At 63.1% G+C, this 54,433-nt stretch carries 58 protein-coding genes (2 of these 58 cut by a window edge); 35 read left to right on the top strand and 23 right to left on the bottom strand.

All coding sequences use genetic code 11. From position 1 onward, the window contains the following. On the top strand, positions 1 to 555 hold the 3' portion of the coding sequence (locus NKJ93_RS05235; RefSeq protein WP_023721902.1) for a LysE family translocator. It extends 87 nt beyond the left edge of the window; only the last 555 of its 642 coding nucleotides appear in the window; the start codon falls outside the window, past its left edge; the stop codon is at positions 553 to 555. On the opposite strand, the gene NKJ93_RS05240 is transcribed toward NKJ93_RS05235, so the two are convergent. The 3 genes from NKJ93_RS05240 to NKJ93_RS05250 all read right to left on the bottom strand — a co-directional run bounded on the left by NKJ93_RS05240 (position 527) and on the right by NKJ93_RS05250 (position 3,053). Further along, positions 527 to 1,006, bottom strand: a complete 480-nt coding sequence (locus NKJ93_RS05240) for a hypothetical protein (RefSeq protein WP_023721901.1) — start codon at positions 1,004 to 1,006, stop codon at positions 527 to 529. The two genes, NKJ93_RS05235 and NKJ93_RS05240, sit on opposite strands and share 29 nt — an antisense overlap. Further along, positions 1,003 to 2,232, bottom strand: a complete 1,230-nt coding sequence (gene rlmN, locus NKJ93_RS05245) for a dual-specificity RNA methyltransferase RlmN (RefSeq protein WP_352588001.1) — start codon at positions 2,230 to 2,232, stop codon at positions 1,003 to 1,005. The genes NKJ93_RS05240 and rlmN overlap by 4 nt, the downstream gene beginning before the upstream one ends. Positions 2,233 to 2,546: 314 nt before the next feature. Further along, a complete protein-coding gene (locus NKJ93_RS05250; protein WP_023721899.1) occupies positions 2,547 to 3,053 on the bottom strand; it encodes an invasion associated locus B family protein in 507 nt (168 codons plus the stop codon). A 362-nt stretch (positions 3,054 to 3,415) separates the two neighbouring features. Here NKJ93_RS05250 and NKJ93_RS05255 point away from each other — a divergent pair, with 362 nt between their 5' ends. Further along, positions 3,416 to 4,024 (top strand): methyltransferase family protein, encoded by a 609-nt coding sequence (locus NKJ93_RS05255; RefSeq protein WP_352494034.1) that lies wholly within the window; start codon positions 3,416 to 3,418, stop codon positions 4,022 to 4,024. 45 nt (positions 4,025 to 4,069) lie between these two features. On the opposite strand, the gene NKJ93_RS05260 is transcribed toward NKJ93_RS05255, so the two are convergent. The 4 genes from NKJ93_RS05260 to NKJ93_RS05275 all read right to left on the bottom strand — a co-directional run bounded on the left by NKJ93_RS05260 (position 4,070) and on the right by NKJ93_RS05275 (position 6,206). Further along, positions 4,070 to 4,432, bottom strand: a complete 363-nt coding sequence (locus tag NKJ93_RS05260) for a YkvA family protein (protein WP_023721897.1) — start codon at positions 4,430 to 4,432, stop codon at positions 4,070 to 4,072. A gap of 92 nt (positions 4,433 to 4,524) precedes the next feature. Further along, the gene (locus NKJ93_RS05265; RefSeq protein ID WP_023721896.1) at positions 4,525 to 4,821 is read right to left on the bottom strand and encodes a 4a-hydroxytetrahydrobiopterin dehydratase; all 297 of its coding nucleotides are present in this window, start codon (positions 4,819 to 4,821) and stop codon (positions 4,525 to 4,527) included. 6 nt (positions 4,822 to 4,827) lie between these two features. Further along, positions 4,828 to 5,424, bottom strand: a complete 597-nt coding sequence (thpR, locus tag NKJ93_RS05270) for an RNA 2',3'-cyclic phosphodiesterase (protein WP_352481070.1) — start codon at positions 5,422 to 5,424, stop codon at positions 4,828 to 4,830. Between the two features lie 137 nt (positions 5,425 to 5,561). Then, a complete protein-coding gene (locus tag NKJ93_RS05275) occupies positions 5,562 to 6,206 on the bottom strand; it encodes an arylesterase (RefSeq protein WP_023721894.1) in 645 nt (214 codons plus the stop codon). Between the two features lie 108 nt (positions 6,207 to 6,314). Here NKJ93_RS05275 and NKJ93_RS05280 point away from each other — a divergent pair, with 108 nt between their 5' ends. The 4 genes from NKJ93_RS05280 to NKJ93_RS05295 all read left to right on the top strand — a co-directional run bounded on the left by NKJ93_RS05280 (position 6,315) and on the right by NKJ93_RS05295 (position 11,307). Beyond that, positions 6,315 to 7,025, top strand: coding sequence for an ABC transporter ATP-binding protein (locus NKJ93_RS05280; RefSeq protein WP_023721893.1), 711 nt, complete (start codon positions 6,315 to 6,317; stop codon positions 7,023 to 7,025). Then, positions 7,025 to 9,574, top strand: coding sequence for an ABC transporter permease (locus tag NKJ93_RS05285; RefSeq protein ID WP_352481069.1), 2,550 nt, complete (start codon positions 7,025 to 7,027; stop codon positions 9,572 to 9,574). Before NKJ93_RS05280 ends, NKJ93_RS05285 begins: the two co-directional genes overlap by 1 nt. 219 nt (positions 9,575 to 9,793) lie before the next feature. Beyond that, positions 9,794 to 10,573 carry a Bax inhibitor-1/YccA family protein gene (locus NKJ93_RS05290; RefSeq protein ID WP_254817871.1) on the top strand — a complete coding sequence of 260 codons (780 nt, stop codon included), beginning with the start codon at positions 9,794 to 9,796 and terminating at the stop codon, positions 10,571 to 10,573. A gap of 164 nt (positions 10,574 to 10,737) precedes the next feature. Then, entirely contained in the window at positions 10,738 to 11,307 is a 570-nt protein-coding gene (locus NKJ93_RS05295) for a GNAT family N-acetyltransferase (protein ID WP_352494036.1), read from the top strand. Between the two features lie 4 nt (positions 11,308 to 11,311). On the opposite strand, the gene NKJ93_RS05300 is transcribed toward NKJ93_RS05295, so the two are convergent. Next, positions 11,312 to 11,698, bottom strand: a complete 387-nt coding sequence (locus NKJ93_RS05300; RefSeq protein ID WP_023721889.1) for a DUF2794 domain-containing protein — start codon at positions 11,696 to 11,698, stop codon at positions 11,312 to 11,314. Positions 11,699 to 12,297: 599 nt separating this feature from the next. After that, a complete protein-coding gene (locus tag NKJ93_RS05305; RefSeq protein WP_023721888.1) occupies positions 12,298 to 13,047 on the bottom strand; it encodes a DUF1223 domain-containing protein in 750 nt (249 codons plus the stop codon). Between the two features lie 175 nt (positions 13,048 to 13,222). Here NKJ93_RS05305 and NKJ93_RS05310 point away from each other — a divergent pair, with 175 nt between their 5' ends. Next, positions 13,223 to 13,885: a ceramidase domain-containing protein gene (locus NKJ93_RS05310; protein WP_023721887.1), complete on the top strand. Its 663-nt coding sequence runs from the start codon at positions 13,223 to 13,225 to the stop codon at positions 13,883 to 13,885. A 75-nt stretch (positions 13,886 to 13,960) separates the two neighbouring features. On the opposite strand, the gene acnA is transcribed toward NKJ93_RS05310, so the two are convergent. Next, positions 13,961 to 16,651, bottom strand: a complete 2,691-nt coding sequence (gene acnA, locus NKJ93_RS05315) for an aconitate hydratase AcnA (RefSeq protein ID WP_023721886.1) — start codon at positions 16,649 to 16,651, stop codon at positions 13,961 to 13,963. Positions 16,652 to 16,934: 283 nt separating this feature from the next. On the opposite strand from acnA, the gene ccmA reads away from it, so the two are divergent. The 5 genes from ccmA (at position 16,935) to NKJ93_RS05340 (ending at position 19,624) form a co-directional block, all read left to right on the top strand. Further along, on the top strand, positions 16,935 to 17,543 hold the full coding sequence (gene ccmA / locus NKJ93_RS05320; protein ID WP_023721885.1) for a heme ABC exporter ATP-binding protein CcmA: 609 nt from the start codon (positions 16,935 to 16,937) through the stop codon (positions 17,541 to 17,543). 196 nt (positions 17,544 to 17,739) lie between these two features. Beyond that, positions 17,740 to 18,405, top strand: a complete 666-nt coding sequence (gene ccmB / locus NKJ93_RS05325; protein WP_352588004.1) for a heme exporter protein CcmB — start codon at positions 17,740 to 17,742, stop codon at positions 18,403 to 18,405. Beyond that, positions 18,405 to 18,782 (top strand): Imm50 family immunity protein, encoded by a 378-nt coding sequence (locus NKJ93_RS05330; RefSeq protein WP_352481064.1) that lies wholly within the window; start codon positions 18,405 to 18,407, stop codon positions 18,780 to 18,782. Before ccmB ends, NKJ93_RS05330 begins: the two co-directional genes overlap by 1 nt. A 102-nt stretch (positions 18,783 to 18,884) precedes the next feature. Next, a complete protein-coding gene (ccmD, locus tag NKJ93_RS05335) occupies positions 18,885 to 19,052 on the top strand; it encodes a heme exporter protein CcmD (protein WP_352494038.1) in 168 nt (55 codons plus the stop codon). Beyond that, positions 19,049 to 19,624 (top strand): DsbE family thiol:disulfide interchange protein, encoded by a 576-nt coding sequence (locus NKJ93_RS05340; protein ID WP_352494039.1) that lies wholly within the window; start codon positions 19,049 to 19,051, stop codon positions 19,622 to 19,624. The genes ccmD and NKJ93_RS05340 overlap by 4 nt, the downstream gene beginning before the upstream one ends. A 32-nt stretch (positions 19,625 to 19,656) precedes the next feature. Here NKJ93_RS05340 and NKJ93_RS05345 read toward each other — a convergent pair whose 3' ends face one another. Next, positions 19,657 to 19,824 (bottom strand): hypothetical protein, encoded by a 168-nt coding sequence (locus NKJ93_RS05345; RefSeq protein WP_023721879.1) that lies wholly within the window; start codon positions 19,822 to 19,824, stop codon positions 19,657 to 19,659. A gap of 263 nt (positions 19,825 to 20,087) precedes the next feature. On the opposite strand from NKJ93_RS05345, the gene NKJ93_RS05350 reads away from it, so the two are divergent. Next, positions 20,088 to 21,005: an SMP-30/gluconolactonase/LRE family protein gene (locus NKJ93_RS05350; protein ID WP_352481062.1), complete on the top strand. Its 918-nt coding sequence runs from the start codon at positions 20,088 to 20,090 to the stop codon at positions 21,003 to 21,005. Positions 21,006 to 21,037: 32 nt separating this feature from the next. Continuing rightward, the gene (locus NKJ93_RS05355; RefSeq protein WP_352481061.1) at positions 21,038 to 21,247 is read left to right on the top strand and encodes a tautomerase family protein; all 210 of its coding nucleotides are present in this window, start codon (positions 21,038 to 21,040) and stop codon (positions 21,245 to 21,247) included. Between the two features lie 278 nt (positions 21,248 to 21,525). Here NKJ93_RS05355 and NKJ93_RS05360 read toward each other — a convergent pair whose 3' ends face one another. From NKJ93_RS05360 to NKJ93_RS05390, 7 genes are all read right to left on the bottom strand, one after another. Beyond that, positions 21,526 to 22,059 carry an NADPH-dependent FMN reductase gene (locus NKJ93_RS05360; protein WP_352481121.1) on the bottom strand — a complete coding sequence of 178 codons (534 nt, stop codon included), beginning with the start codon at positions 22,057 to 22,059 and terminating at the stop codon, positions 21,526 to 21,528. 40 nt (positions 22,060 to 22,099) lie between these two features. After that, entirely contained in the window at positions 22,100 to 22,720 is a 621-nt protein-coding gene (locus NKJ93_RS05365; RefSeq protein WP_352481060.1) for a pyridoxamine 5'-phosphate oxidase family protein, read from the bottom strand. A 91-nt stretch (positions 22,721 to 22,811) separates the two neighbouring features. Further along, positions 22,812 to 23,477, bottom strand: a complete 666-nt coding sequence (locus NKJ93_RS05370; protein ID WP_023721875.1) for a septation protein A — start codon at positions 23,475 to 23,477, stop codon at positions 22,812 to 22,814. Between the two features lie 60 nt (positions 23,478 to 23,537). Next, positions 23,538 to 25,301: a signal recognition particle-docking protein FtsY gene (gene ftsY / locus NKJ93_RS05375; RefSeq protein ID WP_352588007.1), complete on the bottom strand. Its 1,764-nt coding sequence runs from the start codon at positions 25,299 to 25,301 to the stop codon at positions 23,538 to 23,540. A gap of 11 nt (positions 25,302 to 25,312) precedes the next feature. Beyond that, the gene (gene mtaB / locus NKJ93_RS05380) at positions 25,313 to 26,614 is read right to left on the bottom strand and encodes a tRNA (N(6)-L-threonylcarbamoyladenosine(37)-C(2))-methylthiotransferase MtaB (RefSeq protein WP_352588010.1); all 1,302 of its coding nucleotides are present in this window, start codon (positions 26,612 to 26,614) and stop codon (positions 25,313 to 25,315) included. Next, entirely contained in the window at positions 26,614 to 27,498 is an 885-nt protein-coding gene (gene dapF / locus NKJ93_RS05385) for a diaminopimelate epimerase (RefSeq protein ID WP_352588012.1), read from the bottom strand. The genes mtaB and dapF overlap by 1 nt, the downstream gene beginning before the upstream one ends. Positions 27,499 to 27,572: 74 nt before the next feature. Next, positions 27,573 to 27,734 (bottom strand): DUF1328 family protein, encoded by a 162-nt coding sequence (locus NKJ93_RS05390; protein WP_031195454.1) that lies wholly within the window; start codon positions 27,732 to 27,734, stop codon positions 27,573 to 27,575. Positions 27,735 to 28,023: 289 nt separating this feature from the next. On the opposite strand from NKJ93_RS05390, the gene NKJ93_RS05395 reads away from it, so the two are divergent. Further along, positions 28,024 to 29,283 (top strand): flavin-containing monooxygenase, encoded by a 1,260-nt coding sequence (locus NKJ93_RS05395; RefSeq protein WP_352588015.1) that lies wholly within the window; start codon positions 28,024 to 28,026, stop codon positions 29,281 to 29,283. On the opposite strand, the gene NKJ93_RS05400 is transcribed toward NKJ93_RS05395, so the two are convergent. After that, entirely contained in the window at positions 29,280 to 30,290 is a 1,011-nt protein-coding gene (locus NKJ93_RS05400) for an MBL fold metallo-hydrolase (RefSeq protein WP_352588018.1), read from the bottom strand. The genes NKJ93_RS05395 and NKJ93_RS05400 overlap by 4 nt on opposite strands. Before the next feature lie 281 nt (positions 30,291 to 30,571). Between NKJ93_RS05400 and NKJ93_RS05405 the strand changes: the two genes are divergently transcribed. Together NKJ93_RS05405 and zapE are read left to right on the top strand one after the other, a co-directional pair. Further along, the gene (locus NKJ93_RS05405; protein WP_023723103.1) at positions 30,572 to 31,111 is read left to right on the top strand and encodes a protease inhibitor Inh/omp19 family protein; all 540 of its coding nucleotides are present in this window, start codon (positions 30,572 to 30,574) and stop codon (positions 31,109 to 31,111) included. Between the two features lie 143 nt (positions 31,112 to 31,254). Continuing rightward, positions 31,255 to 32,451, top strand: a complete 1,197-nt coding sequence (gene zapE, locus NKJ93_RS05410) for a cell division protein ZapE (RefSeq protein ID WP_352494048.1) — start codon at positions 31,255 to 31,257, stop codon at positions 32,449 to 32,451. Positions 32,452 to 32,538: 87 nt separating this feature from the next. Here the strand turns inward: zapE and NKJ93_RS05415 are convergent, their stop codons facing one another. Beyond that, positions 32,539 to 32,967: a GNAT family N-acetyltransferase gene (locus NKJ93_RS05415; RefSeq protein WP_352588020.1), complete on the bottom strand. Its 429-nt coding sequence runs from the start codon at positions 32,965 to 32,967 to the stop codon at positions 32,539 to 32,541. 232 nt (positions 32,968 to 33,199) lie between these two features. Between NKJ93_RS05415 and mdh the strand changes: the two genes are divergently transcribed. From mdh to lpdA, 11 genes are read left to right on the top strand one after another with little or no spacing between them, the layout of a single operon-like run. Beyond that, a complete protein-coding gene (mdh, locus tag NKJ93_RS05420; RefSeq protein ID WP_023723107.1) occupies positions 33,200 to 34,168 on the top strand; it encodes a malate dehydrogenase in 969 nt (322 codons plus the stop codon). Positions 34,169 to 34,209: 41 nt separating this feature from the next. Continuing rightward, positions 34,210 to 35,403 (top strand): ADP-forming succinate--CoA ligase subunit beta, encoded by a 1,194-nt coding sequence (gene sucC / locus NKJ93_RS05425; protein ID WP_023723108.1) that lies wholly within the window; start codon positions 34,210 to 34,212, stop codon positions 35,401 to 35,403. Between the two features lie 18 nt (positions 35,404 to 35,421). Then, the gene (locus NKJ93_RS05430) at positions 35,422 to 35,805 is read left to right on the top strand and encodes a hypothetical protein (RefSeq protein ID WP_023723109.1); all 384 of its coding nucleotides are present in this window, start codon (positions 35,422 to 35,424) and stop codon (positions 35,803 to 35,805) included. 18 nt (positions 35,806 to 35,823) lie between these two features. Further along, entirely contained in the window at positions 35,824 to 36,195 is a 372-nt protein-coding gene (locus tag NKJ93_RS05435; protein WP_023723110.1) for a cupin domain-containing protein, read from the top strand. Positions 36,196 to 36,244: 49 nt separating this feature from the next. Then, complete coding sequence (gene sucD / locus NKJ93_RS05440) at positions 36,245 to 37,147, top strand: succinate--CoA ligase subunit alpha (RefSeq protein WP_023723111.1); 903 nt, start codon at positions 36,245 to 36,247, stop codon at positions 37,145 to 37,147. Positions 37,148 to 37,188: 41 nt separating this feature from the next. Then, positions 37,189 to 37,935 carry a hypothetical protein gene (locus NKJ93_RS05445; RefSeq protein ID WP_023723112.1) on the top strand — a complete coding sequence of 249 codons (747 nt, stop codon included), beginning with the start codon at positions 37,189 to 37,191 and terminating at the stop codon, positions 37,933 to 37,935. 36 nt (positions 37,936 to 37,971) lie between these two features. Beyond that, positions 37,972 to 40,959, top strand: a complete 2,988-nt coding sequence (locus NKJ93_RS05450) for a 2-oxoglutarate dehydrogenase E1 component (RefSeq protein ID WP_352588022.1) — start codon at positions 37,972 to 37,974, stop codon at positions 40,957 to 40,959. A gap of 48 nt (positions 40,960 to 41,007) precedes the next feature. Continuing rightward, positions 41,008 to 42,309: a 2-oxoglutarate dehydrogenase complex dihydrolipoyllysine-residue succinyltransferase gene (odhB, locus tag NKJ93_RS05455; protein ID WP_352548534.1), complete on the top strand. Its 1,302-nt coding sequence runs from the start codon at positions 41,008 to 41,010 to the stop codon at positions 42,307 to 42,309. A gap of 23 nt (positions 42,310 to 42,332) precedes the next feature. Then, positions 42,333 to 42,860 (top strand): hypothetical protein, encoded by a 528-nt coding sequence (locus NKJ93_RS05460; RefSeq protein WP_352588024.1) that lies wholly within the window; start codon positions 42,333 to 42,335, stop codon positions 42,858 to 42,860. Beyond that, the gene (locus NKJ93_RS05465) at positions 42,857 to 43,606 is read left to right on the top strand and encodes an SDR family oxidoreductase (protein WP_023722722.1); all 750 of its coding nucleotides are present in this window, start codon (positions 42,857 to 42,859) and stop codon (positions 43,604 to 43,606) included. Before NKJ93_RS05460 ends, NKJ93_RS05465 begins: the two co-directional genes overlap by 4 nt. A gap of 17 nt (positions 43,607 to 43,623) precedes the next feature. Then, positions 43,624 to 45,030 carry a dihydrolipoyl dehydrogenase gene (gene lpdA / locus NKJ93_RS05470; RefSeq protein ID WP_352588027.1) on the top strand — a complete coding sequence of 469 codons (1,407 nt, stop codon included), beginning with the start codon at positions 43,624 to 43,626 and terminating at the stop codon, positions 45,028 to 45,030. A gap of 935 nt (positions 45,031 to 45,965) precedes the next feature. Here the strand turns inward: lpdA and NKJ93_RS05475 are convergent. Both NKJ93_RS05475 and NKJ93_RS05480 read right to left on the bottom strand, forming a co-directional pair. Beyond that, complete coding sequence (locus NKJ93_RS05475; protein WP_352588030.1) at positions 45,966 to 47,033, bottom strand: TraB/GumN family protein; 1,068 nt, start codon at positions 47,031 to 47,033, stop codon at positions 45,966 to 45,968. 84 nt (positions 47,034 to 47,117) lie between these two features. Next, positions 47,118 to 48,056: a tyrosine recombinase XerC gene (locus tag NKJ93_RS05480; RefSeq protein WP_036245843.1), complete on the bottom strand. Its 939-nt coding sequence runs from the start codon at positions 48,054 to 48,056 to the stop codon at positions 47,118 to 47,120. A 115-nt stretch (positions 48,057 to 48,171) separates the two neighbouring features. On the opposite strand from NKJ93_RS05480, the gene rimM reads away from it, so the two are divergent. Both rimM and trmD read left to right on the top strand, forming a co-directional pair. Then, the gene (rimM, locus tag NKJ93_RS05485) at positions 48,172 to 48,771 is read left to right on the top strand and encodes a ribosome maturation factor RimM (protein ID WP_023722717.1); all 600 of its coding nucleotides are present in this window, start codon (positions 48,172 to 48,174) and stop codon (positions 48,769 to 48,771) included. Next, the gene (gene trmD / locus NKJ93_RS05490; protein WP_031195242.1) at positions 48,768 to 49,466 is read left to right on the top strand and encodes a tRNA (guanosine(37)-N1)-methyltransferase TrmD; all 699 of its coding nucleotides are present in this window, start codon (positions 48,768 to 48,770) and stop codon (positions 49,464 to 49,466) included. The genes rimM and trmD overlap by 4 nt, the downstream gene beginning before the upstream one ends. On the opposite strand, the gene NKJ93_RS05495 is transcribed toward trmD, so the two are convergent. Then, complete coding sequence (locus tag NKJ93_RS05495) at positions 49,448 to 50,200, bottom strand: sulfite exporter TauE/SafE family protein (protein ID WP_023722715.1); 753 nt, start codon at positions 50,198 to 50,200, stop codon at positions 49,448 to 49,450. The genes trmD and NKJ93_RS05495 overlap by 19 nt on opposite strands. A gap of 367 nt (positions 50,201 to 50,567) precedes the next feature. Between NKJ93_RS05495 and rplS the strand changes: the two genes are divergently transcribed. The 5 genes from rplS to leuC all read left to right on the top strand — a co-directional run. Then, positions 50,568 to 51,107 (top strand): 50S ribosomal protein L19, encoded by a 540-nt coding sequence (gene rplS, locus NKJ93_RS05500; protein ID WP_023722714.1) that lies wholly within the window; start codon positions 50,568 to 50,570, stop codon positions 51,105 to 51,107. Positions 51,108 to 51,365: 258 nt separating this feature from the next. After that, positions 51,366 to 52,163, top strand: coding sequence for a transporter substrate-binding domain-containing protein (locus NKJ93_RS05505; protein ID WP_031195240.1), 798 nt, complete (start codon positions 51,366 to 51,368; stop codon positions 52,161 to 52,163). Positions 52,164 to 52,239: 76 nt separating this feature from the next. Further along, positions 52,240 to 53,055: an amino acid ABC transporter permease gene (locus tag NKJ93_RS05510; RefSeq protein WP_352588032.1), complete on the top strand. Its 816-nt coding sequence runs from the start codon at positions 52,240 to 52,242 to the stop codon at positions 53,053 to 53,055. A gap of 51 nt (positions 53,056 to 53,106) precedes the next feature. Continuing rightward, a complete protein-coding gene (locus NKJ93_RS05515; protein WP_023722711.1) occupies positions 53,107 to 53,742 on the top strand; it encodes a class I SAM-dependent DNA methyltransferase in 636 nt (211 codons plus the stop codon). A gap of 250 nt (positions 53,743 to 53,992) precedes the next feature. After that, positions 53,993 to 54,433 carry the start of a 3-isopropylmalate dehydratase large subunit gene (gene leuC, locus NKJ93_RS05520; RefSeq protein ID WP_023722709.1) on the top strand. 969 nt of this gene lie beyond the right edge of the window, so only the first 441 of its 1,410 coding nucleotides appear in the window; it begins with the start codon at positions 53,993 to 53,995; its stop codon lies off the right edge, out of view.

Consider the following 54,433-nt stretch of genomic DNA (forward strand, 5'->3'; position numbering starts at 1 on the left):
CTGTTCGTGTCGCGCACGCTGAGCCAGGGCCGCGCCACCGGCTTCGCCTCGATGGCCGGCGCGCTGTGCGGCACGCTGATCCACACCACGTTGGTGGTGGTCGGCGTCTCGGCGCTGATCGTCGCCTCGCCGATGGCGTTCTTCGTGCTGAAGATTTTCGGCGCCGGCTATCTGGTCTTCCTGGCCTGGCAGGCGATCACAAAAGGGTCGGCGTTTTCACCGGAGAAGAAGAGCGGGCCGCAGATATCGCTGGTTCGCAGCTGGGCGGCGGGGCTCGGCGTCAATCTGCTCAATCCGAAGATCATCCTGTTCTTCATGACCTTCCTGCCGCAATTCGTCTCCGCGCATGATCCCAATGCGCCGGGAAAGCTGTTCTTCCTCGGCGCGATGTTCGTCGTGCTGTCGGTCCCGGTGACAGCGCCGATGGTGCTGGCGGCGGAAAAATTCTCGGCGGCGATGAAAGCCAGCCCGCGCGTGACGCGCGTCGTCGACTATCTGTTTGCCGGAGTTTTTTCGGCCTTCGCGCTCAAGATCCTGACGGCCCAGGCGAAATAGGGCGTCCGATTTGACGCCAGCTCCCAGCCGAGCGGCCGGCGCTCAGCCAGTAGAAAATACCGCCGACCATGCCGCAGCCGATCACCGCCAGCATGACGCTTGTGTTGGTAACCTCGAAATTGGCGTCGTTCGTCTGGTGGACGAAGCCGAGGAAGACCGCCGCCACCGCCGCGCCCGCCAGTGCATAGAACAGCCAGTCGCGCCGGCCGAGGATTTCGGAAACCAGGATGGCGATCGCCGCCGGCATGAAAGCGAAATAGGCGACGAACAGCGCGACGAAGGGGACGGAAAAATAGAGGGAAGCCGTCGCCGCCGGCGGTGCCTGCTCCGGCGTGTAGCCCAGGGACGCCAGAAACATGATATTGAGAAATGCGCTGGCCGCCAGCGAGGCGACGCCATAACCGATCAGGATGACGGCGAAGCGGATCAGATAGGCGACGACGCGATTCACGCCTCGCCGTGCCCTGCGATCATCATCGCTTCCAGCGCCAGCCGGTCGACTTTGCGCATGCGCTCGGAGTCCGATTTGAGCTGGCCGCAGGCGGCGAGGATGTCGCGGCCGCGCGGCGTGCGGATCGGCGAGGCATAGCCGGCATTGTTGATGTAGTCGGCGAATTTCTCGATCGTCTCCCAGTGCGAGCACTGGTAGTTGGTGCCCGGCCACGGATTGAACGGGATCAGATTGATCTTGGCCGGGATGCCCTTGAGCAGCTTGATCAGCGCCTTGGCGTCCTCGATGGAATCATTGACGTCCTTTAGCATCACATATTCGAAGGTGATGCGCTTGGCGTTGGACAGGCCGGGATAGGCACGGCAGGCAGCGATCAGCTCGTTGAGCGGATACTTCTTGTTGATCGGTACCAAAAGGTCACGCAGATCGTCATTGGTAGCGTGCAGCGAGATTGCCAGCATGACGCCGATCTCTTCGCCGGTGCGGAAGATTTCGGGCACGACGCCCGAGGTCGACAGCGTGATGCGCCTCTTCGACAGGGAAAGCCCGTCGCCGTCGGATGCAATCAGCAGCGCCTTCTTCACCGCCTCGAAATTGTAGAGCGGCTCACCCATGCCCATCATGACGACGTTGGACACTTTCCGGCCCTCGGCCGGCACGATGGCGCCGTCGGGCGTGTCGCGGTCGGGGAAATCGCCGAGCCGGTCGCGAGCTGTCAAAAGCTGGGCGAGGATTTCTTCCGCCGTCAGGTTGCGCACCAGCTTTTGCGTGCCGGTGTGGCAGAAGGAGCAGGTCAGGGTGCAGCCGACCTGCGAGGAGATGCAGAGCGTGCCGCGGCCTTCTTCGGGAATGTAGACGGTCTCGATCTCGACCGGCCGGCCGGCGCCGCGCGGCGGAAAGCGGAACAGCCATTTGCGCGTGCCGTCGGAGGAAATCTGCTCCTCGACGATCTCGGGCCTGGCAACGGTGAAATGCCTGTCCAGTGCGGCGCGCAAATCCTTGGAGATGTTGAACATGCCGGCAAAATCGGAAACGCCGCGCACATAGATCCAGTGCCAGAGCTGCTGGGCGCGCATCTTCGCCTGGCGCTCCGGCACGATGCCGGCGGCGACGAGGGCGGCCCCGAGTTCGGCGCGCGTCAAGCCGATCAGCGACGGCTTTTCAGGCGTGCGGGTGCGCAACGCGTCACGCGCGCCTTCGGCGGTAAGATCGAATGAAAGGGTCATTGTTGCGCCAATATAAGCGATTTGCGGCCGATTACAGCATCGTGCCCGAAATGAAGCGCGGCGCATAGCACAGGTTGATGGCGGAGTCATGCAGGGGGTTCTTCCTTCTCCCCTTGTGGGAGAAGGTGGCCGAGCGAAGCTCGGTCGGATGAGGGGTGTTCCAGCTTGGCATCCCCTGCACTCCGTCCAGCACCCCCCAACCGTCTTGGCGCTGCGCGCCAATCCACCTTCTCCCACAGGAGAGAAGGCAAGACCGCACGAACACTGGTTCTTTACGTCGCTGTGTTAGGTCGTGAACGTCCCGGACGAGGACTTTACTTGCACTTGGCGATCGAGGCCAGCGCCGCCGAGATGCCCTTCAGCGAGAAGACGTAGGTGGTGGTATTGCCGCGGCCGGACTTGGCTGACACCTTCATGTCGGTGCCGGTCTTCATCGCGGCGATCAGCACCGGCTCCTCGGCGGCGTTCTCGACCCAGGCCGACTTGCCGCGCGTGAACATCGAAAAAGACTTCTTGTCGATGGTGACGGTGGCCTTGGAACCTTCCTGGAAGGTATAGCCGGCGATGAATTGCGGCTCGTAGGACACTTGCTGCCCCGGCCGCTGGCTGACGAAGAAGAACATGTCGCCATGATCGAGCGTCGGCGGCTGCTTGTCGGTTGGCACGGTCAGGACATAGCAGACCTTGCCGCCGCCCGACGCCTGGTAGCTGTAGGTGCCCCAGGCATTGTGCTGGCCGATCTTGGTTGCCGACTGCGCCAGCGCGGGCGCCGTCAAGGCCACCAGGGCCAGGCTGGAAACTATAGCAATCAATCCGCGCATCGCTTTTCCCGTATTCCACTGGTGCGGCGGCAGGCCGGCTCGGCGTCCTGCCCGTCGCTTCATTTTGATTTAATCTGGGTTACCAAACGGTGAATTTCCCCTGAGAAAAGGATGTTCACGCCAGGAAACCGCCGCCGTCTTCGCGCTGCCGCTTGAAAAAGCGGCTGGCGCAATGTCCCTGCCGCGACTTGGAGGCCACGAAAACGGCAAGAGTTTGACTTTTCAAGCAGCTAGGTCTTGCAGCGATTCTCGCTTTTCTGAGAGCTACGTGACGAATTTCCCGCCAGGCGGTATATGTCTGCGTTCGGCTCCACGGCACTCGGCCAGGGTGCCCTCCTTGGCGGCTTACGGGAGATTTGGCCATGGCCATTTCCGAGACAGTTCTGATCCTGGCGGGCGGCACAGTCGTCCTGGCGATCGTGTTCGGCATTCGTGTCGCCGTCCGCGCGGTGGCCAGCGGCGCGGTGCCCCGGTCGGATGGCGGAGAGGTGGCGGGCGGACCGGGCGCGCCCGACGTGGCGGGGGTCATTGCGCTGCCGCCTTTGATCTTCCTCGGCTTCCTGGCGGCGGCAACCGTGCTCGAGGTGCTCGCGCCGCTCCCGGTCATGGCCGGGCAGGCCCTCGCCCGCTATCTGGCCGGCGCCGTGCTCGCGGTGTGCGGCTTGGTGCTCATCTTTATGGCGGCGGGCCGCTTTCAGGCCGCTGGAACCAACATACCACCGACCTTGCCAACGACGGCGCTGGTCGTCGACGGTATCTATCGGTGGACCAGAAATCCGTTCTATCTGGGAGCGACCCTTATCTATCTGGGCCTCGGTGTCGCGGCCGGAAGTCTTTGGGGTATCGCGCTCGTCATTCCCTTGCTGTGGGTGATCAATACGGGCGTCATCGCGCCGGAAGAGCGTTATCTCGAGCGTAAGTTCGGAGACGCCTATCGCGCCTACAAGACGCGGGTGCGGCGGTGGCTTTGACGGCCGGAAAGTCGGTTCCCGCGCGATTTTTTGCGCCGTACCGGCTCAGCTCTTGTCGGCGATGGCCTGCCTGGCGGCGAGCCGGTGCGCCGGCGTGATGTGGGCGCTGACGGTTGTGATCGCCGCGGTCAGCACAGCGATGTCGTCGGTGAAGCCAAGCCCAAAGATGAAATCGGGGATGACGTCCGTCGGCAGCACGAAATAGCCGAGCGCAGCCAGCAATGTGCCCTTGGCGCGCAGCGGCGTCTTCTTGTCCATGGCGCAGTAATAGGCGGCGACCACCTCCTCCATGAACGGGATCTGCCGGGCAGCCTTCTTCGCCGTACGCCAGAACTTTTCGCGCACTTCGCTCTCATTGCCCAGCTTGCTGCCGAGGCCGAAGAAATCAAAACCGGATTTTTGCGCCATCAACCTCTCCTTGCCGCCGTCGTGTGACTTCACGCGTGACCGCGAGGCAAAATGTGGTGAAAGCCGAACCTCGCTGCAAGGTGCAGATAACGTCAGGTGCCGAAATAGCGGTTCATCTTCCTGGCCAGATCGAAATCTAGCGCGGTCAGGCCGCCGGCGTCGTGTGTGTTGAGGGTCACGTTTACCGTCTTGTAGACGTTCGACCAGTCGGGGTGGTGGTCCATCTTCTCCGCCGCCAACGCCACGCGGGTCATGAAGGCAAAGGCTTCCGAGAAATTCTTGAAAGTGAAGCTGCGGCTGATCGAACCACCATCCTTGGCCAGCGACCAGCCGTCGAGGCCGGCAAGTTCGGCGCTGATCGCCTCTTTTGCTAGTTTCTCCCTGGCCATGTCCGTCTACCGCATGATCCGCGAAGCGTCGGCGGCGCCGGCCAAACGGCTGGCGACGCGGTTGTCGGCACCTGAAAGCGGCCAAGCCTCCTCGACGACGTAAGGCCCGCCGCCGACCGAGTCGCGCGACGACATCAGCACGAAGCGGCCGACCCGGAACGGCAGCGTCGAAAAATTGCCGCGCGCCGACAGATACTGGGCGACGTCGAGCGGGCTCGCATTGCGCAGGCGGGCCAGCGTCACATGCGGCATGAACTTGCGCGGGTCGGCCGGGATGCCGAGCCGCTGGCAGATGCGCTCGATTTCGCTTTGCAGAGCGGAAAGATCGGGCGAAGCGGCGACCCCGGCCCACACCGCATGCGGCTTCTTCTGGCCGAAGGCGCCGACGCCGGACAGCGTCAGCGGGAAGGACGGGCGGTGAACGCGGTCGAGCGCGTTGGCGATTTCGTCGGCGACATGGCCCTCGACATCGCCAATGAAGCGCAGCGTCAGATGATAGTTTTCGACGTCGATCCAGCGGGCTCCGGGCAGGCCGCCCCTGAGCAGGGACAGCGAAAGAGCGGCATCACGCGGTATTTCGAGGGCGGTAAAAAGACGCGGCATGGCAAGCCTCCTGTCCTCGAATCGAACTCTTGCCCCTAGCGAATCATCGATATTCAAACGGGGCAAGGGGTTTGTTGGTCGCAGGCCTGCCTAAAAGCTTCCCCCGCGGAAGGTGTTGCGGCGGCGAACCCTCGCCTTCAGGAATTGCCCCGGATCGCTTCAATGGTCTTCTCCACGCTGGGCAGGATACCCTCGACGATGCGGTCGACGCCTCGGGCGTTTGGATGAAGACCGTCTTCGAGCTGCAGGACGGATTGGCCGGCGATGCCCTCGAGAAAGAAAGGATAGAGCGGCACGCCGTATTTTTCAGCCAGTCTCGGAAAGGTCGCGTCGAAGGCCCTCTGGTAATCGGCGCCGAGATTCGGCGCCGCGCGCATCCCGGCCAGCAACACGGCGATCTTGCGCTGCTTCAGCTTTGCCAGCATGGCGTCCAGGTTCTTTTCCGCTATGGCGGGCGAAACGCCGCGCAGCATGTCGTTGGCGCCGAGCTCCAGGATGACCAGCTGCGTGCCGTCCGGCACCGACCAGTCGAGCCGCGACAGGCCGCCGCTCGTCGTATCGCCGGAAACGCCGGCATTGGCGACCGTGACATCGTAGCCCTTGGCGCGAAGCGCGGCCTGCAGCTTTTCGGTGAACCCCTGACCCGGCCCAAGGCCATAACCCGCCATCAAGCTGTCGCCGAAGCCAACGATGGTGAAGGGCTCGGCGCGCGCCGACGAAATGGCGCTGCAGATCGCGAGGAAAAGGGCGAAGGCTGCGGCAAAAGTGTGTTTGAAAGCCATGCGGCAGGCCCCATATGACCAGGAACATCTGTTGGCGAAGGCAGGTTTTCGTCTTTGTCGAGCATCGGATGCTCTAGCCCTCTTTCCCCCATATAGGACGATTTGATTTTGGAAGAAGCCGTCATTTCGCTGAAAGACGTATCGCTGACGCTCGGCGAAGGCGCATCCTCGGTGCATGTGCTGAAGGGCGTCAGCCTTGATGTGGCGAGCGGCGAAGCGACAGGCATCGTTGGACCTTCGGGTTCGGGAAAGTCGACATTGCTGATGGTTTTGGCCGGGCTTGAAAGGGTCGATTCGGGTGCGGTACGAATTGCCGGCGAGCTGCTCAACGGCAAAAGCGAAGACCAGATCGCATCGTTTCGAGGGCGAAACATCGGCATCGTGTTCCAGTCGTTCCACCTCATCCCCAATATGACGGCGCTGGAAAACGTCGCCGTCCCGCTTGAGCTTGCCGGCCATGCCGATCCGTTCGGCGTGGCGGCGCGCGAACTGGCGGCGGTCGGCCTTAGCGATCGCATCACCCATTATCCCGGCGAATTGTCTGGCGGCGAGCAGCAGCGCGTGGCGATCGCCCGGGCGCTGGCGCCGTCGCCACGCATCCTGATCGCCGACGAGCCGACCGGCAATCTCGACCAGGCGACGGGACGGCACGTCGCCGACCTGCTGTTCGCCAAGGCGGCCGAACGCGGCATGACGCTGGTGCTGGTCACGCATGACCCGGTGCTCGCGGCGCGCTGCTCGCGCCAGGTGTCGATGCGGTCGGGGCTGATCGAGGACGCATCCAAGCCGGCCTCCAGGGCCGGCAAGGTGACCGCCTGATGCCGCTGTCGCAAACGCTGAGGCTGGCCTTCAAGTTCTCGCTGCGCGAAATGCGCGGCGGGCTGTCCGGTTTCCTGATCTTCCTTGCCTGCATTGCGCTCGGCGTCGCGGCAATCGGCGGCGTCAATTCGGTGGCGCAGGCGATTTCCGCCGGTGTTGCCGACCAGGGTCAGACGCTGCTCGGCGGCGATCTCCGCTTCCAGATCAACCAGCGCGATCCGACCAGAGCCGAACGCAGCTTCCTCGGCCGGCTTGGCACGGTTTCGCACAGCGCCAACATGCGCTCGATGGCGAGGCTCGAGGACGGCTCCGACCAGGCGCTGGTCGAGGCCAAGGCGGTCGACGGCGCCTATCCGCTCTATGGCGCGCTGGAGACCCAGCCGGTGCTGTCGCGAGAGGATTTGTTCGGCGAAAAATCCGGTGTCTTCGGCGCCGCCGCCCCGGACCTTCTGTTCGAGCGGCTGAACCTTGGCATCGGTGACCGGTTGAAGCTCGGCAGCGCGACATTCGAGCTGCGCGCCAAGCTGGTCAACGAGCCAGATGCGGTGTCGGATGGCTTCGGTTTTGCGCCGCGGCTGATGGTGTCGACCGACGGGCTTGCCGCTTCAGGCCTGATCCAGCCGGGCAGCCTGGTCGAGAACGCCTATAAGGTCCGCCTGCCCGGCGGCACCACTGAAGTACAGATCAAGGCGATCCAGGAGCAGGCCGCGAAAGAGTTCCCGCAGGCCGGCTGGTCGATCCGCACGCGCAGCAACGCAGCGCCGGCGCTGTCCTCGAACATCGAGCGGTTCTCGCAATTCCTGACGTTGGTCGGGCTGACGGCGCTGGTGGTCGGCGGCGTCGGCGTGGCCAATGCGGTGCGTGCCTATCTCGACGGCAAGCGCGGCGTCATCGCCACCTTCAAGAGCCTGGGGGCTTCGGGCGGGTTCGTCTTTGCCGTCTACCTGGTGCAGATCCTGATGATTGCCGCCCTCGGTATCACGCTGGGCCTTGTGCTTGGCGCGCTGATGCCGTTCGCGGCCAGCGCGGCACTCCAGTCGGTTATTCCGGTGCCGGCGGAAGGTGGGTTCTATCCCGGCGCCCTCGGCATGGCAGCGCTGTTCGGGCTGCTGGTGACGCTGGCCTTCGCCCTGCTGCCGCTCGGCCGTGCTCGCGACGTGCCAGCGACGGCGCTGTTTCGCGAAATGGGTTTTGAGGGCCGCGGTTTTCCCCGCCCGCTCTATGTCGCCGCGGCAATGGCCATCGCGCTGCTGCTCGCGGTGCTGGCGATCCTGTTTTCCGGCGACCGCCGTATTGCCTCGATCTTCGTCGGCGCCACGGTCTTTTCGTTCCTGGTGCTGCGTGTCGTCGGTACGCTGGTGCAGTGGGCGGCGAAGAGAAGTCCGCGTGTGCGCTCGACGGCGCTCAGGCTCGCCATCGGCAACATCCATCGGCCTGGCGCCTTGACGCCGTCCGTGGTGCTGTCGCTGGGTCTCGGGCTGACGCTCCTGGTGACGCTGGCGCTGATCGATGGCAATCTCAGGCGGCAGATTTCCGGCAGCCTGCCGGAACGGGCGCCGAACTTCTTCTTCGTCGATATCCAGAGCGGCGACGTCGATGCCTTCTCCGCGCTGGTCGGCAAAGAGGCGCCGCAGGGCACGCTGATCAAGGTGCCGATGCTGCGCGGCCGGGTGATGGCGCTCAACGGCGTCGATGTCGACAAGGTCAAGGTTCCGGCCGAAGGCGCCTGGGTGCTGCGCGGCGACCGTGGGCTGACCTATGACGCACAATTGCCGGAGAATGCAACGCTGACCGAGGGCAGCTGGTGGCCGGGGAATTATTCCGGCGAACCGCTGGTCTCGTTTTCCGCCGAGGAGGGCAAGGAGATCGGGCTGAAGCTCGGCGACACCATCACCGTCAACGTGCTCGGCCGCAATATCACGGCCAAGATCGCCAATTTCCGCCAGGTCGAATGGGAAACCATGGGCATCAATTTCGTCATGGTGTTCTCGCCCAACACATTCGCCGGGGCGCCGCATGGCTGGTTGGCGACGCTGACCGAGACGAATGCGTCGGCGGCCGACGACGCGCATCTTCTCAATGCCGTCACCCGGGCTTTTCCCGCGGTGACGACGGTCAGGGTCAAGGACGCGCTCGACATCGTCAACCGGCTGGTGGTGCAGCTCGGCACCGCGATCAGGGCCGCGGCGGGCGTGGCGTTGATCGCCTCGGTGCTGGTGCTGGCCGGGGCGCTCGCCGCCGGCAACCGGGCCCGCATCCACGACGCGGTGGTGCTGAAGACCCTGGGTGCGACCAGGAAAACGCTGATCGCGGCCTTTTCGCTGGAATACATGCTGATCGGCCTTGCGACCGCGATCTTCGCGCTGGCGGCGGGCGGTGTGGCGGCGTGGTACGTCGTCGCGCGCATCATGACGCTGCCATCGCACTTCATGCCCGAGGTAGCCGTGGCGACCATCGGCTTTTCACTGGTGGTCACGGTGGGTATCGGCCTGGCCGGCACGTGGCGGGTGCTGGGCCACAAGGCGGCGCCGGTGCTGCGGAATCTTTGAGCCAGAGCCGGTTTTGATTAAATCTCGTTAATGTTTCGACCGGCAAGGCCAATAAAACCGGATCTCCGGCACTTCACGGAGCATTACGTCCGGTTACGGTCTTGTCCTTTACGCCAAGAACCATCATATTTCGGCGCAGGCATGCTGGAGCCCCGCCAGCGGCGCCTGGGTTCAAAAGGACCTGACACCGGACGGGGCAGAAGCAATATGAGGATTTCCATGGCTGATCCCGTTCGCAATTATCAGACGCGCGCCGTGCCCGGCGCCGGCGTCGATGCTGCCATCGACCAGGGCCTGCGCGCCTACATGATCAAAGTCTACAACCTGATGGGGCTTGGCCTCCTCATCACCGGCCTTGCCGCGGTCGGCACAATCATGCTGGCCACCACCAGCGATCCCGCCTCGGCGGTTGCCACGTTGCCAAGCGGCGAGATGCTGACCTCGTTCGGCTACGCGATCTTCGGCTCGCCGCTGAAATGGCTGGTGATCTTTGCCCCGCTGGCAGCGGTGATGTTCCTGTCGTTCCGGGTCCAATCGATGAGCGTTTCGGCGGCGCAGACGACGTTCTGGGTTTACGCCGGCCTTGTCGGCCTGTCGCTGTCGTCGATCTTCCTGGTCTACACCACCGCCAGTATCTCGCAGACCTTCTTCGCCACCGCCGCCGCGTTTGGCGGGCTGTCGCTCTACGGCTACACGACCAAGCGCGACCTTTCCGCGTTCGGCTCGTTCCTGGTCATGGGCCTGGTCGGCCTGATCATCGCGATGGTGATCAACATCTTCCTGCAGTCGTCGGCGCTTTCCTTCGCCGTTTCGGCGATCGGCGTGCTGATCTTCGCAGGCCTCACCGCCTATGACACGCAGAACATCAAGGAGATGTATTTCGAGGGTGACGAGACTGATGTCGCCGGCCGCAAGGCGATCATGGGCGCGCTGAGGCTCTATCTCGACTTCATCAACCTGTTCATGTTCCTGCTGCAGTTCATGGGCGACCGTCGCTAGTACGGCGTTCTTTGTTGACCATGATCTGTTCCGAAAACCGGTTTCCACTTTTCGGGATCATGGTCTGACTCCAGCGAGTTTGGAAAGGGCGGCCCAATGGCCGCCCTTTTCTTTTGTGCCGGCTTTTGCTGTGATATAGGGCAGATGAACGACGTGCATAAATTATGAGCAGCATCACCTTGCGGGCCGCGACGTCGGCCGATCTCGACCGGATCACGGAAATCTATGCCGACGCGGTGACAAACGGCACGGCGAGCTATGAACTCGACCCGCCAAGTCGTATCGAGATGGGAGCGCGCTTCGACAGTTTGGTAGCGGGTGGCTTTCCCTATCTCGTGGCGGAAAAAGGCGGCATTGTGCTCGGCTATGCCTATGCCGGCGCTTTCCGGCCGCGCCCGGCATACCGCTTCGTGGTTGAGGATTCCGTCTATGTCGCGCCCGACGCCAAGGGGCAGGGCGTCGGGCTGCTCCTGATGCAAAGGCTGATCGAGGCAGCCAAGGCGGCGGGCTTTCGCCAGATCATCGCGGTGATTGGCGATGGCCGGCCCGACAGCGCCTCGGTGCGGTTGCACGAGAAGCTCGGCTTTCACCATTCCGGCCGCCTGGAAGGCTCCGGCTACAAGCACGGACGCTGGCTGGACACGGTGTTCATGCAACTGCCGATCAACGGTGGAGCGTCGGTCCCGCCCGATCCGCAATCGCTGCCCGAGCGGAAGTTCCGCAAACAAAAATAAGGGGTTACGCCTCGACCAGCTTCAGCGTTCGGTCGAACACGCCAAGCACCCGGCCGAGTTCCTGGCCACGCTTGAGGATGCGTCCGCCGGCGGCGATGACGGCGAATGCGCCTTGCCGGCGCGCCAGCTTCGGATCCTTGACGATCTGGAAAAGCGGCACTTCGCTGGTGCGACGGAAGACGGAAAAAACGGCGCGGTCGGTGAGATGGTCAATAGCATAGTCGCGCCATTCATTGGCGGCGACCATACGGCCGTAGAGCCTGAGGATCTGGTCCAGTTCGCGGCGGTCGAACCGCACCGGCTGGTCGAGGCGTTCGTGTCTTGCCTCGTGCAGCGGGATCAATATTGCGGATGCGTCCCCATCCTCCGTCCCGCTGCTGCGATCAGTCATGCCTGGATCCTCGCAATGAATCGTACGCCGACCAAAGTTGGCGCTTTCGTTGCCGAATTGCAAGGCCCGGCCGGGCAACGGCAGCACCGCGCGGTTTCTCCAACGTCCAGTCACGTTTGCGAAACGCCTGTTGGAATTGGTGATGCTTCGCCACAATCCTGCCTTTTTTTATCCGTGCTCATGCCCCAATGTCCGACGAATTTACCGGCGTTGCCTGAGACGGTTCGGTCCGGCACCGGCTCGTAAACCCCAAGCCCCCCGCCCACGGGTCTGCGTCGGATCGAACCAACCTCGGTCTTTCCTTGGAAAGATCGGGTGCGACGATCCCAAAACCTAAATGACCGGCGTCAGAAGCAAGCTGACGCCGGTTTTTTATTGGCTGGAGCCGTGGCGGCGCGATCCATCCGGATAGGCTGTCGTCGGAGGCTTGAGCGCGGCTATCCCTTCTCCCCTTGTTGTGGAAGAAGGTGGATCGGCGCGCAGCGCCGAGACAGATGAGGGGTGTTGGACGGAGTGAGGCGTTGGCGTTCCCTGGAACACCCTCATCCGTCGCCTTCGGCGACACCTTCTCCCACAAGGGAGAAGGGAGAGCGCTCCATCTAAGGCTTGCGGATAAAGGCTGCACCCAGGATCGGACCGGGCACGCCGTCCTTGCCGACCGACTGCAGCAGCACGGCGCAGCCGCCCTTCTTGGCGATCTCGCTCATCGGCAGTTCGTAGCGCTGCGCCTTGCCGTGCCACATGCCGGCGGTCTGGATGCTGGAGACGGCGTTCCAGTAGGTCATGCTGCGGCCGGTGTTTTCACCCTTGCCGATCTTGATCGTCTGCGGCGGGTTGAAATAGACGATGACGACATGCGCGTCGGCGGGGCCGGTCACGGCGTCGCCGGCATCGATCATGACGCGATCGCTGGTCCGGCTGACCTTGATGCCGACGCGCATGCCTTCGCCGACCCTCTCCATGCGGGCCAGCGCGCCGTCGACTTCCTTGCGGCTGGCGCCATTGACATGGCTGCGGCCGTTGATGACGGCTTGCGGGGTGTAGACGGAACGGCTGCCGAAGGCGCGCATATACTCATATTGCCGCTCGGTATTTTCCTTGCGGCTCAGCGTATCCTGCCAGCCGAGGTAATCCCAATAGTCGACATGATAGGCGAGCGCGACGATGTTCTCCTTGGCGGCGAGCTCGGCAAAGAATTCGTCGGCCGGCGGACAGGAATTACATCCCTGGCTGGTGAAGAGCTCGACGACGCCTAATGGCTTGTCGGCCTGCTCGGCGAAGGCGCTTCCGGCAAACGCCGAGAGAGCCAGCGCAACGGCCGCAAGCCGCAATGGTCTTCGAGATGACATGGCCGTTCCGATCCCGCCGGTGATGCCGGCTTTGTTCTGATTGTCGAAATATGTGGCAGAAGCGGCAGTCAACGGGAAGTCACGTTGCGGTGAAATTTTGCCGTTGCAACCGCTGGCAAGGGCGCAATAGGTGGACGCGCACTTCACGATGGAAGCGATTCGGGCGGCAATCAGCATGTGGCAATCTCTCCTGGCGCCGGTCGACCTCTATTGCGAACGGACGGGGCCGGAATTCTGGGCTGAACCGCTCAATGCGCTGAGCAATCTGGCTTTTTTTGCCGCCGGGCTATGGGGTGTCTGGCAGGTGCGCAAGCGCGGCACCGGCGCCTTCGCCGAAGTGCTGGCCTGGTGGGTGGTGGCGATCGGCGTCGGCTCGTCGCTGTTCCACACCTTTGCCACAAGGGGAATGATCCTGGCCGACGTGCTGCCGATTGCAGGGTTCACGCTGGCCTACACGCTGTTCAACCTGCGACGTTTTCTCGGCATGAAATGGGGCAAGGCGATCGTCATCTTCGTCGCCTTTTACGCCGTTGCCGGGCTGGTGACCTTTGCCGTGCCGGACTGGCTGCGCCAAGCGTCGAACGGCACGACCGGCTACCTGCCGCCCTTCCTGGCGCTTGCCTTCTTCGGCGCCTGGGTGGCGGCCAGCGGCAATCGTGCCGGCTGGTACAATCTGGCGGGTTCGGCGATCTTCGTCGTGTCGGTCGTCTGCCGGATGATCGATCCGCTGGTCTGCGGCGGCTTTCCGCTCGGCACGCATTTCCTGTGGCACATCCTCAACGGGCTGATGCTCGGCGTGCTGCTGGCGGCGACAGCGCGGTTTGGAAAGCCAAAGTAGGGCAGTAGGGCAGTAGGGCAGTAGGTGCTTGTCCTTGCTTCCCCTACTGCCCTACTCCCTTATTGCCCTACTCCCTTAAGCCGCAAGGTCGCGCAGCACGTATTGCAGGATGCCGCCATTCTTGAAGTAGTCGAGCTCGTCCAGCGTATCGATGCGGCAGATGATCGGAACCTCTTTGACGCTGTCGTCGCCATAGGTGATCCTGGCGATCATCTTCTGCCGCGGCTTGATGTTGCTCAGTCCGTCGATCTCGACCAGTTCGTCGCCCTTGAGGTTGAGCGAGGCCCACGAGGTGCCTTCCTCGAAGACGAAGGGGATTACGCCCATGCCGACCAGGTTGGAGCGGTGGATGCGCTCGAAGGACTGGGCGATGACCGCGCGGACACCGAGCAGATTCGTACCCTTGGCCGCCCAGTCGCGCGACGAGCCGTTGCCATATTCGACGCCGGCGAAGATGACCAGCGGCACGCCCTCCTTCTTGTAGTGCATGGCGGCGTCGTAGATCGATTCCTCTTCCTTCGACGGGTAATGGATGGTGTAGCCGCCCTCGCGGCCGTTCTCGCCCAGCATGTGGTTGCGGATGCGGATGTTGGCGAAGGTGCCGCGCATCATCACCTCGTGGTTGCCGCGGCGCGTGCCATACTGGTTGAAATCGGCGACGCCGACGCCGTGGTCGGTGAGGTACTTGCCGGCCGGGGAGGCCGCCTTGATCGAACCGGCCGGCGAAATGTGGTCGGTGGTGATCTTATCGCCGAACAGACCGAGCACACGCGCGCCCTTGATATCGCCGATCTTGCCGAAGCCTGATGTCATGCCGGCGAAATAGGGTGGGTTCTGCACATAGGTCGAATTGTCGTCCCAGGCATAGGTCTGGCCTTCCGGCGCCTTGACGTTCTGCCAGTACTCGTCGCCCTTGAAGACGTCGGCATATTTGCGGGCGAACAATTCGCGCGTGACATTCTTCTCGATGAATTCCTGGATCTCGACTGAACTCGGCCAGATGTCCTTGAGATAGACCGGATTGCCGTTGCGATCCTCGCCGAGCGGCTCGGTGGTCAGATCCTTGGTCACGGTCCCGGCCAGCGCGTGGGCGACGACCAGCGGCGGCGAGGCGAGATAGTTCGCCTGCACGTCGGGCGAGACGCGGCCTTCGAAATTGCGGTTGCCGGACAAGACTGCCGCAGCAATCAAGCCCTTATCGTTGATGGTCTTGGAGATCGGCGCCGGCAGCGGGCCGGAATTGCCGATACAGGTGGTGCAGCCGAAGCCGACCAGGTTGAAGCCGATCTGGTCGAGCTCCTTCTGCAGACCGGATTTCTCCAGATATTCGGCGACGACCTGGCTGCCCGGCGCCAGTGAGGTCTTGACCCACGGCTTCTGCTTGAGGCCGAGCCGGTTGGCGTTGCGCGCCAACAGCCCGGCGCCGATCAGCACGCTCGGGTTCGAGGTGTTGGTGCAGGAGGTAATGGCGGCGATGACGACATCGCCATGGCCAAGATCGTAGTCCGTGCCCTCGACGGCATAGCGCTTGTCGATTTCGGCGGCCTTCTTGTATTCGGTCTCCATGGCCTTGTCGAAGCCGGCCGGAATGTCTTCAAGTGCCACGCGGCCTTCCGGCCGCTTCGGGCCGGCCATCGACGGGACGACACTGCCGAGATCGAGCTCGAGCAGATCGGTGAAGACCGGATCGGCCGAGCCGACGTCGCGCCATAGGCCTTGCGCCTTCGAATAAGCCTCGACCAGGGCGATGCGGCTTTCGTCACGGCCGGACATGGTGAGGTAGCGGATGGTTTCGCTGTCGACCGGGAAGAAGCCGCAGGTGGCGCCATATTCCGGCGCCATGTTGCCGATGGTGGCACGATCGGCCAGCGTCATGTTGGACAGGCCCGGACCGAAGAATTCGACGAACTTGCCGACGACGCCCTTCTTGCGCAGCATCTGCGTGACGGTGAGCACCAGGTCGGTGGCGGTGACGCCCTCCCTCAGCCTGCCGGTGAGGCGAAAGCCGATCACTTCGGGCAACAGCATGGAGACGGGCTGGCCGAGCATCGCGGCCTCGGCCTCGATGCCACCGACGCCCCAGCCGAGAACACCAAGGCCGTTGATCATGGTGGTGTGCGAATCGGTGCCGACGCAGGTGTCGGGATAGGCGGTGGTCTCGCCATCTTCGCTGTTGGTCCACACGACCTGGCCGAGGTACTCAAGGTTGACCTGATGGCAGATGCCAGTGCCGGGCGGCACGACGCGGAAATTGCGGAACGCCTGCTGGCCCCATTTCAGGAATTTGTAGCGTTCCTCATTGCGCTCATACTCAAGCTCGACATTGCGGGCGAAAGCCAGCGGCGTGCCGAATTCGTCGACGATGACCGAATGGTCGATGACCAGATCGACCGGCACCAGCGGGTTGATCTTTTGCGGGTCGCCGCCGAGCGAGGCCATGGCGTCGCGCATGGCGGCAAGGTCGACCACAGCCGGAACGCCGGTGAAATCCTGCATCAGCACGCGGGCCGGGCGATAGGCGATCTCGACGCCGGCAGTGCCCCGGTCGGTCAGCCAGCCGGCGACCGCCTGGATGCTCTCCTTGGTGACGGAACGGCCGTCCTCGTTGCGCAGCAGGTTCTCCAGCAGCACCTTCATCGAATAGGGCAATTGAGCGATGCCGGTGAGGCCGTTCTTTTCGGCCTCGACAAGGTCATAGTAGATGTACTCGGTGCCGCCGGCGGTCAGCGTGCGGCGGCAATTGAAGCTGTCGAGTGATTTGGACACGTGCGATCCCTAACTGTCGGTTGCCGGGGAGGGAACGGACGCCAGTGGGCATGCAAATCACGCGCAAAGGTGCGGGTACGGCCATTTCCGCTATCCGTTCCCAAGCGTCCGGGCCGTTCAAGGCGGCACGCGCGCTGGTTCGGCGCAAATTCGGTTCCCGTGCCGACCGCTGGCACGGATGATGCGGATATAGAGAATTTTCTGGAATAGTTCTAGACACGGAATTGCCATTTTTGCTGCGGCGCACCGAAGCCGCGCTTGAACTTTCGGCGAAGGGGAACGGATGCGGCTGATCGCCGAAAATCTGGGCGGCGAACGCGGCGGCGAGACGGTATTTTCCGGCATCGAATTCGCGCTGGGGGATGGCCAGGCGCTGGTCGTCACCGGGGCGAACGGCGCCGGCAAATCGACGCTGCTCAGGATCATCGCCGGACTGTTGCCGGTGGCGGCAGGCCGTGTGCGGTTCGAAGGTGGTGGCGAAGACTTTCCGTCGGCCGCCTCGGCCTGTCACTATCTCGGCCACCTCGACGCAATGAAGAGCGCACTCACCGTTAAGGAGAATCTGTGCTTCTGGCGCGATTTTTCGGGCGCCGGTTCCAGGGGTGTTGAAGAGGCGCTGGAGACCGTCGGGTTGGGCGGCATCGGCCATCTGCCGTTCGGCTATCTCTCGACCGGCCAGCGCCGCCGCGCCGCGATCGCAAAACTGCTGGTCAGTCATCGGCCATTGTGGCTGCTCGATGAGCCGACGGCGGGACTGGACAAGGCTTCGGAGGAGAGATTCGGCGGGCTAATGCGGAAGCATCTCGATGGTGGGGGGATCGTGGTTGCGGCCACGCATTTGCCGCTGGGGCTGGAGGGGGCGAGGGAGCTTGTGATGGGGATGGTTGGGTGATGCCGGCGCTCTGTCGCACCCCCCTCTGTCCTGCCGGACATCTCCCCCGCAAGGGGGGAGATTGGCGGTTTCAACGACTCGCCCTCTCTTTCACGTTGAAGACTGACGAAAGCCGAGGCGACATCCAATCTCCCCCCTTGCGGGGGAGATGTCCGGCAGGACAGAGGGGGGTGCCTGGGCGAAAGCATCTCACATCATGCTAGCCCTCTTCCTGCGCGACATCCGCTTAAGTATCCGCGCCGGCGGCGGGGCGCTTACCGGCGTGATTTTCTTTCTCGCCGTTATCGCGACCATCCCCTTCGGCGTCGGTCCCGACCTGAAGCTGCTGGCCCGCATCGGCCCGGCGATCCTGTGGATCGCCGCCTTGCTGGCCTGCCTGCTCGGCCTCGACCGGCTGTTCCAGGCTGACCGCGAGGACGGCTCGCTCGATCTTCTGGTGCTTGGCAACGACCGGCACATGCTGGCCCTGACCGTGCTGACGAAATGCCTGGCGCATTGGGCGGGAAGCGTGCTGCCGCTGGTCGTCGCGGCTCCCCTGCTCGGCCTGTTCATGAACATGGAGCCGGCCGGCATCGGCGCCACGGCGCTGACGCTTCTGGTCGGCACGCCGGCGATCACCTTCATCGGTGCTGCCGGTGCCGCGGTGGCGGTAGCGTTGCCGCGCGGCGGACTGCTGATCTCGGTGCTGGTGCTGCCGCTGACCATTCCCGTACTGATCTTCGGCGTATCGGCAAGCTATGGCGCGGTGGCGGACCCCGATCCCTTCCTGCAGCCCTTCCTCATTCTTACCGCGCTGACCCTGTTTCTTGCCGTGCTCGGGCCGGTGGCAGCGGCGCTGGCGCTGCGGCACGGAACGGATTGATGTGGCCGCTGCGCATAGAGAACCCGATCTTTCTCCAGACCATCTACGGCAACTACCCCGATCTGTCCTCCGTCGAGGTTACCGGGGCCAAGATGGACCGCAACGGGCCTAGCATGCACCTTTCCTTCATCTCGACCGTCCTCCCCTACCGGCCTCCCGCCAAATGGGCGGCGTTCAATGCCGTGTCTTTCGGGCTTGAGTTCATCGCGGTCGAATCCATTAGCCTTCGCAAGTTCCAGAGCCATGGCTCCAGTGCAATCAGGATGTGGGATGACGCCGGTAGAATCCTGCTTACCTGCGAAGGAGCTGTCAGGCTGTCCCTCACGTGCCAATACATGCGTATCAAAAACATATCAGGTGTTTTGCTTTCGCAGTGACCTTCGGCTTGCGATAACCGCAAATCTGCCGCAGACCCGTTCATTGCGGCAAACAGCCGGTGAGGCTATGAATTTCGCCGTGAGAAGCCTTGGATCGGGAAAATGAGCGTGCACGCCCTTTATGTCACCGCCGCCTATGCCATTACGGCCGTGGTGCTGGCCGGGCTGGTTGGCTGGATCCTGCTCGACCAGCGCGGCCGCAAGCGAGAGCTCGCCGAGCTGGAGGCGTCCGGCGTGCGCCGGCGCTCCGACAAGGCAGCAAAATCATGAGCACGGAAACGGAAACTCCGGCGCGCCGCCGCCTGATCGTGCTGCTGCCGCTGCTGGTCTTTCTCGGGCTGGCGGGATTGTTCCTGGCGCAGCTGTTGTCCGGGCGCGACGTGTCGGAAGTGCCGTCGGCGCTGATCGGCTTGCCGGCGCCGCAGACCAACCTGCCGGCGCTCGAGGGCACCAATTTGCCGGGCCTCGATTCAAAACAGTTCGCCGGCAAAGTGACGCTGGTCAACGTCTTCGCGTCCTGGTGCGCGCCATGCCGCGACGAGCATCCGGTGCTGCTGGCGCTGTCGCAGGACAGACGCTTCGTCATGGCAGCGCTGAACTACAAGGACCAGCCGGAAAACGCCCGTCGGTTCCTTGGCGATCTCGGCAATCCGTTCCAGGCGATCGGCGTCGACCAGGCCGGGCGCACAGCGATCGACTGGGGTGTCTACGGCGTGCCGGAGACCTTCGTCATCGGCAAGGATGGCAAGATCGCCTACAAGCATGTCGGGCCGCTGACGCCGGACTCGGCGCAGACGCTGCTGCTGCCGGAGATCGAGAAGGCGCTGGCCGTGCCGGGCTGATGCCCGCCGATCGTGATAGGTCGACCGAAGACTCAGCCGTAGATCTGCTTGTGGACCTGATAGAGCATTTCTGAGCGGTCGGCGCGCATGTCGGCGAGGTCGCGGCTGCTGAAGCTGTCGATTTCGGCGACGAGGCGGTTGTAATGCCGGCGCTTGGCGATGCTGGCGCGAGCGCGGCTCATGAGGCTGTCGATGATCATAGCGAGTTTCCTTTTGCGCCGCATTTCGCGGCCAGTTGTTCCTCCCTTGATCGATACGAAGCATGACATAGTTATGGTGCGTTGCAAAAATAAGATGTTGCAATGCACCATTGCGCTGGGCGCATAGCCGGTTAACGGGATGTGACCTGCCGTCCGGCCCAGCATTCGCTCCCCTAATGCTTCTGACGCATCATCGATCTTGCCATATCGATCGCAGGCTGGCTTGATCGCGGCTCGCCAAGCGACTGATACCGGGAGGAACCATGACCAGCGAATTCTACGAAGTTCTCGATCCGCGCTTTTCGCGGCTGTTCAACGGCAACGCACAGGTCGACAGGCTGTTTACCGGCTGCCGATGGGCGGAGGGGCCGGCCTGGTTTGCGGCCGGGCGCTATGTGGTGTGGTCCGACATTCCGAACAATCGCATGCTGCGCTACGACGACACCGACGGCAGCGTCAGCGTGTTCCGTCAGCCGTCCGGCAATTCCAATGGCAACACCGTCGACCGGCAAGGCCGGATGGTCACTTGCGAGCACTCCGGCCGCCGCGTCAGCCGCACCGAGCATGACGGCTCGGTCATCACCATCGCCGACAAATGGCGCGGCAAGCGGCTGAACTCGCCCAATGACGCGGTGGTCACGTCCGACGGCTCGATCTGGTTCACCGACCCGAGCTACGGCATCGATACCGATTACGAGGGCGACAAGGCCGAAAGTGAGATCGGCGCCTGCCATGTCTACCGCGTCGATCCCGGCACCGGCGAGACCGAGGCGGTGATCACCGACATGGTCAGGCCCAACGGGCTCGCCTTCTCGCTCGACGAGAGCAAGCTCTACGTCGCCGACACCGGCCGCACGCATGGCGCCCAAAACCCGGCGCACATCCGGGTTTTCACTGTTGGCCAGGGCGGCAAGACGGTCTCCGGCGAAAAGGTCTTTGCCGACTGCACCGCCGGCCTGTTCGACGGTTTCAGGCTGGATGCGGACGGCCGCATCTGGACCAGTGCCGCCGACGGCATCCATTGCTACGATCCAGACGGGACGCTGATCGGCAAGGTCAAGGTACCGGAAGTCGTCGCCAATTGCGTGTTCGGCGGCAACAAGCTGAACTGCCTCTACATCGCCGGCACGACCTCGCTCTACATGGTCCGGCTCATGGTCAACGGCGCCAAAACCTATTGAACGGCCGCCAAGCATATCCAAGGGAGGGCACCATGCCATTCGTGAATATCCGCCTGGTCAAGGAGGTGATTGCCGATGACCCGGCCGGCAAAAAGGCCGCGATCGCCGCCCAGGTGACGGCGGCCATCACCGGCGCCACCGGCCTGACCAGCAACGATGTCTGGGTGGTGTTCGAGGAAGTCGCTGCACGCGACTGGTTCGTCGGCGAGACCGACGTCGAGACGCGGAGGGGCAAGGGCTGATTTCTCGACGAGCACAGCGGCAGTGCGGAAGTTTGCGAGAGGCCTGCGGGACAGCGCCCCCCTCTGCCCTACCGGGCATCTCCCCCACTTGGGGGGAGATCGGCAGCTTCGCCGCATGGCCCTTCTTTCAACGTTGGAGATTGGCGAAAGCAGGGATGACGGCCAATCTCCCTCCTTGTGGGGGAGATGTCCGGCAGGACAGAGGGGGGCGCGAAGGATCGCCGACGCTCGCTTCGCGTTCGCTCTGCCCTGGGATACGACAGCACGATGGCCGCCACTTAACGCGAGCGGATGAAGCCCGCGAAGGCCGAAACGGCGCTGCGCATCGCCAGCCGGTTTTCCGGTTCCGCCAGGATTTTCTCCACCTCCGGCGGCTTCTTGCCGAGCAACGCGATTTCGAGCGCTGCTTCCTCATAGAGCGCGAAAGACATTGTCCGCATGATCTCGGCAAGTGCGGCGCGGGCAAACAGCGAGCGCGGCGAGGCATGTACCAGCATGGCCGGTTTGCCGACGGCTGCATCGCGCGACACCAGCCAGTCGAGCGCGTTCTTCAGGCCGCCTGGCACACCATGGGCGTATTCCGGGCAGGAGACGATGACGCCGTCAGCGGCGGTGACCGCGTCGATCAGCGCCGCTGCTTGCGGTGGCGTTCGCTCGCCTTCGTCGTCGGGGTTGAAGATCGGCAGCCGCCCAAGCCCATCGTAGACGGCGACGTGACAGTCCGGCAGCGCGTTTTGCGCGAGTGCCGCGACCAGGGCCGAATTGGTCGAGGCGGCGCGCAGGCTGCCAGAGATGGCGAGGATGTTGAGCAAGGAAATGGAGACCGGCTCGAGCGATTCGTCGCCGGGCACACTACCACATGGTCTCTCTGTATTCCTCGTCCAGCCAGCGGTCGGTCGCCTCGGCCGAATCGGCGAGCGCCAACTGGTCGCGCAGGATCTGGCCGAGCGTCGGCAGCGTCGCGCGGTCGTACCAGCTCTCCGGCTTCCACAATTCGGAGCGCATGAAGGCCTTGGCGCAATGCATGTAGGCGGCCTTGACCGTCACCACGACGACGCTTTGCGGTGCCTTGCCGTCGACCGCCAGCCGCTCACGCAATGACGCATCGACGGTGATGCGGGCATCGCCATTGACACGCAGCGTTTCGTTCATGCCGGGAATGAGGAAGAGCAGCCCGATCGAGGGATTGAGAAGGATGTTCTCCAGCGTGTCGAGCCGGTTGTTGCCGGGCCGGTCGGGGATGGCGATGGTCTTCTCGTCAAGCACTGTTACGAAGCCCGGCCTGTCGCCCTTCGGCGTCACATCGGCATTGCCGGCGCCGTCGGACGAGCCGATCAGCACGAAGGGGCTCTTGCCGATGAAGGAACGGCAGTGGCCGTCCAATGCCTTCAGTTCCTTGCGGATCGAACCGTCGGTCGGCCGAGGCGTCTTGTAGATCGTCCTCAACTCGTCGCGCGTGGTGATGAATTCCATGCCCCTCTCCTCCTATTCTGACGCAATTCCCTAGGGAAAGCGCTACGCGCTTTTCCCCGGAAAACCGCTACACACTTTTCTTGGAATTGCTCTATTTGCCGGCTTTCTCTTCCTTGGCGGCCTTGTCCTCGAGCGAGTGGCGCAGGATCAACGGCATTTGGCTTAACGTGAAGACAAGGGTAATGGGAATCGTGCCCCAGACCTTGAAATAAAGCCAGGTTTCCTCAGAAAAATTGCGCCACACGACCTCGTTCAGCACAGCCAGAAAAAGGAAGAAAAGCCCCCATCGGAAAGTGAGCTTGCGCCAGCCTTCGGCGTCGAGATTGAAGGCGGAATCAAAGACATAGCCCAACAGCGATCTGCCAAACGCCAACCCGCCAAGCAGCGTGATGCCGAACAGGCTGTTGATGATTGTCGGCTTCATGAAAGCGAAGGTCTTGTCCTGCAGCCACAGCGCCAGCGCACCAAACACAAACACGACGATGGCCGAGACCAGCGGCATGATCGGCCAGCTGCGCGTCAAAATCCACGAAACGCTGAGCGACAGCGCCGTCGCCACCATAAAGAACGCTGTGGCAATCAGGATAGGCTCGCCGATATGGCTGAGGATCGGGAATTTCCCGACAAGCCACGCGCCGCGGATGGTGGTGAAAAAGAACACCAGACCAGGCCCGAGTTCGAGCAGGAATTTCAGGCCGGAGTTCAACGCCTTGCGTCGCGGATCGGACAGGTCGCGTTCGAGGATGGGTGGGTTCATGGGATCCTTCTTACGCACGATCCAATCCAAAAAGTCTGCAACTTTTCGGGATCATGCTCGTCAAGCCACGCCAGCGATCGCCCTGGCGAACTCGCTTGCGGAAAAGGGTTCGAGGTCGTCGACCTGTTCGCCGACGCCGATGAAGTAGACCGGCAATTTGTGCTTTGCCGCGATCGCCACCAGAATACCGCCGCGCGCCGTGCCGTCCAGCTTGGTCATCACCAGGCCGTTGACGCCGGCGACATTGCGGAAGATCTCGACCTGGTTGAGCGCATTCTGGCCGGTGGTGGCATCGACCGTCTGCAGCACGGTGTGCGGCGCTTCCGGATCGAGCTTGCCCAGCACGCGGACGATCTTTTCCAGTTCCGCCATCAGTTCGGTCTTGTTCTGCAGCCGCCCGGCGGTGTCGATGATCAGCACGTCGGAGCCGGCCTCCTTCGCCCGCTCGAAGGCGTCGTAAGCGAGGCCGGCGGCGTCGGCGCCGAGCTTCGAGGCAATGACCGGCGAGTTGGTGCGCTCGCCCCAGATCTTCAACTGCTCGATCGCGGCGGCGCGGAAAGTGTCGCCGGCGGCGAGCATCACCGAGAGGCCGCCATCGGTCAGCTTTGCGGCGAGCTTGCCGATGGTCGTGGTTTTCCCCGTGCCGTTGACGCCGACGACCAGGATGACATGCGGCTTGTGGCTGAGGTCGAGTTCCAGCGGCATGGCGACATGGGTCAGCACCTTCTCCACCTCCGCCGCCATGATGGCGCGGACTTCCGTCTCGGAGACATCCTTGCCGTAGCGGCTGGCGGAGAGCGCGTCGGTAACGCGCAAAGCCGTCTCCATGCCGAGATCGGCGCGGATCAGCACATCCTCCAGGTCCTGCAGCGTGTCCTCGTCGAGCTTGCGCTTGGTGAAGACGCCGGCGATGTTGCCGGACAACTCCCTGGAAGAGCGGGCAAGCCCGTCTCGCATGCGCTGGAACCAGGAGCGCCTCGGCGCCGGTTCGGGCGCTCTTTGCGGCTCGGCCTTCTGCTCGACCTTCTTGGTTACGGTCACCTTGCCGGGGGCAGGTTTTGGCTCCGGCGATGGTTGCGGAATGGCCTCTGGTTCGGGCGCAATCTCGGTCAAGACCGGTTTCGTTTCGACCGGGGCGGGCTGGCGGAGCGGAGGCGGGATTTCGGCCGGCGGCGCTTCGGGCGCTGCGGAGGGGCTCTCGGCGGGCGGTGCGGTATCTTGCAGAGGTTCGCGCTGCCCCTCACCCTTTCCCGTTCCGGGGCGAGCCGCTTGTCTCGCCGGTCCTTCGGACCCCCGTGAAGGACGGAGAGAGGGGGACGTCAGCGTTGCAGCTTCTTCTTCATCGCTTTCAAAAGGAGGCTCGGCCTGCCGATCAGCCCCCTTCTCCCCGTCACCATACGGGGAGAAGGTGCCGGCAGGCGGATGAGGGGCAGCGCCAGCTTCCGATGACCGAGGCTCAGTCTGGACAATCTCCGGCTGCTCCGGCTCGGGAATAACAAGCTCGGCCGGGATTTCTTCCGGCTCCTCAGCAGGCGTTTCCGACTCCGGCTGGATCTCTGGCTCGGGCGGAATGGTTGGTGCGGGTTCGAGCGGTGGCTGCGGCGCGGGCGGCGCTTCCGTCTCGACAGACGGCGGAGGCGCAGTGTCTGCCTCGGGCCGCGACTCTTCGCGTTTCAAAAACTCCGGGACGGCCTGCTCGGCCGCCGGCTTCAGCGCCTCCAGTTCGTCCCATTTGATCGGCGGCAGCGGTGCGGTCTCGTCGGGCCGCTCCTCGACAACTTCCTTCTTGCCGAACGAAAATATCTTCTTGAAAAACCCGGCCATGTCTTGCGCTCTCAGGCGGCGCGGGCGGCAAGCGGCGCGGCGATCAGTCTGATACCGTCATTGCCGGCGATATCAGCCTCGACGATGTCGCCCGGCGCCCCGGCTGACAACACGGCCAGCGTAAACCCTTCGGTGCGGCCGAGCCCATCGCGCTCGACCAGGATCGACTGGCGTGTGCCAGCGAGCGAGGAAAGGTGACGGCGGTAGGCGACCTCGCCGGCGGCGCGCAACCGTGCGGCGCGCTGCTTGACCATTTCGCGGCGAAGCTGCGGCATGCGCGCGGCGGGCGTGCCCTGGCGCGGCGAAAACGGGAAGACATGGAGATGCGTCAGGCCGCATTCCTCGACGATCTCCAGCGAGTTTTCGAACATGGCATCCGTCTCCGTCGGGAAGCCGGCGATGATGTCGGCGCCGAAAACGATGCCGGGGCGCAGTTTGCGCACATCCTCGCAAAAGCGGATCGACTGGTCGCGGCTGTGCCGGCGCTTCATCCGCTTCAGGATCATGTCGTCACCCGATTGCAGCGACAGGTGCAGATGCGGCATCAGCCTCGGCTCGGTGGCGATGGCGTCCAGCAGATCGTCGTCGGCCTCGATCGAATCGATGGAAGAAAGCCGCAGGCGTTTCACGTCTGGCACCTGCTTCAGGATGGTCTTGACCAATTTGCCGAGCTTCGGTGCGCCCGGCAGATCGGCGCCAAAACTGGTCATGTCGACGCCCGTCAGCACGATCTCGGCATAACCATTGCCGGCGAGTCGCTTGACCTGCTCAACCACGGCGCCCATCGGGACCGAGCGCGAATTTCCGCGACCGTAGGGAATGATGCAGAAGGTGCAGCGGTGGTCGCAGCCGTTCTGCACCTGGACAAAAGCGCGCGCCCGGCCCTCGATGGCGTCGACCATGTGGGTGGCCGTTTCGCGCACCGAAAAGATATCGTTGACGCGCGCCTTTTCGGTGTCGTTGACGCCGAAATCCGGCAGCGCGCGATATGAATGCGCCTTCAGCTTCTCCTCATTGCCGAGGACGAGATCGACCTCGTCCATGGCGACGAAATCCTGCGGGCCGGTCTGCGCGGCGCAGCCGGTGACGATGATGCGGGCGGCCGGGTTCTCACGGCGGGCTTTTCTGATCGACTGCTTGGCCTGGCGCACCGCCTCGCCGGTGACGGCGCAGGTGTTGAAGATGATAGCGCCGCCTTCGAGCCCGCCGAAGCCCGCACTTTCGGCTTCACGCCGCATCACCTCGGATTCATAGGTGTTCAGCCTGCAGCCGAAGGTGACGACGTCGATACCCCTGTTGCCACGAGGAGCCATCAGGCGGCGCTTTCGGTGTCGCGCGCCCACGCCCCGGTCGACGGATCGAAGCTGCCGGAAAATTCCCATTCGGCGGCACCGGTCAGGATGACGTGGTCGTCGTCGCGCCACAGGACGTGCAGCGAGCCGCCGCCGGGCGTCATCAGCGTGACGCTGCGGCCGGTGCGCCGGGTGCGGGCCGCGGCGACCACGGCGGCGCAAGCAGCCGAGCCGCAGGCCTTGGTCAGGCCGGCGCCGCGCTCCCAGGTGCGGATGGCCATGGTCTCCGGCGAAGTCACTTGCGCGATGGTGATGTTGGCGCGCTCAGGGAAGATCGGGTGGTTTTCGAGCAGCGGGCCGAAGCGCTCGAGTTCATAGGACCAGACGTCGCGGTCGACCCAGAAGATGGCGTGCGGATTGCCCATCGAGACGACCGACGGCGAATGCAGTACCGGCGCATCGATCGGGCCGATCTGCAGTTCGATCATGCGGGTGTCGCGAAACTCCTCGGCCAGCGGGATGTCCCGCCAGCCAAAGCGCGGCTTGCCCATGTCGACCGAGATCATTCCGTCGGCATGTTCCTCGGCATTGAGGATGCCGGCGACTGTTTCAAAGGCAAATGTCTTCTGGCCGGTCTCGGCGGCGAGCGCCTGGACGACACAGCGCATGCCGTTGCCGCAGGCTTGCGCACTGGTTCCGTCGGAATTCAAGATGTCGATGAAAAAGGCGGTGCCCGGCGTCCTGGGATCGTGGATCGCCATGATCTGGTCGAACCTGGTCGCGGCGTCGGCATTAAGCGCGACGGCTGCCGCAGGCGTTACGCGATCGGCACGGCCACGCATATCGGCAACGATGATTTCGTTGCCGATACCGTTCATCTTGGCGAAAGGGGCCGCGCTTGCCATGGATCGAAAGGTCTCTTGCCGATTTGGCGCCTATATGGCGGATACCGGCCGAAATTACCAGTGCGGCATGCTTTTCAGGTCACCGCGAATACGCCAAGCACGATCAGCAGGAAGATGATCAGCACGATGCCGATGAGGATGCGGGCGCCGGTTGCGGCGGCTCCAGCCAGTGCCGGCATGCCGAGCAGGCTTGCCGCGGCCGCGATAATCAAAAGAATGATGATCCACCTGATCATGAGAGACACCTCGCAGCCGGCAGGTTTGAACACCTACAAACGCTTCTGCGAGGGCTTGGGTTCCCTGCGGTGGCTGGGCGCGTCGAGGACCCGGCTGTGATATGCAGCTACGGATGCAATGTTGTCATAGTGTTGAATGAACGCTACCGTTGTGTCGATTTGACGTCCGGGAATGGATATTTCGCTGCTAAGCAATCTTGGATCCCTTTTTTCGTCTTACCCAAGATCTTCACCGCACCGAGACCGTAAGCTGACGACGTGTTTGGCGGGCCGGCGATAGAGTTTTCCAATGACTGAGCGTTGGGACACGATCATTATTGGTGGCGGCCAGGCGGGGCTCGCCATGAGTTACTATCTTCACCAACATGAACGTGAGCATGTCGTGTTGGAACGCGCGCGTATTGCCGGACGCTGGCGGACTGAGCGTTGGGATTCGCTTCGGTTTCAATTCATCAACCAGGCAATAGAGCTTCCTGGGGTTTCTTATCAGGACCCTGAACCGGAAGGATTCGCCCACCACACCGCCATCACGCGGTTCATCGAGCACTATGCGGCAAAAATTGCAGCTCCGGTTCGCGAGGGTGTGGAGGTCACGAAGCTCCGACACAGGGATACCGGCGATTATGCGTTGGAGACAAACGCCGGCAGCATGACGGCCCGCAATGTCGTTGTGGCGACGGGCCCTTTCCAGCGTTCGATGGTACCGGCGGCGGCCAAGGATTTGCCTCGATCCGTTTACCAGGTTCACGCTTCGAGGTACCGCAACCCCGACGAGCTTCCCCCCGGAGTGGTGCTGGTGGTGGGCAGTGGTGCATCCGGTAGCCAGATTGCGGATGAACTCCAGCAATCCGGGCGCGATGTCTATCTTTCGGTCAGTCCGCATCGTCGGGTGCCGCGGCGCTATCGCGGCCAGGATGTCTTGTGGTGGTTCGACAAAATGGGACGTTTCGAGATCACTATCGATAGTTTCCCGGAGCGGCGGTATCCCCCCTCGACCGTCGTAACCGGTGTCAACGGCGGTTACGATATGAACGTCCGCCGTTTTGCACGCGATGGTGGAGTGGTGCTGGGACGTGTACTCGGATGCGCCGATGGAAAACTGTTGGTGGCCGGGGATGCCTCGCAGATATTGGCTGAAGCCGATAGGTCCTATGACGATTTTGTCTCCGCGGCAGAGGCGCTGGCAGAGAAACCTGAAGTCGCGGACCACATCAGCGATGGCAATGAACGCTCAGCAACGCCAATCCTGGCGGAAGTCGGCGGCGCCCGGTCAGTGGATATCTCCGGTGAGAACGTCGGCTCGGTCATCTGGGGAACGGGATATCGCTTCGACTATAACTGGATCGATTTACCAATTTTCGATTCGCGCAACGCACCTATTCAACAGCGTGGCGTGACAGCCTTTCCCGGCCTGTACTTTCTTGGCCTTCATTGGATGCATACCTTCGGCTCCGGCCTTCTTTCATATGTGGGCCGCGACGCCGCCCATATAGCCAGGCATATGGAAGCTTTGCAGCCGCCTTCGCCGTCAGGCCAGCCGCCGCGCTAAACCTCTGGCACGTCCCAGACTTCGCCCGGCTGCAAGGCACGGAAACGATCCCGCGGCAGACCGGCGGCTCCAAGCGCTTCGCCGAGCTTTCTGGCCGGCTCGTCGATCGGCTCGTTGGTGAGCCGGAATGTGCCCCAGTGGCAGCCGGCGGCATAGCCAGCGTTGCACAAAAGCATGCCTTGCACCGCCTCCTCCGGATCCTGGTGATGCGGCGCCATGAACCAGCGCGGCTCGTAGGCGCCGATCGGCAGGATGGCGAGGCGGAAGCCGCCATGCTTTTCAGCCATCAGCCGGTAGTTGATACCGCCGTGGAAGCCGGTATCGCCGGCAAAATAGATCTTTGCACTTGGCGTTTCGACGACGAAACCCGCCCACAGCGCCATGCGCCGGTCGCGAGTACCGCGGGCCGACCAGTGGTGCACCGGCTCGACATGCACGGCGACGTCATCGCCGATATCGACCCGATCGCCCCAGTCATGCGCGGAAAGCCGCATACCGGGAACGGCAGCGCCGATGATGGCGTCGTTGCCGAGCGGCGTCAGCAGTAGCGGGTCGTGCGTTGCCTTCAGGCGCTTCAGCGTGGCGAGGTCGAGATGGTCGTAATGGTTGTGGCTGACCAGCACGAGGTCGATCGGCGGCAGATGGGAAAAGGCGATGCCCGGCGGATTGACGCGTTTCGGCCCGGCGAACGAGATTGGCGAGACACGCCGCGACCAGACCGGATCGGTAAGGATGTTCAGGCCGGCTGTCTGGACGAGCAGCGAGGAATGGCCGACCATGGTGAGGCGGAGCGCTGCACCATCGATCCGCTCGACCGGTCTTGCCGGTGGAAACGGACTCGGATTCGCCGCCGGCCATTTCGAGCGCTCGCCGCTCAATTGCCATTTCAACAGATCGGCAAAGCGACCCGGCGGCCGGCCGTCGGGATTGAAGAACAAGGTGCCGTCGAAATGATCGCTGGGCGGGCCGCTGTAATAGCGGTTGGCGGCTCTCTTTCTCGCGGCCAAGAAATCGGCTCCCTGCAGTTTGCTGATCGCCAAGAGATAATGCCGGAGCCAGCTGGCGCAAGCATTTGAGGTGAACGTCAAGGATTTGGAGCCGGCGCGCCGTATCGCACCGACCCGGAGGTATCAGCCAGGCAATGTGCATTTTGCGATAAATTTGCAACATTAGCGGCGCAAACCGTATTTTAACCATATCGGGTTGAAATTTCGCCACCTTCTCCATCTTGGTGAGAGGGACATTGCGCGGACGGCACCCCCCAGCCGGATCCGACGGAGGTTGAAGAATGAGATTTTCGAAAACCGGCCTGCTGGCCGTATCGCTGGCCGCGCTCGTTGCGAGCGGCTGTTCAACCTCGCGGTTCTCATCAATGGACGAGCAGCAGCCGGCGCCGCTGGAAGCTGCGCCCGCCGGCAAGGTGACTGCAAACCAGCTGCCGCCCCCGGCGACACCCGGCCCGGCCGATCCGTCGAAATTTCCAACCGCGCCGCAGAACACCCAGGTCGCCTCGTTGCCGCCCGACGGGACGGCGCCGGCCGGCGCGGCCGACCTGACCGCCTCCAGCGTCGCCGGCGTGTGGAAGGCAAGCGTGTCCGGCCAGAGCTGTCAGGTGGCGACGCCGCAGACCAAATTCGGCTCGGGCTATCGCGCCGGACCGCTGCATTGCCCGGCGCCGCTCGACGGCATCAAATCCTGGAACGTCGCCGGCAAACAGCTGACGCTCTTTGACGAGAACGGCGGCACGCTGGCACGGCTCTATTCCTCGGGCGGCGAGAAATTCGACGGCCAGACTTCCAACGGCCTGCCGATCTCGCTAACAAGGTAATCGAACCGCCCCTATTGTTACGCAATTCCGGACGGAAAACCGTTATACACTTTCCTGGAATTGCCCTCTTTTGTTTTTTACGCAATTCCGGACAGAAAACCGCTACACACTTTTCTTGGAATTGCTCCGGAACGACGTGACCGATGCATCTGCGTGACGGCCTCCAGACCCATGCGACCGTCAAGCAGCGCTACGACCATCTGGTCGAGACGGGCGCCATCGGGCGCGACCCGGCGCAGGAGCGGATCGCCGCTGCGCTCGACCGGCTGATCGACGAAATATCGGCAAAGCGGCTGGCGCATAAATCAAGCGCACTTGGGTGGCTGTTCGCCCGCAAGCGCGAAGTGCACGAGGCAGTCAAGGGCCTCTACATCCATGGCGGCGTCGGCCGCGGCAAAACCATGCTGATGGATATGTTCTTCGAGCTGCTGCCGGTGCGGCGCAAGCGCCGCGTGCATTTCAACGATTTCATGGCCGACGTGCAGGATCGCATCCAGAAGCACCGGCAGGCTCGCAAGAACGGCACGGCCAAGGAGGACGATCCGATCCCACCGGTGGCGCGCGCGCTGGCCGAGGAAGCCTGGGTGCTGTGCTTCGACGAGTTTTCGGTCACCGACATCGCCGATGCGATGATCCTGTCCAGGTTGTTTTCGGCGTTGTTTGCCAATGGCGTGGTGCTGGTCGCCACTTCCAATGTCGCGCCGCAGGAGCTCTACCGTGACGGCCTGAACCGTCAGTTGTTCTTGCCGTTTGTTGCTATCTTGGAGCGCCACGCGCAGGTGCTGGCGCTGGACGCCGACAAGGATTACCGCCTCGACAAGCTCAGCCGCATGCCGGTCTACGTCACCCCGGCCGATGCCGCCGCCGACCATGCGCTCGACGACGCCTGGGCGGTGATGACGCATGGCAGGCCGACGGCCGAGACGATGCTGATGGTGAAGGGCCGGCATGTCGTAGTGCCGCGTGCTGCCGGCGAGGCGGCGCGGTTTTCCTTCGCTGATCTCTGCGAGAGGCCGCTCGGCGCCCGTGACTATCTTGCCATCGCCGGCCGTTTCTCGACCATCTTCATCGACCATGTGCCGGTGCTCGGCGAAGGCAAGCGCAACGAAGCCAAGCGCTTCATCCTGCTGGTCGATACGCTCTACGATCATCATGTGCGGCTGGTGATGAGCGCCGCAGCACCGCCGCCGCAGCTCTATACGGCCAAGCGCGGCAACGAGGTCTTCGAGTTCGAGCGCACCGCATCGCGGCTGATCGAGATGCAGAGCCACGACTGGCTGGAGGATTGGGTGGAAAGGCAGAAGGCGCGGGGATCATCGACAGAGGCGCGGCAGGCTTAGGGCTAGGAGCCCGATGCCCAGCAGGCTGATCTGCAGCGCTCCTTCACACCTGTCCAGCCATCGTTAAAAGGGTCCGGCCCGCCGCGTCTATAATCGATAAACATACATCACAAAATCCTCCGCCGGCCCATGCGGCACCTTTCGCGACTCGTAAAGTGCGCGAGCAGCAACATTGTCCGGCTCGGTGCCGACCCAGGCCTCCTCACAACCATGCTCGCGACCGAGTGCGAACATGGCGTCGAGCATCCTCGTCGCAATGCCCTGGCGTTGAAAGGCCGGCGCCACGCCGACCTCGTCTATGTAGAGTTCGCTCACCTTGTCCGGGTGCCGGTGGACGATCGCGGCGCATTGGCCGATAACGACGCCGTCGGCGAGGGCCACGATCATGAAATGGCCGGGCGCCGCGAGATAGGCAGAGAGTCGATCCGGCCTGACCGGCTCATCGAAAACCTCGTCGGCAACCCACATCATAAGGGCGTCATCGCCCGGAAATAGCCTTCTGATTTCAGATGCCATTGTGTAGAATTCCTCTAGCCGGCTTCAGAACTTTTACGTTTACGTAAGTCCCATTGTTTCTAACCGATTGAAATTACTCACTCCAAAATAATCGTTTGAATTTTTGCACGGCCGGGGCTATTGCGTGCGGCGAATTTCGCGGTTCCGCAGCATTCCGGCCTCTTCCTCCGACGCCGTCATCAAATCGTCAAGGATTTGGGCGCCGTCATAGTCAAAGGGAAAACATCCTGACATGGCACGCAACAAGATAGCGCTCATCGGCTCGGGCATGATCGGCGGCACCCTCGCCCACATGGTCGGCCTCAAGGATCTCGGCGACGTCGTGCTGTTCGATATCGCCGAAGGCATCCCGCAAGGCAAGGGGCTGGACATCGCGCAGTCGTCGCCGGTCGATGGGTTCGACTCCAGGCTGACCGGCGTCAACGACTATGCCGGCATCGAGGGCGCCGACGTCTGCATCGTCACCGCCGGCGTGCCGCGCAAGCCCGGCATGAGCCGCGACGATCTTCTGGGCATCAATCTGAAGGTGATGGAGCAGGTCGGCGCCGGCCTCAAGAAATACGCGCCGAAGGCCTTCGTCATCTGCATCACCAATCCGCTCGACGCCATGGTCTGGGCGCTGCAGAAGTTTTCCGGCCTGCCGAAGAGCCATGTCGTCGGCATGGCCGGCGTGCTCGACAGTTCGCGCTTCCGTTATTTCCTGGCCGAGGAATTCAAGGTCTCGGTCGAGGATGTCACCGCCTTCGTGCTCGGTGGCCACGGCGATTCCATGGTGCCGATGATCCGCTATTCCACCGTTGCCGGCATCCCGCTGCCCGACCTCATCAAGATGGGCTGGACCTCGAAGGAGCGGCTCGACCAGATCGTGCAGCGCACCCGCGACGGCGGCGCCGAGATCGTCGGCCTGCTCAAGACCGGTTCGGCCTTCTACGCGCCCGCCGCCTCGGCCATCGCCATGGCCGAAGCCTATCTCAAGGACAAGAAGCGGGTGCTGCCCTGTGCTGCCTTTCTTTCCGGCCAATATGGCGTCAAGAACACCTATGTCGGCGTTCCCGTGGTGATCGGCGCCGGCGGCGTCGAGCGTATCATCGAGATCGAACTGGCGAAAAGCGAACAGAAGATGTTCGACAGTTCGGTCGCCGCGGTGCAGGGTCTGTGCGACGCCTGCGTCAAGATCGCTCCGCATCTCGCGGCCAAATAAGCCGGCAACCAAGCCCGCCAAACAAGCTGGAGACATAGCGCATGAACATCCATGAGTATCAGGGCAAGGCGCTGCTGAAAGGTTTTGGCGCACCGGTGGCCGAGGGCGTGCCGGTGTTCAAGGCGAGCGAGGCGGAAGCCGCCGCCAAGGCGCTGCCCGGCCCGCTCTATGTGGTCAAAAGCCAGATCCATGCCGGCGGCCGCGGCAAGGGCAAGTTCACGGAGCTCGGCGCCGATGCGAAGGGCGGCGTCAGGCTGGCGAAGTCGGTGGCCGAGGTCGTCGCCAACGCCAAGGAGATGCTCGGCCATACGCTGGTCACCAAGCAGACCGGCCCGGCCGGCAAGCAGGTCAACCGGCTCTACATCGAGGACGGCGCTGACATCGAGCGCGAGCTCTATCTGTCGATCCTGGTCGACCGCTCGGTCGGGCGCGTCGCCTTCGTCGTCTCGACCGAGGGCGGCATGGACATCGAGGCGGTCGCCCACGACACGCCGGAAAAGATCATCACCGTCGCCATCGACCCGGAAAAGGGCGTGACGGCCGACGATGTGAACACGCTCAACGCCGCACTGAGGCTCGACGGCGACGCCGCCAAAGATGGTGGCACGCTGTTTCCGATCCTCTACAAGGCATTTGTCGAGAAGGACATGAGCCTGCTCGAGATCAACCCGCTGATCGTCATGAAGAGCGGCCGGCTGCGCGTGCTCGACGCAAAAGTGTCGTTCGACAACAATGCGCTGTTCCGCCACCCGGACGTGCTCGAATTGCGCGACACCACCGAAGAGGACGAGAAGGAGATCGAGGCGTCGAAATACGACCTCGCCTATGTCGCGCTCGACGGCAATATCGGCTGCATGGTCAACGGCGCCGGCCTTGCCATGGCGACGATGGACATCATCAAGCTCTACGGCGCCGAGCCGGCCAACTTCCTCGATGTCGGCGGCGGCGCGTCTAAGGAAAAAGTGACGGCGGCGTTCAAGATCATCACCAAGGATCCAGCGGTCAAAGGCATTCTGATCAATATCTTCGGCGGCATCATGAAGTGCGACATCATCGCTGAGGGCGTCATCGCCGCGGTCAAGGAGGTCGGCCTGCAAGTGCCGCTGGTTGTGCGGCTGGAAGGAACCAATGCCGAGCTCGGCAAGAAGATCATCAACGACAGCGGGCTGAACGTAGTGTCGGCCGATGATCTCGACGATGCGGCCAAGAAGATCGTGGCGGCGGTGAAACACTGAGAAACTAGGAGCGTTGCGTTGGGTAGCTTCCCCATTCACTGGGAAGAAGAGGTTCAGAGCTTGGACCAGCTGCCCGACCGCAGCCCCTATTCGGTCGAGGAAATCGAACAATACCTTTGGGAGTGCCACTATCATTGGAAGCTGGACGAAAAACCGATGCACTACAAAGTGCGGGGCGTAGTCGCTGAGGAGACCGATAATTATCGACGTTTCTGGCTTTATCAGGTGTCAGATGAGATTGGGCGCGAGTGGTACGTCGTCGTCGGAGCAGGAAAGAGCCCGTTCAAACCTACGATGAAAATGAGAGCCTGGATGTATGGCAAAGAGAATGATCTCGGACATGCACCTGACCGTTTCCTGCGGGATGAGATTGATGAACAGCACGCTGCCGATGCCCGATGACGGAAAAGGAATGAGCCTGTGCCTCCGCACAAGATAAACCTCGTCGAGGCGGCGGATACGAAGATCAAGAAGGTCTTCGATCCGCATATTGCCGGCGACGTGAACGACAGCCAGGTCAAGATCGCCAAGTTCGGCGACGTCTTCGACTGGCACGCGCACGACAATGAAGACGAGGCCTTCCTGGTGCTGCGCGGCCGCATCGCCATCGATTTCCGCGACGGCACGGTGGAGCTTTCCAGCGGCGAGTTCATCGTCGTGCCGCGCGCCGTCGAGCACCGGCCGCGCTCGCTGAGCGAAGAACCTGTGGTGCTGATGTTCGAGCCGGCGACGACGCTCAACACCGGCAACGCCAAGAGCGACCTGACCGTCGCCGAGCTGAAGCGGTTGTGACGATGAGCGCGCGGCCTTCCCCGATCAACGGTTTTTGAAAAGGACCACCATGTCCATTCTCGTCGACAAGAACACCAAGGTGCTGGTGCAGGGCCTGACCGGCAAGACTGGCACGTTCCACACCGAACAGGCGCTGGCCTATCACGGCACGAAAATGGTCGGCGGCATCCATCCCAAGAAGGGCGGCGAGATCTGGACCGGCGCCAAGGGCGAGGCACTGCCGATCTTCGCCACCGTAGCCGAAGGCAAGGCGAAGACCGGCGCCAACGCTTCGGTCGTCTACGTGCCGCCGGCGGGTGCCGCCGAAGCGATCCTGGAAGCGATCCAGGCCGAGATCCCGCTGATCGTCTGCATCACCGAGGGCATACCGGTGATGGACATGATCAAGGTCAAGGCGAGGCTCGACCGCTCGAAATCGCGGCTGATCGGGCCGAACTGCCCCGGCGTGCTGACCCCCGACCAATGCAAGATCGGTATCATGCCCGGCAACATCTTCCGCAAGGGCTCGGTCGGCGTTGTTTCGCGCTCGGGAACGCTTACCTATGAGGCGGTGTTCCAGACCACCAATGTCGGTCTCGGCCAGACCACCGCCGTCGGCATTGGCGGCGATCCGGTCAAAGGCACGGAGTTCATCGACGTGCTGGAGATGTTCCTTGCCGACGATGAGACCAAGTCGATCATCATGATCGGTGAGATCGGCGGCTCGGCCGAGGAAGACGCCGCGCAGTTCCTCAAGGATGAGGCAAAGCGTGGCCGCAGCAAGCCGATGGCGGGCTTCATCGCCGGGCGCACGGCGCCGGCGGGCCGCACCATGGGCCATGCGGGCGCGGTCATCTCGGGCGGCAAGGGCGGCGCGGAAGACAAGATCGCGGCGATGGAATCGGCCGGCATCAAGGTATCGCCGTCGCCAGCACGGCTCGGTACGACGCTGGTCGAGGCGATCAAGGGTTAAGAAAGTGAGCAGTCGAGCTTTCGAATGTCGATGAGCAGGACATGGAAGACGAGAAGCGCATCATCCTATGCATACCCGGCCCTTGGGAAGGCAGGTCGGCCTTTGTGCGCGCCGTTGCAGAGGCGTCGATGCCTTCAGCTGATTATGTGGCTGCGGGGATGATCGTGATGCACGGCCCGAGCAAAGCTGCGTTCGAGTTTGATTTCTGCGACCGCGACGAGGACATGACGAGAGCCTTCGCTAGCGCTGGCCTCGTCAACGAGCTCGGTAAGGATGTCATCGACAAAATCGCCTCGCATAGGAGCGTCGTCTACCTGCTTTCCACATCCCCACAAACGAAGGAAACGTCGATTTCCGTCGCAAAAGCGGCAGCCCATCTGATCAAGGCCGGCGGTCTTGGCGTGAAGGTCGAAACGGCCGGCAAGGCATTCTCAGCCGATCAATGGCTTGAACGCACAAGCGGTGATTTTGTTGAGATCTATGGACTGATGGTTCTGGATTCTGTCTCGGATGGCACGACGACCTACAGCTGCGGCATGCGTAATTTGGGGCTTTGGGATTCTATCGTTTCAGGTGACGAATTTCAGTCTGCCGTCAAGCTGCTTCGCGGCTTCAACATGTATCAACTTTACGAAAGCCCCGAGCTTTTGGCCGGTCAGACGTTTGGACTGGAAGCAGGCGCACCGCGATATCGTTTGAGTGTGGAGACGCAGCAGCCAGACGGGGAACACAATCTGTATACGAACCCTTTTGGCATGTGGCGGCTTAGCCGCGTGGTAGCGCATTAGGGATAGGGAGAACGGAGTAGCACTCCGCTAGGCAAAATGGCACGACAAGATCAAACCAACGACCAGTTTTCGCTTACCTCGTTTCTCTATGGCGGCAATGCCGACTATATCGACGCGCTTTATGCCGCTTATGAGGACGATCCCGCGTCGGTCGATCCCGAATGGCAGGACTTTTTCGCGGCGCTGAAGGACGACGCTGGCGACGTGCGCAAGAATGCCAAGGGCGCCTCATGGGCCAAGCCCTCCTGGCCGATGCAGGCCAATGGCGAGCTTGTCTCGGCGCTGGACGGCAATTGGGGCCTGGTCGAAAAGCACATCGAAAAGAAGGTGAAGGACCGAGCAGCCGGCAACGGCGCAGCGCTTTCCGACGCCGACGTGCATCAGGCGACGCGCGATTCCGTCCGCGCCATCATGATGATCCGCGCCTTTCGCATGCGCGGCCACCTGCATGCCAATCTCGATCCGCTCGGCATTGCCAAGCCGCTCGAGGATTATAACGAGCTGTCGCCGGAGAATTACGGCTTCACCGAAGCCGATTACGACCGGCCGATCTTCCTCGACAATGTGCTCGGGCTGGAATTCGGCACCATCCGGCAGATGCTCGACATCCTGACCCGGACCTATTGCTCGACGCTCGGCGTCGAATTCATGCATATCTCCGATCCCGAGGAGAAGGCCTGGATCCAGGCGCGCATCGAGGGCGCCGACAAGGAGATCTCCTTCACCGCCACCGGCAAGAAGGCGATCCTGCAAAAGCTGGTCGAGGCCGAAGGCTTCGAGCAGTTCATCGACGTCAAGTACAAGGGAACCAAGCGCTTCGGCCTCGATGGCGGCGAGTCGCTGATCCCGGCGCTGGAGCAGATCGTCAAGCGCGGCGGCCAGCTCGGCATGAAGGAGATCGTGCTCGGCATGGCGCATCGCGGCCGGCTGAACGTTTTGTCGCAGGTGATGGCCAAGCCGCACCGCGCCATTTTCCACGAGTTCAAGGGCGGCTCGGCCGCGCCCGACGAGGTCGAAGGCTCGGGCGACGTGAAGTACCATCTCGGTGCCTCATCCGACCGCGAGTTCGACGGCAACAAGGTGCATCTGTCGCTGACCGCCAACCCATCGCATCTGGAAATCGTCGATCCGGTGGTTATGGGCAAGGCGCGCGCCAAGCAGGACTATCTGTTTGGCCGCAGCCGCGAGGAGATCGTGCCGCTGGAAGAGCGCGCCAAGGTGCTGCCGCTGCTGCTGCATGGCGATGCGGCCTTTGCCGGCCAGGGCGTGATTGCCGAAATCCTCGGCCTGTCTGGCCTGCGTGGCCACCGCGTCGCCGGCACGCTGCATTTCATCATCAACAACCAGATCGGCTTCACCACCAACCCGCGCTTTTCGCGTTCGTCGCCCTATCCGTCCGACGTGGCCAAGATGATCGAGGCGCCGATCTTCCACGTCAATGGCGACGATCCGGAAGCTGTGGTCCATGCCACCAAGGTGGCGATCGAATTCCGCATGAAGTTCCACAAGCCGGTGGTGGTGGACATGTTCTGCTATCGCCGCTTCGGCCATAACGAGGGCGACGAGCCGGCCTTCACCCAGCCGATCATGTATCGCAAGATCCGCAACCAGAAGACGACCATGCAGATCTATGCCGACCGGCTGATCGCCGAAGGCCACATCAGCCAGGCCGAGCTCGAAAAGATGAAGGCCGACTGGCGGGCGCATCTCGAGCAGGAATTCGAGGTCGGCCAGCACTATAAGCCGAACAAGGCGGACTGGCTGGACGGCGCCTGGTCCGGCCTGCGCTCGGCCGACAACCAGGACGAACAGCGGCGCGGCAAGACCGCGGTACCGGTCAAGACGCTGAAGGAGATCGGCAAGAAGCTGACCGAGGTGCCGAAGGATTTCGAGGCACACAAGACGATCATCCGCTTCCTCGACAACCGCCGCCAGGCGATCGAGTCGGGCGAAGGCATCGACTGGTCGACGGCCGAGGCGCTGGCCTTCGGCGCCATCCTGCTCGACGGCAATCCGATCCGGCTGTCCGGACAGGATTCGGAGCGCGGTACCTTCTCGCAGCGCCATTCAGTGCTCTACGACCAGCGCGATGAGACCCGCTACATCCCACTCAACAATCTGTCGGCGGCGCAGGCCGGCTTCGAGGTCATCAACTCGATGCTGTCGGAAGAGGCCGTGCTCGGCTTCGAATATGGCTACTCGCTGGCTGAGCCGAAGGCGCTGACGCTGTGGGAAGCGCAGTTCGGCGACTTCGCCAATGGCGCCCAAGTGGTGTTCGACCAGTTCATCTCGTCGGGCGAGCGCAAGTGGCTCAGAATGTCGGGCCTCGTCTGCCTGCTGCCGCACGGCTATGAAGGCCAGGGGCCGGAGCATTCGTCGGCCCGGCTCGAGCGCTTCCTGCAGCTTTGCGCGGAAGACAACATGCAGGTCGCCAACGTCACGACGCCGGCCAACTACTTCCACATCTTGCGCCGGCAATTGAAGCGGGACTTCCGCAAGCCGCTGATCCTGATGACGCCGAAGTCGCTGCTGCGCCACAAGCGGGCGGTGTCGACGCTGCCGGAAATGTCGGGCGAAAGCGCCTTTCACCGGCTGTTGTGGGACGACGCCCAGCTGCTGTCGGGCCAGGCCATCAAGCTCACCAAGGATTCGAAGATCCGCCGTGTCGTGCTCTGTTCGGGCAAGGTCTACTACGACCTCTACGAAGAGCGCGAGAAGCGCGGCATCAACGACATCTACCTGCTGCGCGTCGAGCAGCTCTATCCGTTCCCGGCCAAGGCGCTGATCACCGAACTGTCGCGCTTCCGCAATGCCGAGATGGTGTGGTGCCAGGAGGAGCCCAAGAACATGGGCGCCTGGTCGTTCATCGATCCGTATCTCGAATGGGTGCTGGCGCATATCGACGCCAAGCACCAGCGGGTGCGCTATACCGGCCGGCCGGCCGCCGCCTCGCCGGCGACCGGATTGATGTCGAAGCATCTCGCCCAGCTTGCCGCCTTGCTCGACGACGCGCTTGGTGAATAGAACAGAACTGGGCGGATAAAATAGAACCGAAAGAAACGGACAGGCACAATGGCAACCGAAATCCGCGTCCCGACACTTGGTGAATCCGTCACCGAGGCGACCATCGGCAAATGGTTCAAGAAGGTCGGCGACGCGATCGCCGCCGATGAGCCGCTGGTCGAACTCGAAACCGACAAGGTGACGGTGGAAGTGCCGGCCGCCGCCGCGGGCACGCTCAGCGAGATCGCCGTCAAGGAAGGCGAGACGGTTGGCGTCGGGGCGCTGCTCGGCACGATTTCGGCAGGCGCCGGCGCAGCAGCCAATGCTGCCGCCGCTCCGGCAGCGAAGCCGGACGCGGTGTCGCAGGCCTCGGCTCCGACCGCGGCCTCGAGCGTCCAGCAGGCCGCGGCCGAGACGGCCAAGATCGCCGGCGACGCCGGCGCGATTGAGACACGCACAATGCCGCCGGCGCCGTCGGCGGCAAAGCTGCTGGCCGAACACAATCTTGCGGTCGACCAGGTCTCGGGCTCGGGCAAGCGCGGCCAGGTGCTGAAAGGCGACGTGCTCGACCTGATCGCCAGGGGCGCGCCGTCGCAGCCGGCCGAAATGCCAAAGGCAGCACCTGTGCCGGCACCTGTCGCCGCGCGCGCGCCGTCCTCGGCCGACGATGCGTCGCGCGAGGAGCGCGTGCGCATGACCAAGCTGCGCCAGACCATCGCGCGCCGCCTCAAGGAAGCGCAATCGACCGCCGCGATGCTGACCACCTTCAACGAGGTCGACATGAGCGCGGTGATGGCGCTGAGGAGCAAATACAAGGACGTGTTCGAGAAGAAGCACGGCGTGAAGCTCGGCTTCATGGGTTTCTTCACCAAGGCCGTCACCCATGCGCTGAAGGAGATCCCGTCCGTCAACGCCGAGATCGACGGCACCGACATCATCTTCAAGAACTACGCCCATATCGGCGTCGCCGTTGGTACCGAAAAAGGCCTTGTCGTGCCGGTCGTGCGCAATGCCGACCAGATGTCCATCGCCGAAATCGAGAAGGACATCGGCAGGCTCGGGCTTGCGGCGCGCGACGGCAAGCTATCGGTTGCGGATATGCAAGGCGGCACGTTTACGATTTCCAACGGTGGCGTTTACGGGTCGCTGATGTCGACGCCGATCCTCAATGCGCCGCAGTCGGGCATTTTGGGCATGCACAAGATCCAGGAGCGGCCGGTGGTGGTCGGCGGCCAGATCGTCATCCGGCCGATGATGTATCTGGCGCTGTCCTACGATCACCGCATCGTCGACGGCAAGGAAGCGGTGACGTTCCTGGTGCGGGTCAAGGAAAGCCTGGAGGATCCCGAGCGGCTGGTGCTCGACCTCTAGGGGCGGCCCGAGTGAGCCGGAGAATGGATCTGCGCCACCGGATTGGTTCCTCTCGTTTCCGGTCCGGTTTGTTTGTCACGATCTCCGCACTCGGCGTGCAGACGGTCTCCGCTGCGCTTGCCGCCTGCCCGCTCGAACTGGCCGTCTACGGCGACACTGAAAACGCAGCCGAGATCGATTTCAGGCCAACCGGCGAATCGGCCGCCGTCACCAACAGTTTCAAGATGGTGCTCGACAAGGACGTCGTTCTCGACGGAATCGTCATGTGGACGGAGGGCGTGGCGCGGCCGCATGGCTCACTGATGTACAAATGCCCGGCCGGCGACGTCACCGGCGACGAGCTCGCCGCCTGCACTGTGTGGGAGGGGGTCATCTATACGGCCGACGACCAGGGCAATATCGCGTTGCTGCCGGGCGAAGGAAAGGATGCGCCGAAGAAGCTGATCCTGCCCGATCTGGGGGCGTCGTTGCAGATGTCGGCGGCCTATGGCGCCAACGGCTTTTCCAAGGTGCCCTGGGACGTCTTTGCCCTGAAAGGATGTCAGGAATGAGCGGAAAAATCCTGCTGGTGACCGGCGGCAGCCGCGGCATTGGCGCCGCTACATGCAGGCTTGCCGCCGAGGCCGGCTACCGCGTTGCGGTCAATTACGCGTCGAATGCAAAAGCGGCCGAAACGGTGGTCGCCGACATCGAGGCCGGCGGCGGAGAAGCCTTTGCCCTCAAGGCCGATGTCGGCAGCGAGACGGATGTGCTGGCCATGTTCGAGGCGGTCGAAGACCGCTTCGGCGGGCTTGATGCGCTGGTCAACAATGCCGGTGTCGTCGACAGCCTGTCACGGGTCGACGAGATGTCGTTCGCGCGGCTCGAGCGCATGATGCGGATCAATGTGATTGGGCCGATGCTTTGCGCACGCGAAGCGGTGAAGCGCATGTCGACCAGAAATGGCGGCAAGGGCGGCGCCATCGTCAATTTGTCTTCGATCGCGGCAAGGCTTGGCGGGGCAGGTCAATATATCGACTACGCAGCCTCCAAGAACGCGATCAACGCCTTCACTGTCGGCCTGGCGCGGGAAGTGGCCGAGGAAGGCGTCCGTGTCAACGCGGTCAGCCCGGGCATCATCGACACGGAAATTCATGCCTCCGGCGGGCAGCCGGATCGCGCCGAGAAAATGGGCCGGGTGGTGCCGATGCAGCGCGCAGGCACTGCCGAGGAAGTCGCGGCCGCAATTCTCTGGCTGCTGTCGGACGAGGCCTCCTATACGACAGGCGCCAATCTGGAAGTCGGCGGCGGCCGCTAAAGCAAAGGGACAGTATCATGGCCTATGACGTCGTTATCATCGGATCGGGACCGGGCGGCTATGTCTGCGCCATCAAGGCGGCACAGCTCGGCCTGAAGACGGCGGTGGTCGAAAAGAACCCGACCTTCGGCGGTACCTGCCTCAACATCGGCTGCATCCCGTCGAAGGCGCTGCTGCATGCGTCCGAGATGTTTGCCGAGGCCGGCCATTCCTTCGATGCGCTTGGCGTCGAGATCGGCGCGCCCAAGCTCAATCTCGGCAAGATGATGGCACACAAGGATGCGACGGTGACGGCCAACGTCAATGGCGTCGCCTTCCTGTTCAAGAAGAACAAGATCGACAGTTTTCGTGGCACCGGCAAAGTAGTTGCGGCCGGCAAGGTGTCGGTGACCTCCGATGACGGCAAGGTCGAGGAGATCGAGACCAAGAACATCGTCATCGCCACCGGCTCCGACGTCGCCGGCATTCCCGGCGTCAAGGTCGATTTCGACGAGAAGGTGATCGTGTCGTCGACCGGCGCGCTGTCGCTGGACAAGGTGCCGGGCCATCTGGTGGTGGTCGGCGGCGGTGTCATCGGTCTGGAGCTCGGCTCGGTATGGGCGCGGCTCGGCGCCAAGGTCACCGTGGTCGAGTTCCTCGACTCCATCCTGGGCGGCATGGATGGCGAGGTCTCCAAGCAGTTCCAGCGCCTGCTGTCGAAGCAGGGCTTTGAGTTCAGGCTGGGCGCCAAGGTGACCGGCGTCGCCAAGGCCAAGAAGGGAGCGACGGTCACCTTCGAGCCAGTCAAAGGCGGGGCGGCCGAGACGATCGAGGCCGACGCCGTGCTGATCGCGACGGGACGACGGGCCTATTCGGACGCTCTCGGGCTTAAGGAGGCAGGCGTCGACGTCGACGAGCGCGGCTGGGTCAAGACCGACGGCCATCTCAGGACCAAAGTCCCCGGTATCTACGCCATCGGCGATGTCATCGCCGGCCCGATGCTCGCCCACAAGGCCGAGGACGAGGGCGTGGCGGTGGCCGAAACCATTGCCGGCCAGGCCGGGCATGTGAACTATGACGTGATTCCGAGCGTCGTCTACACCACGCCGGAAATCGCTTCGGTCGGCAAGACCGAAGAAGAATTGAAGAAGGCCGGCGTCGACTACAAGGCGGGAAAATTCCCGTTCAGCGCCAATGGCCGGGCGCGCGCCATGCTGCACACCGACGGCTTTGTGAAAATCCTGGCCGACAAGACCAGCGACCGCGTGCTCGGCGTCCACATCGTCGGCTTCGGCGCCGGCGAGATGATCCACGAGGCGGCGGTGCTGATGGAATTTGGCGGCTCGTCGGAAGACCTAGCCCGCACCTGTCACGCCCATCCGACAATGTCGGAGGCGGTCAAGGAGGCGGCACTGGCGACGTTCTTCAAGCCCATCCATATCTGAGCAAACGCGGTGAATCGCAAAGCTTAGAGATTGGCTGAAACAGCCGCGATTCGTCATCCCAGGGCGGAGCAGGAGCGGAGCGATGTCGCGGAGACCCTGGGATCCATGCCGTTACCTAAGCGGCAGTGTTCCGGCGAACCAGAATCGAGTGCCTCTTCCATCGGCTGGTAACCGGTGATTCTGCACCACTGCATTCTTCGGCGGATGTCCCGGCATGGATCCCAGGGTCTGCGCTCCGCTTTGCGTTCGCTCCGCCCTGGGATGGCGAAGCCATCGACGGCTGTTCCCAAAAACAAAACGGCCCGCCTTTCAGCGGGCCGTTCATATATTAAGTCGGCAGTCTGATTACTGAGGGGCCGGTGCTGGTGCCGGGGCCGGGGCCGGGGCTGGCGCGGGTGCAGGTTCTGCCGGAGCGGGAGCCGGAGCGGGTGTTGCCGGAGCTGGCGCAGGAGCCGGTTCGGCTGGCTTCATCGGCTCGGCAGGTGCTGGAGCCGGAGCCGGTGTGCTGGCTGCGGGCGGTTCGGCAGGCGCAGGTGCCTCGCTACGTCTTCCAAAAACATAATAGGCGACAATTGCCAGGATAACGACGACCAGGGCAATCAGCCAGCCGCTGCCGCCGCCGCGTGGCCGTGCGGTACCCGGTGAGGTGAATGGGTCGTTCGGATTGGGTGTGTTCGCCATAAAAGTGTCCTCCGTGGATGAAAAACATCAAGTAATAGCCATCAACGTACAATCGTTGAATCGGTTTCACATTAGGCGTTGAAAACGCCGAAAACAGGGCAATTCTGATCCGGAATCGCTTGCAGGCATGCATTTCCACCGCAAAATGGGTTCGATCGAGCCAAACCGAACCTTTTTCAGTTTCTTGGCACGAAGCGCGGGTGGTCCGCCGTCGCGCCACGGCAATGATTCGGTGTGCAACTCCGCCGTGTTGTTCAGTTGACGGCGGTCACCGTATAGCCAGTCTTGCGGAAACCCTCGACCAAGCCTTGCTCGCCGGGAAGGTGCATGGCGCCGACCGCCATGAAGACATTGCCGTGGGCGAGGATCGGCGCTGCCCGATCGACCATCACCTTGTTGCGGCTGGTGATCATGGTCTGCTCGAATTCGGCGTAACCCGATTGGTCGTCGACCTGTTCGGGGATGACGGCCCGAAACAGCGGTACGTACATGCCAGTGTCGCCACGCCGGTAAAGCACGATCATGGTTTCGTTGACGTCGTTCACCTTGTCGCCAAGCTTCAGCGTATCGACCAGCCCCTTCAGGTGAAAGGCGATCGGCAGCGAAGCCATGGCGCGCAACTGGTCGGCGATTGTCTCCAGCCCCTCGACTGATTTGCCCGAAGCCTCGGCGTCCTTGGCAAGCTTGACGTCGAGCACCGGTGCGCCGCCAGCTTGGCGGGCGACTTCGCATGCAGGCAGCGCCACCATCGCCGACAGCAACCAGGGCTTCATCTTGGCGACGGTCGCTGGCGGGATGCCACGCGCATCGAGCGCCTTGTTGACCACCGCCGCATCCTGCGGCGACAGCAGCGACGAAAGCGTCGTCTTGTCGGTGAACATCATCAGATCCGGCTCTTTCAGCAGTGCGGCCATCATCTTCTGCTTGTCGAGCACTTCGGTGGTCTCGATGATGACGGTGCCAGCCGCATCGAATGCCTTCTGCGCGGCGGGCGGCAGCGTGGTGACGCGCGGGTCGGTAACGTGCATGGTGCCGAACAGGAAAGACGGTTTTTCGCCTGATTTTTCGAGCTTCCACAGCAGGCCCTTGCCGTTCGGCGTCACTGCCGCGTCCGCCTCGATCTTGCGGTAGGTGGCCGGGTCGTCCTTTTGCAGCGCGCCCAGCATATCGGTACCGGCGCAGACCGGGATCTCGGCGCGTGCCTTGCCTGCGGCGAGCAGCGCGATGATGAGGAAGGAGAGGAAAAACAGGGCGTTGAGCGCGACAAGCAGCTTCAGCGACACATGGGTCGCGCGGTCGGCGATGGCGATGAGGCGTTTCATGCTGCGGTTCTAGGCGCAAAAAGCGGCAAAACGGTTAATCGGCGCATCAAAATTGTTGCGAGATGGCCACCAATCAAGCATCCATCACGCACGCGGATGAGCTGCTTCGTAAATCTCGAGCAGCCTGGCGGTGTCGACACCGGTGTATATCTGGGTTGTCGACAGGCTGGCGTGGCCGAGCAACTCCTGGATGGTGCGCAGGTCGCCGCCGCGCCCAAGCAGATGCGTTGCAAAGGAATGGCGCAGCGCATGCGGCGTCGCCGTGTCGGGCAGGTTGAGCGCCGAGCGCAGCTTGGCCATGTCGCGCTGAACGATTGCCGGGTTCAGCGGGCCGCCGCGGGCACCGCGAAACAGCACGCCCTTGGGATCGAGATGATAGGGACACAAGCGGCGGTATTCGGCAATCGCCCGCAGCGCCACCGGCAGCACCGGCACCAACCGCGTCTTGCCGCCCTTGCCGGTGACGCGCAGCACGGTCTCACCAGGCGAGGACAGATCGGCGCCCGACAGGCCGAGCGCCTCGGAAATGCGCAAGCCGGACCCATAGAGCAGGGTCAGCACGGCGGCGTTGCGCGCGGCGATCCACGGCTCCTCCGCCAGTTGGCCTTCCACCGAGACGACGTGTTTTGCATCGCTTGCGGTCAGCGGCTTGGGCAGCGATTTCGGCTGCCGCGGCGCGCGCAAGGCTGCCGCACCTGCCGCATTGGCGAGGCCGCGCCGTTCCAGGAAACGCAGCAGCGAGCGGATGCCGGCTAGGCCGCGCCCGAGCGTGCGGGCGCCGGCGCCCTCGGTACGGCGGGCAGCGAGAAAGCCGCGCAGATCGGCGGGGCGCAGATCGGCGATGTCGGAAATGCCGGGCGAGCCGCCGCAATGGCCGGTCAGGAAATGCAGGAACTGGCGCGTGTCGCGCTCATAGGCCTCGACGGTTTCGGGCGACAGCCGTCGTTCGCGCGCCAGCATCTTCAGCCAGGCCTCGCGCGCCGCCTGTAGATCGGGTTTTGCCGGTATGAGGAATTCCTGCATTGCGCTCTTCCAGTTCTCCGCCATCTTCCGGCACGCGGGTTAGGAAGCGGTGAAGAGCGGCATCATTGAAATGACGACGGGCTGGGGTTAGAGCAAGGCAAAGGATTTTCCGCAGATGAGCAAGCCGCAAAACCCCGTCCAGATGGCCGTGATCGGTGCCGCGCATGGCATCAAGGGCGAATTGCGCGTCAAGAGCTTTACCGGCGACCCGCTGGCGCTGGCCGATTACGGTCCGCTCTACGCCAGGGATGGCCGCGCCTTCCAGATCGTCGATATCAGGCCTGCCAACACGGTGGTGGTGGTGCGTTTCAAAGGCGTCAGCGATCGCAATGCCGCGGAGGCGCTTGCCGGCACCGAATTGTTCGTCGACCGTTCGGTGTTGCCGGATGAGGGCGAAGAGGATGAATTCTACCATGCCGACCTCGTCGGGCTGGAGGTCAAGGATGACACTGGTGCGGTCATCGGAAAGGTCGTCGCCGTGCATAATTTCGGCGGCGGCGACATTCTCGACGTGACGCTGGCGGGGCGCAAAGGCGTGCTCATCCCGTTCACGCAGGCCGCCGTTCCGGAAGTGTCGATCGCCGGCGGCTTTGTCCGCATCGATCCGGCCGCCGCAGGGTTGGTCGAGGACGAGGACGGCGAGCCTGCCGGCCGCGACAGCTTCGACCCCAAAGGCAGGCCGCGCGGGCCGCGGGACGCCGGAGGCAACCGGTGAGTTTTTCCGCTTCGGTGCTGACGCTCTATCCCGAGATGTTTCCCGGCGCGCTCGGCCTGTCGCTGGCCGGACGCGCGCTGGAGACCGGCATTTGGTCGCTCAAGGCGATCCAGATCCGCGACTTTGCCAGCGATCGTCACCGTACTGTCGATGACACACCGGCCGGCGGTGGCGCCGGGATGGTGATGCGGGCGGACGTGCTGGCCAGCGCCATCGACCATGCCTCGCCGCCGGGCGATCTGCGTCCAAAACTGCTAATGAGCCCGCGCGGCAAGCCGCTGACGCAGCGCCGTGTGCGCGAGCTCGCCGGCGGGCCGGGTGCGGTGATTGTCTGCGGCCGCTTCGAAGGCGTCGACCAGCGGGTCATCGAATCGCGAGGCCTCGAGGAAGTCTCGATCGGCGACTTCATCCTGTCCGGCGGCGAGCCGGCGGCACTTGTGCTGTTAGACGCCGTGGTGCGGCTGCTGCCCGGTGTCATGGGCAATGCGGTGTCGGGCGACGAAGAGAGCTTTGAGAACGGCCTGCTCGAACATCCGCACTACACGCGGCCGCAGGAGTTCGAGGGCCGGCCGATCCCCGAAGTGCTGATTTCGGGCAATCACAAGAAGATCGCCGCCTGGCGGCGGGCCGAGGCGGAAAAGCTGACGAAAGAGCGAAGGCCTGATCTTTTGGCCGCTCAGCCCTTGTCGAAATAGTAAAACGCCAGGAACAGGCCGACCGCGATGACGAAGCCGCGCACCGCGTTCTGTGGCACGCGCCTGGCGATCCAGACGCCGGCATAGCCGCCCAGCGCGCCGCCTGGGATCATGATGATCGCCTGCAGCCAGGCGATGACGCCGCCGGAGACAAAGACCAGGATGGCGACCGCAGCTATGACAACGGCCAGCATGTTCTTCAGTGCGTTCAGCCGGTGATAGTCGCCGGACTGGGTGAGGCCGAGCGTCGCCAGCATCATGACGCCCATGCCCGCGCCGAAGAAGCCGCCATAGACGGCAGTGGCGAACTGCGCCAGCGATCCGACCAGCGAACCGACCGCGGCCTCATGCTCCGGCTTGGGCGCCGGCTTCAGCCATGGCCCGGCAGCGAACAACGCCGTCGCCGCCAGCAGCAGCCACGGCACCAAGGCGCGGAACGACGGGTTGTCGAGCCCTAGAAGGATGAGCGCGCCAGACAGCGCACCGAAAGCCGAAATGAGGCTGAGCAGCAGTGCGCCGCGCCAGAAATGCTTGATGTCGTGCCAATAGGCGAGCGTCGAGGTGATGTAGCCAGGAAATTGCGTCACCGACGATGTCGCATTGGCGACGATCGGCGGCAGGCCGGCCAGGGTCATGGCGCCAAAGGTTATGAACGTGCCGCCGCCGGCAACTGCGTTGACCGCGCCTGATAGAAAGCCGGCGAGAAAGAGCAGGACCGCGTCCAAGATTGGCATGAGGGGTGTCGTCGCTGGAGGAAAATGCTTATCTTCCGGCTTAGAAAGCTTGACGCGCGGGCGCAACCCCCTGGACCACAAGCGATCATGGGATTGCCACAGCGGGCACCAGTCAAAAGAAGCAGCGCCAAAAAAGAAACAGCGAAGGCGTGACAAAGCGCCGAAATAGCTGTATGTGCGCGCCGAACCGGAAGAAAATCTGCCAAGAGCGATCTTCTGGCCCGTCAACAATGACGGTGTAGTCGCCCCTGCCCGATGTTCTCGAACAGACGTTCTCGAACGAAGGGCATAGCCGAGCGGTCGATGCGACTGCAAGGCGAGTGTCGGACGCTCTGACTGTCGGAAGAACAAGAAGTGGATTTATGAGATGGATATCCTCCGTCAGCTCGAGGCCGAGCAGGCCGCCAAGATCGAAGCCAAGCGCAAGCTTCCCGAATTCCAGCCCGGCGACACCGTGCGCGTCCAGGTCCGCGTGACCGAAGGCACCCGCACCCGTGTCCAGGCCTATGAGGGCGTCGTCATCGCCCGCGCCGGCGCCGGTTTCCAGGAGAGCTTCACCGTTCGCAAGATCTCCTACGGCGAAGGCGTGGAGCGTGTGTTCCCGGTCTATTCGCCGATGGTCGAGGGCGTCGAGATCGTGCGCCGCGGCAAGGTGCGTCGCGCCAAGCTGTATTACCTGCGCGATCGTCGCGGCAAATCGGCCCGTATTTCGGAAAACACCGGCGTGCGCGCCCGCAAGCTGAACGACGAAGAGCGCGATGCGCTGAACGCCGAGAAGGCGCGCATCGAGGCCGAGAAGGTGGCCGCCGCCCAGGCGCTGGCCGCCGAGAAGGCAGCGCAGGACGCCGCCGAGAAGAAGGCCGCCGACGAGGCAGCCAAGGCCGCGGAAACAGCTGCCGCCGAATAAGGCGTCTTCAAAACCCATGTTTTCGGAAAGGCGGCTTCGGCCGCCTTTTTGTTTCGCGAGGTGGATTCGATTTTGCCAGTCCCGCAATCGATACGGATCGTTCCGTAATGCCGTCGTTGAAAGCATCGGAAATCCATTTTCGTGCCGAGCGGCGCATCGGAGCGGCTTGCAAGGCGCCTGCGGAAAGCTAAAGTCGGCGCCGGATTTTCCTGCATGCCTCGGCCGATCGAGGCGGTTCAGTTCCTGGGGAGCATAGTCATGATCAATTCGAAACTGCTGCTGGCCGGCCTGCTGGCTTGCCTTCTTGTGCCTGTCGCGGCTATGGCGCAGGTGTTGCCCGACCTCGGCGGCAAGAAAGTGGTGGTGGTGACGGAAAACGCCTATCCGCCGCTGCAGTTCATCGATGCCAAGACCGGCAAGCAGATCGGCTGGGAATATGACGCGATGAACGAGATCGCCAAGCGGCTGAATTTCAAGGTCGAGTACCAGAATACTTCCTGGGACGCGATGATCCAGGCGGTTTCCGACAACCAGTACAACATTGGCATGACCGGCATCACCATCAAGGACGACCGCAAGCAGAAGGTCGATTTCTCCGACCCGTATATGCGCTCGGAACAGTTCATGCTGGTGCGCGGCGACGAGAAGCGCTTCAGCGATGCCAAGACGTTCGCTGCCTTCAAGGACGGGCTGATCGGCGCGCAGGCCGGTACCACGCCGTTCTACACCGCGGTCTACAGCGTCCTCGACGGCAATGAACAGAATCCGCGCATCAAGCTGTTCGAGACATTCGGCGCGACGGTGCAGGCGCTGAAGTCCGGCGACGTCGACGTCGTGCTCACCGACGGCACTGCCGGCAAGGGCTATGTCGATGCGTCCAATGGCGGCCTTAAGCTGATCGGCGGCCCACTCGGCACCGAGGATTTCGGCTTCATTTTCCCCAAGGGCTCCGACCTGGTGAAGCCGGTCAACGCGGCAATCGCCGCGCTCAAGGCCGACGGCACGCTCGACGCGCTCAACAAGAAGTGGTTCCTCGACTACAAGATGGGGCAGTAGGACTTTTGTCGCGGGTGCCGGGTGATGCGCGGGAACTCGTGCTGACTCTGGGCGACTCTGTCACCGGTATTGCTTGATGCCGCCGGCGCCCCCATCCTCCGCCAAATCCGACTTCCCGTGGTGGCTTGCCGTGGCAGTGACGATCGCCTTGGCCGCCGCCATCTTCATCGCCGCCAGCGACCTCTATGCCCAGGTGTTCGCGACCGTCGCCAAGGGCATCGGCGTCACCATCTTCGTCACCGTGGTCGCCTTCACGCTGGCTTGCGCCATCGGGCTTGGCGTGGCGCTGATGGGGCTGTCGGGCTCACGCTGGCTCAGCCAGATCGCCCGCTTCTACGTCGAGATCATCCGCGGCGTGCCGATCCTGGTGCTGTTGTTCTGGATCGCCTTTGCTGGCGCGCCGGCCTTCGTCGCGGCATGGAACGCGCTGACGGCGCCGCTGCAAAGCGCCGGCCTGTTCGGTGAGCTGCTGGTACGCGACGTGTCGCTGCTATGGCGCGCCATCATGGCGCTGACCATCGGCTATTCCGCTTTCATCTCGGAGGTCTTCCGCGCCGGCATCCAGGCGGTCGAGAAGGGTCAGATCGAGGCGGCGAAGGCGCTCGGGCTGACGCGCACGCAGCGCTTCCGGCTGATCGTCTTTCCGCAGGCGATCCGCACCATCCTGCCGCCGCTCGGCAATGATTTCGTCGCCATGGTCAAGGATTCCTCGCTGGTCTCGGTGCTCGGCGTCGCCGACATCACCCAGATGGGCAAGATCTACGCCGCCGGTTCGTTCCGCTTCTTCGAAACCTATTCGATCGTCGCCTATATCTATCTCATCCTGACCGTCGGTCTGTCGCTGGCGTTGCGGGCGCTGGAGAAGCGGCTGCGGCACCAGCATGGGGAATAGAAGGCAGGCGAAAACGGCGCTACCATCGAACGAATGCGACCGGGGAGAACCATGATCATCGACAAAGCCAATGCGGCGCTGGAAGCAGTCTACACGGCCGACACGCCTGAGGCGCTCGCCAAAGCCTATGCGCAATGGGCTGCGACCTATGACAGCGAAACCGCGGCGCTCGGCTATCTCCTGCCGTTCCTGATCGCCGCCTGGGTGGCGCGCCACGTGCCGTCAGGCGAAGGGCCGCTGCTGGACGCCGGCTGCGGCACCGGCCTGTCGGGGCCGTCGCTCAAGGCACTCGGCTACCACCATATTGCCGGGCTCGACCTGTCGCAGGACATGCTGAAAATCGCCGGCAGCCGGCAGGCCTACAGCGAGCTGAAACAGGCGATGCTCGGCGGGCCATTGCCCTGGGCGGACGGGTATTTTCGCGCCTTCTTCTCGACCGGCGTGTTCACCATCAGCCACGCGCCGGCGTCCGGCCTGCGTGAACTGGTACGCATCACCAGGAAGGGCGGCCACGCCATCTTCACCGTCCGTGACCAGGTATTTGAAAGCGGCGGGTTTCAAGCCGTGTTTGACGAACTGGAGCAGGCGAAAAAATGGCGGCCGGTCGAGGAGAGCCCATGGTTCCGCTGCTATGCGATCGCCGAGCCCGACGCGCTGGTGAAGACGTTTGTGTTCGAGGTGCTGTGAAGCGCCTGCGAAGGCCGCCACGATTGCTGAAAAGCCAAAACATTGATAAGAGCAGCGCCATGGAAGAGCTTTTTGGCGATCCGGCCTATAAGGGTTTCGTGCTGCAGGACAGAAAACGCCTGCCGTCGCGATTTTCGGCGCGCGTCTGCGGGGCGCTGACCAGCCGACTTAGCTAAGGCAGACTCGCCGGGCTGTTTCGCCGGGCCGACCGGCGTCCTTTTCCTTTTTTTAAATCGACGGATTTACGCAAATGAGCGCACCGCGCACCCTCTACGACAAGATTTTCGACGACCATGTGGTCGACCGCCAGGACGACGGCACCTGCCTGCTCTACATCGACCGCCACCTCGTCCACGAAGTCACCAGCCCGCAGGCTTTCGAAGGCCTGCGCATGACCGGCCGCAAGGTTCGGCATCCGGAAAAGACGCTGGCCGTGGTCGATCACAATGTGTCGACCTCGCCGGAACGCAAGTTTGGAATCAAGAACGAGGAAAGCCGCATCCAGGTCGAGGCGCTGGCCAAAAACGCCAAGGATTTCGGTATCGAATACTATTCCGAGAAGGACATCCGCCAGGGCATCGTCCACATCATCGGGCCGGAGCAAGGCTTTACGCTGCCCGGCATGACCATCGTCTGCGGCGACAGCCACACCTCGACGCATGGCGCGTTCGGCGCGCTGGCGCATGGCATC

The sequence above is a fragment of the Mesorhizobium sp. M0028 genome, assembly GCF_040323855.1.
Classification (GTDB): Bacteria; Pseudomonadota; Alphaproteobacteria; order Rhizobiales; family Rhizobiaceae; genus Mesorhizobium.

Bases quoted from the DNA above. Each gene is read 5' to 3' on its own strand.
- rlmN (WP_352588001.1), bottom strand. From the start codon at position 2,232: ATGACCCTTTCATTCGATCTTACCGCCGAAGGCGCGCGTGACGCGTTG.
- NKJ93_RS05250 (WP_023721899.1), bottom strand. From the start codon at position 3,053: ATGCGCGGATTGATTGCTATAGTTTCCAGCCTGGCCCTGGTGGCCTTG.
- NKJ93_RS05255 (WP_352494034.1), top strand. From the start codon at position 3,416: ATGGCCATTTCCGAGACAGTTCTGATCCTGGCGGGCGGCACAGTCGTC.
- NKJ93_RS05260 (WP_023721897.1), bottom strand. From the start codon at position 4,432: ATGGCGCAAAAATCCGGTTTTGATTTCTTCGGCCTCGGCAGCAAGCTG.
- NKJ93_RS05265 (WP_023721896.1), bottom strand. From the start codon at position 4,821: ATGGCCAGGGAGAAACTAGCAAAAGAGGCGATCAGCGCCGAACTTGCC.
- thpR (WP_352481070.1), bottom strand. From the start codon at position 5,424: ATGCCGCGTCTTTTTACCGCCCTCGAAATACCGCGTGATGCCGCTCTT.
- NKJ93_RS05275 (WP_023721894.1), bottom strand. From the start codon at position 6,206: ATGGCTTTCAAACACACTTTTGCCGCAGCCTTCGCCCTTTTCCTCGCG.
- NKJ93_RS05285 (WP_352481069.1), top strand. From the start codon at position 7,025: ATGCCGCTGTCGCAAACGCTGAGGCTGGCCTTCAAGTTCTCGCTGCGC.
- NKJ93_RS05290 (WP_254817871.1), top strand. From the start codon at position 9,794: ATGGCTGATCCCGTTCGCAATTATCAGACGCGCGCCGTGCCCGGCGCC.
- NKJ93_RS05295 (WP_352494036.1), top strand. From the start codon at position 10,738: ATGAGCAGCATCACCTTGCGGGCCGCGACGTCGGCCGATCTCGACCGG.
- NKJ93_RS05300 (WP_023721889.1), bottom strand. From the start codon at position 11,698: ATGACTGATCGCAGCAGCGGGACGGAGGATGGGGACGCATCCGCAATA.
- NKJ93_RS05305 (WP_023721888.1), bottom strand. From the start codon at position 13,047: ATGTCATCTCGAAGACCATTGCGGCTTGCGGCCGTTGCGCTGGCTCTC.
- NKJ93_RS05310 (WP_023721887.1), top strand. From the start codon at position 13,223: ATGTGGCAATCTCTCCTGGCGCCGGTCGACCTCTATTGCGAACGGACG.
- ccmA (WP_023721885.1), top strand. From the start codon at position 16,935: ATGCGGCTGATCGCCGAAAATCTGGGCGGCGAACGCGGCGGCGAGACG.
- ccmB (WP_352588004.1), top strand. From the start codon at position 17,740: ATGCTAGCCCTCTTCCTGCGCGACATCCGCTTAAGTATCCGCGCCGGC.
- NKJ93_RS05330 (WP_352481064.1), top strand. From the start codon at position 18,405: ATGTGGCCGCTGCGCATAGAGAACCCGATCTTTCTCCAGACCATCTAC.
- ccmD (WP_352494038.1), top strand. From the start codon at position 18,885: ATGAGCGTGCACGCCCTTTATGTCACCGCCGCCTATGCCATTACGGCC.
- NKJ93_RS05340 (WP_352494039.1), top strand. From the start codon at position 19,049: ATGAGCACGGAAACGGAAACTCCGGCGCGCCGCCGCCTGATCGTGCTG.
- NKJ93_RS05345 (WP_023721879.1), bottom strand. From the start codon at position 19,824: ATGATCATCGACAGCCTCATGAGCCGCGCTCGCGCCAGCATCGCCAAG.
- NKJ93_RS05350 (WP_352481062.1), top strand. From the start codon at position 20,088: ATGACCAGCGAATTCTACGAAGTTCTCGATCCGCGCTTTTCGCGGCTG.
- NKJ93_RS05355 (WP_352481061.1), top strand. From the start codon at position 21,038: ATGCCATTCGTGAATATCCGCCTGGTCAAGGAGGTGATTGCCGATGAC.
- NKJ93_RS05365 (WP_352481060.1), bottom strand. From the start codon at position 22,720: ATGGAATTCATCACCACGCGCGACGAGTTGAGGACGATCTACAAGACG.
- NKJ93_RS05370 (WP_023721875.1), bottom strand. From the start codon at position 23,477: ATGAACCCACCCATCCTCGAACGCGACCTGTCCGATCCGCGACGCAAG.
- ftsY (WP_352588007.1), bottom strand. From the start codon at position 25,301: ATGGCCGGGTTTTTCAAGAAGATATTTTCGTTCGGCAAGAAGGAAGTT.
- mtaB (WP_352588010.1), bottom strand. From the start codon at position 26,614: ATGGCTCCTCGTGGCAACAGGGGTATCGACGTCGTCACCTTCGGCTGC.
- dapF (WP_352588012.1), bottom strand. From the start codon at position 27,498: ATGGCAAGCGCGGCCCCTTTCGCCAAGATGAACGGTATCGGCAACGAA.
- NKJ93_RS05390 (WP_031195454.1), bottom strand. From the start codon at position 27,734: ATGATCAGGTGGATCATCATTCTTTTGATTATCGCGGCCGCGGCAAGC.
- NKJ93_RS05395 (WP_352588015.1), top strand. From the start codon at position 28,024: ATGACTGAGCGTTGGGACACGATCATTATTGGTGGCGGCCAGGCGGGG.
- NKJ93_RS05405 (WP_023723103.1), top strand. From the start codon at position 30,572: ATGAGATTTTCGAAAACCGGCCTGCTGGCCGTATCGCTGGCCGCGCTC.
- zapE (WP_352494048.1), top strand. From the start codon at position 31,255: ATGCATCTGCGTGACGGCCTCCAGACCCATGCGACCGTCAAGCAGCGC.
- NKJ93_RS05415 (WP_352588020.1), bottom strand. From the start codon at position 32,967: ATGGCATCTGAAATCAGAAGGCTATTTCCGGGCGATGACGCCCTTATG.
- mdh (WP_023723107.1), top strand. From the start codon at position 33,200: ATGGCACGCAACAAGATAGCGCTCATCGGCTCGGGCATGATCGGCGGC.
- sucC (WP_023723108.1), top strand. From the start codon at position 34,210: ATGAACATCCATGAGTATCAGGGCAAGGCGCTGCTGAAAGGTTTTGGC.
- sucD (WP_023723111.1), top strand. From the start codon at position 36,245: ATGTCCATTCTCGTCGACAAGAACACCAAGGTGCTGGTGCAGGGCCTG.
- NKJ93_RS05445 (WP_023723112.1), top strand. From the start codon at position 37,189: ATGGAAGACGAGAAGCGCATCATCCTATGCATACCCGGCCCTTGGGAA.
- NKJ93_RS05450 (WP_352588022.1), top strand. From the start codon at position 37,972: ATGGCACGACAAGATCAAACCAACGACCAGTTTTCGCTTACCTCGTTT.
- odhB (WP_352548534.1), top strand. From the start codon at position 41,008: ATGGCAACCGAAATCCGCGTCCCGACACTTGGTGAATCCGTCACCGAG.
- NKJ93_RS05460 (WP_352588024.1), top strand. From the start codon at position 42,333: ATGGATCTGCGCCACCGGATTGGTTCCTCTCGTTTCCGGTCCGGTTTG.
- NKJ93_RS05465 (WP_023722722.1), top strand. From the start codon at position 42,857: ATGAGCGGAAAAATCCTGCTGGTGACCGGCGGCAGCCGCGGCATTGGC.
- lpdA (WP_352588027.1), top strand. From the start codon at position 43,624: ATGGCCTATGACGTCGTTATCATCGGATCGGGACCGGGCGGCTATGTC.
- NKJ93_RS05475 (WP_352588030.1), bottom strand. From the start codon at position 47,033: ATGAAACGCCTCATCGCCATCGCCGACCGCGCGACCCATGTGTCGCTG.
- NKJ93_RS05480 (WP_036245843.1), bottom strand. From the start codon at position 48,056: ATGCAGGAATTCCTCATACCGGCAAAACCCGATCTACAGGCGGCGCGC.
- rimM (WP_023722717.1), top strand. From the start codon at position 48,172: ATGAGCAAGCCGCAAAACCCCGTCCAGATGGCCGTGATCGGTGCCGCG.
- NKJ93_RS05495 (WP_023722715.1), bottom strand. From the start codon at position 50,200: ATGCCAATCTTGGACGCGGTCCTGCTCTTTCTCGCCGGCTTTCTATCA.
- rplS (WP_023722714.1), top strand. From the start codon at position 50,568: ATGGATATCCTCCGTCAGCTCGAGGCCGAGCAGGCCGCCAAGATCGAA.
- NKJ93_RS05505 (WP_031195240.1), top strand. From the start codon at position 51,366: ATGATCAATTCGAAACTGCTGCTGGCCGGCCTGCTGGCTTGCCTTCTT.
- NKJ93_RS05510 (WP_352588032.1), top strand. From the start codon at position 52,240: ATGCCGCCGGCGCCCCCATCCTCCGCCAAATCCGACTTCCCGTGGTGG.
- NKJ93_RS05515 (WP_023722711.1), top strand. From the start codon at position 53,107: ATGATCATCGACAAAGCCAATGCGGCGCTGGAAGCAGTCTACACGGCC.